60 protein-coding genes and 2 riboswitches (1 of these 62 running past the window's edge) are annotated in these 57671 nt (G+C 39.2%); of the genes, 36 read left to right on the forward strand and 24 right to left on the reverse strand.

Going from position 1 to position 57671, the window contains the following annotated elements:
* Nucleotides 1-110: 110 nt before the first annotated feature.
* Complete coding sequence (locus ACI48O_RS19990; protein WP_435563594.1) at nt 111-410, reverse strand: DUF2642 domain-containing protein; 300 nt, start codon at nt 408-410, stop codon at nt 111-113.
* A 276-nt stretch (nt 411-686) separates the two neighbouring features.
* Between ACI48O_RS19990 and ACI48O_RS19995 the strand changes: the two genes are divergently transcribed.
* Genes ACI48O_RS19995 through ACI48O_RS20005 form a run of 3 tightly spaced genes read left to right on the forward strand, consistent with a single transcriptional unit; the run spans nt 687 to nt 2585 of the window.
* On the forward strand, nt 687-1358 hold the full coding sequence (locus tag ACI48O_RS19995; RefSeq protein ID WP_435563663.1) for an MBL fold metallo-hydrolase: 672 nt from the start codon (nt 687-689) through the stop codon (nt 1356-1358).
* Between the two features lie 13 nt (nt 1359-1371).
* Nucleotides 1372-1941 carry a TetR-like C-terminal domain-containing protein gene (locus tag ACI48O_RS20000; protein WP_435563595.1) on the forward strand — a complete coding sequence of 190 codons (570 nt, stop codon included), beginning with the start codon at nt 1372-1374 and terminating at the stop codon, nt 1939-1941.
* 14 nt (nt 1942-1955) lie between these two features.
* Nucleotides 1956-2585, forward strand: coding sequence for a class I SAM-dependent methyltransferase (locus tag ACI48O_RS20005; protein ID WP_435563596.1), 630 nt, complete (start codon nt 1956-1958; stop codon nt 2583-2585).
* Here the strand turns inward: ACI48O_RS20005 and ACI48O_RS20010 are convergent.
* Entirely contained in the window at nt 2582-3172 is a 591-nt protein-coding gene (locus tag ACI48O_RS20010) for a YdcF family protein (protein WP_435563597.1), read from the reverse strand. The genes ACI48O_RS20005 and ACI48O_RS20010 overlap by 4 nt on opposite strands.
* 305 nt (nt 3173-3477) lie before the next feature.
* Here ACI48O_RS20010 and ACI48O_RS20015 point away from each other — a divergent pair, with 305 nt between their 5' ends.
* The 10 genes from ACI48O_RS20015 to ACI48O_RS20060 all read left to right on the forward strand — a co-directional run bounded on the left by ACI48O_RS20015 (nt 3478) and on the right by ACI48O_RS20060 (nt 12846).
* Nucleotides 3478-3717 (forward strand): sulfurtransferase TusA family protein, encoded by a 240-nt coding sequence (locus ACI48O_RS20015; RefSeq protein WP_435563598.1) that lies wholly within the window; start codon nt 3478-3480, stop codon nt 3715-3717.
* A gap of 84 nt (nt 3718-3801) precedes the next feature.
* Complete coding sequence (locus tag ACI48O_RS20020; protein WP_435563599.1) at nt 3802-4164, forward strand: DsrE family protein; 363 nt, start codon at nt 3802-3804, stop codon at nt 4162-4164.
* Nucleotides 4165-4179: 15 nt separating this feature from the next.
* Nucleotides 4180-4893 carry a sulfurtransferase TusA family protein gene (locus ACI48O_RS20025; protein WP_435563600.1) on the forward strand — a complete coding sequence of 238 codons (714 nt, stop codon included), beginning with the start codon at nt 4180-4182 and terminating at the stop codon, nt 4891-4893.
* 17 nt (nt 4894-4910) lie between these two features.
* Nucleotides 4911-6074, forward strand: a complete 1164-nt coding sequence (locus tag ACI48O_RS20030; protein ID WP_435563601.1) for a vitamin-B12 independent methionine synthase — start codon at nt 4911-4913, stop codon at nt 6072-6074.
* A gap of 336 nt (nt 6075-6410) precedes the next feature.
* Entirely contained in the window at nt 6411-6581 is a 171-nt protein-coding gene (locus ACI48O_RS20035; protein ID WP_435563602.1) for an aspartyl-phosphate phosphatase Spo0E family protein, read from the forward strand.
* 34 nt (nt 6582-6615) lie between these two features.
* Nucleotides 6616-6759: a DUF3934 family protein gene (locus ACI48O_RS20040; protein ID WP_435563603.1), complete on the forward strand. Its 144-nt coding sequence runs from the start codon at nt 6616-6618 to the stop codon at nt 6757-6759.
* A gap of 52 nt (nt 6760-6811) precedes the next feature.
* The gene (locus tag ACI48O_RS20045; RefSeq protein ID WP_435563604.1) at nt 6812-7450 is read left to right on the forward strand and encodes an HAD family hydrolase; all 639 of its coding nucleotides are present in this window, start codon (nt 6812-6814) and stop codon (nt 7448-7450) included.
* A gap of 1566 nt (nt 7451-9016) precedes the next feature.
* Complete coding sequence (locus ACI48O_RS20050) at nt 9017-9757, forward strand: hypothetical protein (RefSeq protein ID WP_435563605.1); 741 nt, start codon at nt 9017-9019, stop codon at nt 9755-9757.
* A gap of 199 nt (nt 9758-9956) precedes the next feature.
* Complete coding sequence (locus tag ACI48O_RS20055; RefSeq protein ID WP_435563606.1) at nt 9957-10649, forward strand: response regulator transcription factor; 693 nt, start codon at nt 9957-9959, stop codon at nt 10647-10649.
* On the forward strand, nt 10627-12846 hold the full coding sequence (locus tag ACI48O_RS20060; RefSeq protein WP_435563607.1) for a sensor histidine kinase: 2220 nt from the start codon (nt 10627-10629) through the stop codon (nt 12844-12846). Before ACI48O_RS20055 ends, ACI48O_RS20060 begins: the two co-directional genes overlap by 23 nt.
* 61 nt (nt 12847-12907) lie before the next feature.
* On the opposite strand, the gene ACI48O_RS20065 is transcribed toward ACI48O_RS20060, so the two are convergent.
* Nucleotides 12908-13048, reverse strand: coding sequence for a hypothetical protein (locus ACI48O_RS20065; protein WP_435563608.1), 141 nt, complete (start codon nt 13046-13048; stop codon nt 12908-12910).
* A gap of 166 nt (nt 13049-13214) precedes the next feature.
* On the reverse strand, nt 13215-13361 hold the full coding sequence (locus ACI48O_RS20070) for a hypothetical protein (protein WP_435563609.1): 147 nt from the start codon (nt 13359-13361) through the stop codon (nt 13215-13217).
* Between the two features lie 352 nt (nt 13362-13713).
* Here ACI48O_RS20070 and ACI48O_RS20075 point away from each other — a divergent pair, with 352 nt between their 5' ends.
* The 3 genes from ACI48O_RS20075 to adhE all read left to right on the forward strand — a co-directional run bounded on the left by ACI48O_RS20075 (nt 13714) and on the right by adhE (nt 18847).
* Nucleotides 13714-14988, forward strand: coding sequence for an MFS transporter (locus ACI48O_RS20075; RefSeq protein ID WP_435563610.1), 1275 nt, complete (start codon nt 13714-13716; stop codon nt 14986-14988).
* A gap of 24 nt (nt 14989-15012) precedes the next feature.
* Nucleotides 15013-15912: a TIGR01777 family oxidoreductase gene (locus ACI48O_RS20080; RefSeq protein WP_435563611.1), complete on the forward strand. Its 900-nt coding sequence runs from the start codon at nt 15013-15015 to the stop codon at nt 15910-15912.
* 340 nt (nt 15913-16252) lie between these two features.
* Nucleotides 16253-18847, forward strand: coding sequence for a bifunctional acetaldehyde-CoA/alcohol dehydrogenase (adhE, locus tag ACI48O_RS20085; RefSeq protein WP_435563612.1), 2595 nt, complete (start codon nt 16253-16255; stop codon nt 18845-18847).
* A 684-nt stretch (nt 18848-19531) separates the two neighbouring features.
* Here the strand turns inward: adhE and ACI48O_RS20090 are convergent.
* On the reverse strand, nt 19532-19780 hold the full coding sequence (locus tag ACI48O_RS20090) for a hypothetical protein (RefSeq protein WP_435563613.1): 249 nt from the start codon (nt 19778-19780) through the stop codon (nt 19532-19534).
* A gap of 409 nt (nt 19781-20189) precedes the next feature.
* On the opposite strand from ACI48O_RS20090, the gene ACI48O_RS20095 reads away from it, so the two are divergent.
* Nucleotides 20190-20639 (forward strand): DinB family protein, encoded by a 450-nt coding sequence (locus ACI48O_RS20095; RefSeq protein WP_435563614.1) that lies wholly within the window; start codon nt 20190-20192, stop codon nt 20637-20639.
* On the opposite strand, the gene ACI48O_RS20100 is transcribed toward ACI48O_RS20095, so the two are convergent.
* Nucleotides 20629-21267 (reverse strand): C40 family peptidase, encoded by a 639-nt coding sequence (locus tag ACI48O_RS20100; protein ID WP_435563615.1) that lies wholly within the window; start codon nt 21265-21267, stop codon nt 20629-20631. The two genes, ACI48O_RS20095 and ACI48O_RS20100, sit on opposite strands and share 11 nt — an antisense overlap.
* A 215-nt stretch (nt 21268-21482) precedes the next feature.
* Complete coding sequence (locus tag ACI48O_RS20105; protein WP_435563616.1) at nt 21483-21668, reverse strand: hypothetical protein; 186 nt, start codon at nt 21666-21668, stop codon at nt 21483-21485.
* 249 nt (nt 21669-21917) lie between these two features.
* On the opposite strand from ACI48O_RS20105, the gene ACI48O_RS20110 reads away from it, so the two are divergent.
* Nucleotides 21918-22283 (forward strand): HIT family protein, encoded by a 366-nt coding sequence (locus tag ACI48O_RS20110; protein WP_435563617.1) that lies wholly within the window; start codon nt 21918-21920, stop codon nt 22281-22283.
* A gap of 45 nt (nt 22284-22328) precedes the next feature.
* On the opposite strand, the gene ACI48O_RS20115 is transcribed toward ACI48O_RS20110, so the two are convergent.
* The 4 genes from ACI48O_RS20115 to ACI48O_RS20130 all read right to left on the reverse strand — a co-directional run bounded on the left by ACI48O_RS20115 (nt 22329) and on the right by ACI48O_RS20130 (nt 25035).
* Nucleotides 22329-22472, reverse strand: coding sequence for a hypothetical protein (locus ACI48O_RS20115; RefSeq protein WP_435563618.1), 144 nt, complete (start codon nt 22470-22472; stop codon nt 22329-22331).
* Between the two features lie 143 nt (nt 22473-22615).
* Nucleotides 22616-23140: an HXXEE domain-containing protein gene (locus ACI48O_RS20120; RefSeq protein ID WP_435563619.1), complete on the reverse strand. Its 525-nt coding sequence runs from the start codon at nt 23138-23140 to the stop codon at nt 22616-22618.
* A gap of 258 nt (nt 23141-23398) precedes the next feature.
* Nucleotides 23399-23794 carry a secondary thiamine-phosphate synthase enzyme YjbQ gene (locus tag ACI48O_RS20125; RefSeq protein WP_435563620.1) on the reverse strand — a complete coding sequence of 132 codons (396 nt, stop codon included), beginning with the start codon at nt 23792-23794 and terminating at the stop codon, nt 23399-23401.
* 68 nt (nt 23795-23862) lie between these two features.
* Entirely contained in the window at nt 23863-25035 is a 1173-nt protein-coding gene (locus ACI48O_RS20130) for an MFS transporter (protein WP_435563621.1), read from the reverse strand.
* Nucleotides 25036-25462: 427 nt separating this feature from the next.
* Between ACI48O_RS20130 and ACI48O_RS20135 the strand changes: the two genes are divergently transcribed.
* Nucleotides 25463-27379 carry a heavy metal translocating P-type ATPase gene (locus ACI48O_RS20135; RefSeq protein WP_435563622.1) on the forward strand — a complete coding sequence of 639 codons (1917 nt, stop codon included), beginning with the start codon at nt 25463-25465 and terminating at the stop codon, nt 27377-27379.
* Nucleotides 27380-27485: 106 nt separating this feature from the next.
* Here the strand turns inward: ACI48O_RS20135 and ACI48O_RS20140 are convergent, their stop codons facing one another.
* Both ACI48O_RS20140 and ACI48O_RS20145 read right to left on the reverse strand, forming a co-directional pair.
* Nucleotides 27486-27692 carry a zinc ribbon domain-containing protein gene (locus ACI48O_RS20140; RefSeq protein ID WP_435563623.1) on the reverse strand — a complete coding sequence of 69 codons (207 nt, stop codon included), beginning with the start codon at nt 27690-27692 and terminating at the stop codon, nt 27486-27488.
* Between the two features lie 65 nt (nt 27693-27757).
* Nucleotides 27758-28012: a hypothetical protein gene (locus ACI48O_RS20145; protein ID WP_435563624.1), complete on the reverse strand. Its 255-nt coding sequence runs from the start codon at nt 28010-28012 to the stop codon at nt 27758-27760.
* Between the two features lie 144 nt (nt 28013-28156).
* Here ACI48O_RS20145 and ACI48O_RS20150 point away from each other — a divergent pair, with 144 nt between their 5' ends.
* The 9 genes from ACI48O_RS20150 to ACI48O_RS20190 all read left to right on the forward strand — a co-directional run bounded on the left by ACI48O_RS20150 (nt 28157) and on the right by ACI48O_RS20190 (nt 36754).
* Nucleotides 28157-28429, forward strand: a complete 273-nt coding sequence (locus tag ACI48O_RS20150) for an AbrB/MazE/SpoVT family DNA-binding domain-containing protein (protein ID WP_435563625.1) — start codon at nt 28157-28159, stop codon at nt 28427-28429.
* 28 nt (nt 28430-28457) lie between these two features.
* Complete coding sequence (locus ACI48O_RS20155; RefSeq protein WP_435563626.1) at nt 28458-30140, forward strand: ABC1 kinase family protein; 1683 nt, start codon at nt 28458-28460, stop codon at nt 30138-30140.
* A 539-nt stretch (nt 30141-30679) separates the two neighbouring features.
* Nucleotides 30680-31126, forward strand: coding sequence for a Na-translocating system protein MpsC family protein (locus ACI48O_RS20160; protein WP_435563627.1), 447 nt, complete (start codon nt 30680-30682; stop codon nt 31124-31126).
* A 226-nt stretch (nt 31127-31352) separates the two neighbouring features.
* Entirely contained in the window at nt 31353-32288 is a 936-nt protein-coding gene (locus ACI48O_RS20165) for a cytochrome b/b6 domain-containing protein (RefSeq protein WP_435563628.1), read from the forward strand.
* A gap of 40 nt (nt 32289-32328) precedes the next feature.
* Complete coding sequence (locus ACI48O_RS20170) at nt 32329-33003, forward strand: 4Fe-4S dicluster domain-containing protein (RefSeq protein ID WP_435563629.1); 675 nt, start codon at nt 32329-32331, stop codon at nt 33001-33003.
* 28 nt (nt 33004-33031) lie between these two features.
* Nucleotides 33032-35125 (forward strand): aldehyde ferredoxin oxidoreductase N-terminal domain-containing protein, encoded by a 2094-nt coding sequence (locus ACI48O_RS20175; RefSeq protein WP_435563630.1) that lies wholly within the window; start codon nt 33032-33034, stop codon nt 35123-35125.
* Complete coding sequence (locus ACI48O_RS20180; protein WP_435563631.1) at nt 35106-35513, forward strand: hypothetical protein; 408 nt, start codon at nt 35106-35108, stop codon at nt 35511-35513. The genes ACI48O_RS20175 and ACI48O_RS20180 overlap by 20 nt, the downstream gene beginning before the upstream one ends.
* Before the next feature lie 128 nt (nt 35514-35641).
* Nucleotides 35642-36202 (forward strand): GNAT family N-acetyltransferase, encoded by a 561-nt coding sequence (locus ACI48O_RS20185; protein WP_435563632.1) that lies wholly within the window; start codon nt 35642-35644, stop codon nt 36200-36202.
* Between the two features lie 78 nt (nt 36203-36280).
* The gene (locus ACI48O_RS20190) at nt 36281-36754 is read left to right on the forward strand and encodes a redoxin domain-containing protein (RefSeq protein WP_435563633.1); all 474 of its coding nucleotides are present in this window, start codon (nt 36281-36283) and stop codon (nt 36752-36754) included.
* Between the two features lie 113 nt (nt 36755-36867).
* On the opposite strand, the gene ACI48O_RS20195 is transcribed toward ACI48O_RS20190, so the two are convergent.
* Both ACI48O_RS20195 and ACI48O_RS20200 read right to left on the reverse strand, forming a co-directional pair.
* Complete coding sequence (locus ACI48O_RS20195) at nt 36868-37263, reverse strand: DUF3224 domain-containing protein (RefSeq protein ID WP_435563634.1); 396 nt, start codon at nt 37261-37263, stop codon at nt 36868-36870.
* Between the two features lie 448 nt (nt 37264-37711).
* Complete coding sequence (locus ACI48O_RS20200) at nt 37712-38002, reverse strand: hypothetical protein (protein ID WP_435563635.1); 291 nt, start codon at nt 38000-38002, stop codon at nt 37712-37714.
* 233 nt (nt 38003-38235) lie between these two features.
* On the opposite strand from ACI48O_RS20200, the gene ACI48O_RS20205 reads away from it, so the two are divergent.
* Complete coding sequence (locus ACI48O_RS20205; protein ID WP_435563664.1) at nt 38236-38730, forward strand: CBO0543 family protein; 495 nt, start codon at nt 38236-38238, stop codon at nt 38728-38730.
* A 52-nt stretch (nt 38731-38782) separates the two neighbouring features.
* Here ACI48O_RS20205 and ACI48O_RS20210 read toward each other — a convergent pair whose 3' ends face one another.
* The 4 genes from ACI48O_RS20210 to ACI48O_RS20225 form a co-directional block, all read right to left on the reverse strand.
* On the reverse strand, nt 38783-40060 hold the full coding sequence (locus tag ACI48O_RS20210; RefSeq protein ID WP_435563636.1) for an erythromycin esterase family protein: 1278 nt from the start codon (nt 40058-40060) through the stop codon (nt 38783-38785).
* A 4-nt stretch (nt 40061-40064) separates the two neighbouring features.
* Nucleotides 40065-40442 (reverse strand): hypothetical protein, encoded by a 378-nt coding sequence (locus ACI48O_RS20215; protein WP_435563637.1) that lies wholly within the window; start codon nt 40440-40442, stop codon nt 40065-40067.
* Nucleotides 40443-40459: 17 nt separating this feature from the next.
* Nucleotides 40460-40723 (reverse strand): DUF1292 domain-containing protein, encoded by a 264-nt coding sequence (locus tag ACI48O_RS20220; protein WP_435563638.1) that lies wholly within the window; start codon nt 40721-40723, stop codon nt 40460-40462.
* 195 nt (nt 40724-40918) lie between these two features.
* The gene (locus ACI48O_RS20225; RefSeq protein WP_435563639.1) at nt 40919-41356 is read right to left on the reverse strand and encodes a DUF5655 domain-containing protein; all 438 of its coding nucleotides are present in this window, start codon (nt 41354-41356) and stop codon (nt 40919-40921) included.
* 239 nt (nt 41357-41595) lie between these two features.
* On the opposite strand from ACI48O_RS20225, the gene efeO reads away from it, so the two are divergent.
* From efeO to ACI48O_RS20240, 3 genes are read left to right on the forward strand one after another with little or no spacing between them, the layout of a single operon-like run.
* Entirely contained in the window at nt 41596-42444 is an 849-nt protein-coding gene (efeO, locus tag ACI48O_RS20230; RefSeq protein ID WP_435563640.1) for an iron uptake system protein EfeO, read from the forward strand.
* The gene (gene efeB, locus ACI48O_RS20235) at nt 42445-43731 is read left to right on the forward strand and encodes an iron uptake transporter deferrochelatase/peroxidase subunit (RefSeq protein WP_435563641.1); all 1287 of its coding nucleotides are present in this window, start codon (nt 42445-42447) and stop codon (nt 43729-43731) included. It abuts the gene before it with no gap.
* Between the two features lie 33 nt (nt 43732-43764).
* On the forward strand, nt 43765-45528 hold the full coding sequence (locus tag ACI48O_RS20240) for an FTR1 family iron permease (RefSeq protein ID WP_435563642.1): 1764 nt from the start codon (nt 43765-43767) through the stop codon (nt 45526-45528).
* A gap of 59 nt (nt 45529-45587) precedes the next feature.
* On the opposite strand, the gene atzF is transcribed toward ACI48O_RS20240, so the two are convergent.
* The 5 genes from atzF to ACI48O_RS20265 all read right to left on the reverse strand — a co-directional run bounded on the left by atzF (nt 45588) and on the right by ACI48O_RS20265 (nt 54037).
* Nucleotides 45588-47324 (reverse strand): allophanate hydrolase, encoded by a 1737-nt coding sequence (gene atzF / locus ACI48O_RS20245; protein ID WP_435563643.1) that lies wholly within the window; start codon nt 47322-47324, stop codon nt 45588-45590.
* Nucleotides 47284-50955 (reverse strand): urea carboxylase, encoded by a 3672-nt coding sequence (gene uca, locus ACI48O_RS20250; RefSeq protein WP_435563644.1) that lies wholly within the window; start codon nt 50953-50955, stop codon nt 47284-47286. The genes atzF and uca overlap by 41 nt, the downstream gene beginning before the upstream one ends.
* A gap of 19 nt (nt 50956-50974) precedes the next feature.
* Nucleotides 50975-51625 (reverse strand): urea amidolyase associated protein UAAP2, encoded by a 651-nt coding sequence (locus ACI48O_RS20255; RefSeq protein ID WP_435563645.1) that lies wholly within the window; start codon nt 51623-51625, stop codon nt 50975-50977.
* The gene (locus tag ACI48O_RS20260) at nt 51625-52365 is read right to left on the reverse strand and encodes an urea amidolyase associated protein UAAP1 (RefSeq protein ID WP_435563646.1); all 741 of its coding nucleotides are present in this window, start codon (nt 52363-52365) and stop codon (nt 51625-51627) included. Before ACI48O_RS20260 ends, ACI48O_RS20255 begins: the two co-directional genes overlap by 1 nt.
* Nucleotides 52366-52421: 56 nt before the next feature.
* Nucleotides 52422-52572: riboswitch (guanidine-I (ykkC/yxkD leader) on the reverse strand.
* A 100-nt stretch (nt 52573-52672) separates the two neighbouring features.
* Nucleotides 52673-54037 (reverse strand): APC family permease, encoded by a 1365-nt coding sequence (locus tag ACI48O_RS20265; protein ID WP_435563647.1) that lies wholly within the window; start codon nt 54035-54037, stop codon nt 52673-52675.
* 63 nt (nt 54038-54100) lie between these two features.
* Nucleotides 54101-54207, reverse strand: a riboswitch (guanidine-I (ykkC/yxkD leader).
* 232 nt (nt 54208-54439) lie between these two features.
* Between ACI48O_RS20265 and ACI48O_RS20270 the strand changes: the two genes are divergently transcribed.
* From ACI48O_RS20270 to ACI48O_RS20285, 4 genes are all read left to right on the forward strand, one after another.
* Nucleotides 54440-54592 (forward strand): hypothetical protein, encoded by a 153-nt coding sequence (locus tag ACI48O_RS20270; RefSeq protein ID WP_435563648.1) that lies wholly within the window; start codon nt 54440-54442, stop codon nt 54590-54592.
* A 14-nt stretch (nt 54593-54606) separates the two neighbouring features.
* Complete coding sequence (locus ACI48O_RS20275; RefSeq protein WP_435563649.1) at nt 54607-55245, forward strand: tetratricopeptide repeat protein; 639 nt, start codon at nt 54607-54609, stop codon at nt 55243-55245.
* On the forward strand, nt 55238-55618 hold the full coding sequence (locus tag ACI48O_RS20280) for a DUF6508 domain-containing protein (RefSeq protein WP_435563650.1): 381 nt from the start codon (nt 55238-55240) through the stop codon (nt 55616-55618). Before ACI48O_RS20275 ends, ACI48O_RS20280 begins: the two co-directional genes overlap by 8 nt.
* A 609-nt stretch (nt 55619-56227) precedes the next feature.
* Nucleotides 56228-57671, forward strand: partial view of a spore germination protein gene (locus ACI48O_RS20285; protein ID WP_435563651.1) — the 5' portion only. Its footprint extends 38 nt past the window's final position; 1444 of the gene's 1482 nt are visible here — the first part of the coding sequence; its start codon is at nt 56228-56230; its stop codon lies off the right edge, out of view.

Genomic DNA, 57671 nt, shown 5'->3' on the forward strand with positions numbered 1-57671 from the left:
GTTATGAAATTTTACGTCAATCTTAATAGAACCGCCGTATACCGAACGGTACGTACGGTGGTGTGAGAGGTCGGGGGTTAGTCACCCCCTCCTACTCGATTAACAGTTTCCTATTTCTTCGTAACAAAAAAAGAAATATGAGCAAAACGGACATGATAATTGGCATCACCAATAGTCAGTTGAAGGTGGTCTATGGCTACGCCGGTTAATTTTCCTTCAAACGAACCTTTGAGGGTAACGATCCGGATGGTTTTTCCGACATTCTTCAATAATTGATCGAAAAAGACAGGCTCTGTTGGAATAGTATATATCGGTGCAATGGATTGCATCATCTCAGGTAAGTTATCTGAATGATTGTATTTTCCGGGAGGAATTGACCAGTATGGGGTTCTATAAGGGTATGGTTGCATATCTTGCTTCACTCCTCTGTATTTTAACGAAAATATCATTATCTAATAAAAGCAATGATTGATTCATTTTATGAAAAGAGTGGTTCATATATTATGATTACGGGTAAGATTGTAAAAAACAAGAAGAGTGAAAATTCTATTTTTTTATTGTAAAAACTAATGATATTAGTTAAAATAAAACTAACGTTATTAGTTTTCGTTGTGAACTTATCTTAAAATAAAGAGGGGATTATTTTGAGAATAGAAAAGGAACAAACTGTTTTTCAACTTTCCTTTATGCCAAGGTTGTTTCCCGTTAACTGTTACTTTGTCGAGGAAGAAGATGGATTGACTTTGATTGACGCCGCCTTGCCTTATAGTGTTAAGGGGATAATCAATGCTGCTAAAAAAATTGGTAAGCCGATCACCCGAATTATTTTAACCCATGCTCACGGCGACCATGTTGGTGCGCTTGATGGGTTGAAGGCAATCCTTCCACATGTTCCTGTTCATATTTCCGAGCGCGATGCACGGTTAATGGCTGGGGACTTATCCTTAAATGAAGATGAACCACAAACGTCCATCCGAGGAGGGGTGCCAAAAAGCCTAAAGACACGTCCTGATATTCTTCTAAAGGATGGCGAACGGGTCGGCTCTCTCATTGCCACATCTGTCCCCGGACATACACCGGGTTCAATGGCCTTTCTTGATACGCGTAACCATTCACTTATTGCTGGAGACTCTTTCCAAATTAGAGGGGGTATTGCCGTAGCTGGACAAATTCGCCCATGGTTTCCGTTCCCGGCGCTGGGTACCTGGAATAAGCAAATTGCATTGGAAAGCGCAAGGAAAATACGAGATCTTAATCCAGCTTTGCTTGCCGTTGGCCACGGAAATATGTTAAAAAATCCTATCGAGCTAATCGACAAAGCGATCGCTGATGCACAACGAAATATAGAAAAAGGATAGAGGTGGTAATTTTATGTCTCCAAGAGTAGGGTTGGATGTAAATATTTTATTACAGCATGCAGCAGAATTGGCTAATCGTCATGGCCTTGATCATGTAACACTTGCCATGCTGGCGCAAAAGCTGGGAATTCGCTCTCCGTCAATATACAATCATGTTAATGGCTTAAACGATTTGCGTAACAAATTGGCGATCTACGGATTAAAGCAGTTAAACGAAGTCATGCTTCGTGCAGCGGCGGGAAGGGCAAAAGAGGATGCCATTTATGCGATTGGCGAAGCGTATGTTGCTTTTGCTCGGACACAGCCTGGATTATACGAGGCCAGCCTTCGTGCCCCAGAGCCGGGGGATGAAGTTTATCAGTGTGCAGCCTCTGAAATAGTCGATCTTATTGTTCGAGTCATGAACTCATTTGGTCTTGAAAAGGAAGAAGCCCTTCATGCCGTTCGCGGGTTTCGCAGCCTTCTTCATGGATTCGCTTCCCTTGAGCAAAAGGGAGGATTTGGTCTCCCACTTGATCTCGATGATACGCTTCGGTTTATTCTTACTACATTTCTTGCGGGTATTGCTAGTCTTAGGAAATAAAAGAAGGGGGCACTATGAATAATTCTTGGAATAAAATTATTTATAAAATCTGGTCACCTATTTATGACAGAATATTCAACTCTGGTTCGTTTCTAGCGGCACGAAAGGAAATCTTCCGAACAACAGATTTCAAAAGCGAGCAAAAAATCCTGTTCGTTGGTGTTGGTACGGGCGCCGATTTAGAGCTTATCCAACACACTGGTTTACAAATAACGGCTATTGATTTTTCAGATGATATGCTCCAACAAGCAAAAGCAAAATTCCAACATTCGAATATTACGTTTTTGCAAATGGATGCACAACAAATGACGTTTCCCGATGAAACTTACGATGTGGTTGTAGCCAGCCTCATTTTGTCGGTTGTCCCGGATTCGAACCAATGCTTTAAAGAAATAAAGAGGGTACTGAAACAAGAGGGTGAAATCATCATTTTTGATAAATTTGTCTTGAAAAATCAAACCCAGCCGCTGCTAAAAAAGCTGTTAAGACCTGTAATAAAGGTTTTAGGGACAGATATTGGCTTAAGTTTTGAAGATTTATTTATCAAAAACAATGAGAATCTTATACTGGCAGCTGATGAACCAATCATGCTCAAAGGAATGTACCGAAAAATAATTATTAGGAAAACTAAAAGTACTATCTAAAAAAATGGAGTCCATTTTTTTAGGTAGTACTTTGTTATGGCCAAATATTCACGCGAGTACGATTTAGGAATGGCAATTAACGGTGTTTTAGCAGGAATTCCTGAAACAGCGAGGTCCTCGTCTTTGGCTATCATAAGGGATCGGTACAGGTGGAAATTGTTGGTTACAACTAGCCCTATTTTTGCATCTTTCGGAATAAATTCCATAGAAAATTCAATATTTTCATAGGTATCAGTGGAGCGGTCCTCTAAGAGAATTCGGGATTCGTTAATTCCCCGTTTTACCAACTCTGTTTTGATGCTCTCTGCTTCTGAAATATCCTCACCGGGCCCTTTACCACCTGAGGCAATAACGATCGTGTTTTTGTTTTTCTTAAGGTAACGTGCAGCAGCATTGATCCTTTCCTCAAGCGCCAAAGAAGGGACCGTTCCCTTAACTCTAGCGCCGAGTATAATCATATAATCAGCATTTGAGGGGGCTTTTGTACTGCTATACTGGGAAATTTTATATTGGAGAAAACCAAAATATAAAAGAATAATACCGATAAAAATACTCATTATCTTTAAAATCCTTTTCTTATTTTTCATTTTTTCAAATCCGTTTCTTAAGATATATTCTACTCAACTTGAAGATTTGCGTATAAATTAGTAGTTATTGTCAATTATACCAGGAATTTTGCTTGAGGATTTTTAATGTCGGTAAAATAATACAATTTTAGCCAACCAGTCCAGCAACTATTGATGAAACCGATTCAAATTTATTGGTATTATCGATAAGTTGAATTTATATCAAAATAGTAATTCTTTATAATAGACAAGTAGGTAAATTTTGCTCTTAAGGAAAAAATGTGATTTTTTAAAAAGTTATACATAATGTTGGGGAGGAAGATATCTTGTCATCTCAATACGAACCTGATTTAACCTATGATGCTGGCCCTACTGGATGTGGCGAACTGATCATGAATTTATTTTTAACAATGAAAAAGATGGACATGGGGCAAATCATCGAGGTGGTATCCTATGACCCGGGTGCCCGCGAAGATCTTCCTGCTTGGTGCAGAATGCAAAAGCATATTTTGCTTGCTCGTCAAGATGAAGGGAAAATAAGTCATTACTATATTGAAAAAGGCTAATATTGCCTTTTCCATAAAAAAAACAATCTATGGGTAGATCCAGAAAAGTCTAGGATCACAACATAATTTCTAGGAGGAATATTAATGGCTGGAAAATTTTTAGTAAGTTTAACAAATGCGAAAAATGATGCAGATAAGGCTACTGTTGGGTTCGTTGTGGCCAATGCAGCCGTTGCATCAGGTCAGGAAACCGTTGTATTTTTAAATGTTGAAGGCGCTTACTTAGCATCAAAAGGCTATGCTGATGAAATTCATGAGGAAGGCTTTGCACCATTAAAGCAGTTAATGGAACAATTTGTGGAAGCTGGCGGAACACTTTGGGTATGCAGCCCTTGCTATAAAAAACGTAATTTAGATGAAGAAAATTTAATTGAAGGTGCAACCATTGTTGGTGGAGCAAAGCTTGTTGAGTTCCTAAGCAAAGGCGCGGCTTCTATTACATATTAATAAACGGTGATATATATGGATAATCCACAAGCAATATGTGATGGCGGAGATTTAGATTGCGGCTCCGGATTATTATTGATAATAAAAAAAGCGATGGATCCTCTATCGTCAGGGGATGTTCTAGAGGTACGGAGTAGAGAGAGAACGGTTGCTGAAGACTTGCCAGCTTGGTGCCGAATGGTTGACCATGAGTTTCTTGGCTCTGAGCCAGGGGATAACACGACACGTTATTTTATTAGAAAAGGCTCTAATCAAGCTGAATTGGAACAAGATCTTGCAGCTGCCAAAGGCTATGAATGGAGTGTTCGTGTCCAAGCAGATGAGGATTTAACGTCAAAAGTTCATTCGCGTAACCACACCTTTATGGTCGGACAGCCTGCTGATTTCAGTGCCAAGGTTCAAGCACCCAGCGCTATTGATTATCTTTTAGGGTCGCTGGCTTCTTGTTTAACTGTTGGCTTTAAAGCCCAAGCATCGCGGAGAAATATAGAGATTGACCACCTGGAAGTCTCATTGAAAGCTGGGCTTGAAAATGTTCTGTTTCATATGGAATTTGAGGATGTTGGGAGTCCAAAGGTTAAGCTGATTAAAGGGACTTTTTATGTTTCTTCACCTGCTGATGAAGAGGAACTCGAAAAAATTTGGGAGAACTGTCTTGAACGCTCACCAATCTATCAAACCCTTAAACAAGCAATAAAAATAGATATTCAGTTTTCGATTGTATATTAATAGGGGGAAATAATGTTATGACCTTACCAAAATTCCCGACAACGGTTATTGGCAGTTGGCCTAGATCAAAGGAAGTTCAGCGGGCTATGCGTGATAAGCGTGCTGGACGAATGAGCGAAGAACAATTCCAGGCCGTTGCTGATCAAGCTGTCTTGCAATGCTTAAAATGGCAGGAGGAAGCGGGCATTGATATCGTTTCGGACGGTGAACAACGCCGTGATAACTATATTTCCTTCGTTGCAGAGCATTTAGAAAATGTTCGAATGTTAAGTGTCTCGGAGTTGCTGGACTATGTAGAGGACAAGTCAAGCTTTGAGGAAATCCTTGGTACATTGGATGTTCCTGCCTTTTCGATGTCCAATCCTGCGGCAGAAGGGAAAATAAGCCGAAAAAAACCGCTCGTTTTAAATGATTATCTATTTTTGAAAAAGCACACCGACAAAGCGGTCAAGGTAGCTTTGCCAGGTCCGTATTTGTTAACAAGATCAATGTGGGTGGAAGGGTTATCAAAAGAGGCCTATCCGACAAAAGAGGATTTGGCTGTCGATATTATTAAAGTCTTGCGTGAGGAATTAGAGGATTTAATAGCCGCAGGAGCAGAGTTTGTCCAATTTGATGAACCAGTCTTAACAGAAGTAGTATTTACTAAGAAAAATGCTAATCGGACATTCATGTGCGGAGCGTTGACGGCGAAAGCTGATGCCGAAGAAGAGATCGCCTTTGCGTTAGGTTTAATGAATCAAGTAACAGAAGGAATGTTAGGTAGAGGATCACGAATAGGGGTCCATGTTTGTAGAGGTAATTGGAGTACTCAGGATGAAATATTACTCCGTGGCCCATATTATCCATTAATTCCATATTTTAAGAATGTTAATGTAGACCAGCTTGCATTGGAATACGCTACTCCGCGAGCCGGAGAATTAGATGCAATTCGAGAATTCGGAGGAAAAGAAATTGGATTTGGGATTGTGAATCCAAGAACGGAGACGGTCGAAGCAGCGGAGCAAATTGTTGCACGCGTTCAAGAGATTCGAAAATATTTACCAGATGAAAAGATTTTTTTAAATCCTGATTGCGGGTTTGGAACGTTTGCTCAACGACCGATGAATAGTGACCAAATCGCTTTTGAAAAGCTTAAGGTAATGGCCGAAGCAGCTAGAAAGCTTAGAGAAATGGTGTAAGCCGTTATCCACAATTTGAAATAAATCAAAAATAAACAAGCCTGTCTGATCAAGGAAATTATCATACAGGCTTGTTTATTTTTTAGAGTAGACGTGAGGTAAGTTGTTCCTTTACATGATTCATATCCCGAATAAATTACCTTATATTGTGAAAAATAATTTAAGATTCATGATCGTAGCAGCAGAGTTATAAGAGTCGGAAATGCTGATAAATCAACTTTCCAACACGAACAACTTGTTAATGTTCAGAAAATTGTCATAAACTTTTTTCAGAATCATATAGAATCCATTGTAAAATTAGGTGAAAATATACCTCTTTGGGAATGGGGTCCAATAATGGAAGGATTACTATGTAGTTCTAAACATGAACTAATAAACAAAATAGAATACCTTAAAAATAATATGGTTGATACAGCAATGAAAATGGGCTTAAATAATGATAAAACAATAAAAATTAGCCAAGAACTCGATCATTTAATATTTCAATACCAAAGCCTTACTAGATAACTGAATTTTTTTCAGAATAATGGAGTTGAATTGTATGAGCAAAGCGAAGAGTAAAAGTGGAACGGGCAGGGGTACAGGAAAAAAAGGGTGGAATCGTTGGCAAGCTAGCCAAAACAGAGCCAAGAGTGCCAAACCCTATGTAAGCAAAGGTGTTAAAAATCGTAAAGACGAAGAGTAACGAATACGAAAAACCTCCTGAATTTTAATAAGAGACATAATGAGGTGTGAAAGTGGATAAGGCCTTTATTTTTGACATGGACGGAGTCATCATTGATAGTGAACCAATGCATGATATGGTTGACATGGAAGTAGCAGCAGGATTTAACATCCGCTTGGATCGGGATCGTTTACAAAAATATGTTGGCATGCGGGCTCGGGACGTTTGGAATTCCGTTATTAAAGAAGACCAATTGTCGCTAACTGCAGACCAGCTATTATTGATTGCTGATGAAAAGAAAGTAAAGTTTATTGAAGTAAGTGACCTCGCGCCTATTGACGGTATAAGAGAACTGTTAAAACGATTAAAACAATTAAACTATAAAATCGCGCTTGCATCCTCCTCACCAATAGAGTTAATTGACGCAGTCTTACATAAGTTTGAAATTGAGTCTTTTTTTGATTATAAAGTCAGCGGGGATGAGGTTCAAAACGGAAAACCCGCACCAGACATATACCTTGAAACAGCACGCAGAATGAATGTGAATCCGGATGACTGTATCGTTCTTGAGGATTCAAGGAACGGCATCGACGCTGGGAATGCTGCAGGAATGAAGACGATCGGCTTTGCTAATCCGGGATCTGGAAATCAAGACCTTTCAAAGGCAAACCACGTTGTTGATTCGATTGAAGGAGTTTTAGAGTTTATTTAGTTTGACTACTGGGTCCGAAAATTTATGGCGGAAAATTGGCATCGGCAAATAAGAGACCAATTTCCGCAAATAAAAGCTACAAATGTGCAAATAAGATGCCCGCCAAATGACCCAAATACCCGATAATTTGTAAAATAACGGAACTAGTGTCCTCTAAAGAATTGTGCGGACATAGGATCCGTTATTTTCGTTAAAAACACTAGTTTTATCATTTAAGCGGACACCAGAGCCCTTATTGGATCAATATTCATGGGATTTCACCTGAAAATAACCGAATAGCGGAACTTATGTCCGCCAAATTACCTAAATACCCGTTTATGAGTGAAATAACGGAACCAGTGTCCTCTAAAGAATTGTGCGGACATAAGATCCGTTATTTGCACCGAAAACCCTAGTTTTATTATTTTAGCGGACACCAGAGCCCTTATTGGATCAAAATTCATGGAATATCACCTGAAAATAGCCGAATAGCGGATCCTATGTCCGCCAAATTACCAAAATACCCAATAATGAGTGAAATAACGGAACCAGTGTCCTCTAAAGTATTATGCGGACATAGGATCCGTTATTTGCACCGAAAACCCTAGTTTTATTATTTAAGCGGACACCAGAGCCCTTATTGGATCAAAATTCATGGGATTCTCTGTGAAAATAGCCGAATAGCGGATCCTATGTCCGTCAAATGACCTAAATACCCAATAATGAGTGAAATAACGGAACCAGTGTCCTCTAAAGAATTGTGCGGACATAGGATCCGTTATTTGCACCGAAAACCCTAGTTTTATTATTTGAGCGGACACCAGAGCCCTTATTGGATCAAAATTCATGGAATATCACCTGAAAATAGCCGAATAGCGGATCCTATGTCCGCCAAATTACCAAAATACCCAATAATGAGTGAAATAACGGAACCAGTGTCCTCTAAAGAATTGTGCGGACATAGGATCCGTTATTTGCACCGAAAACCCTAGTTTTATTATTTGAGCGGACACCAGAGCCCTTATTGGATCAAAATTCATGGAATATCACCTGAAAATAGCCGAATAGCGGAGCCAATGTCCGCCAAATTACCAAAATACCCAATAATGAGTGAAATAACGGAACCAGTGTCCTCTAAAGAATTGTGCGGACATAGGATCCGTTATTTGCACCGAAAACCCTAGTTTTATCATTTAAGCGGACACCAGAGCCCTTATTGGATCAAAATTCATGGAATTTCAACTGAAAATAGCCGAATAGCGGAACTTATGTCCTCCAAATTACCTAAATACCCAATTATGAGTGAAATAACGGAACCAGTGTCCTCTAAAGAATTGTGCGGACATAGGATCCGTTATTTTCGTTAGACTCATTTTTGCTCCCATAAATAACGTAAAATTATTTTTCTAAACGGACAAGTATATCCTAATGATATTGTTTTTAAATTGAGCATAATATGATAAAGCTGTATTTTTTCTATTAAACCAGAAGGCTAGCAATATCTTAGCCTTTATAATCAATAGAGTACCCGACTACAATCAAGCACCTGCTTATCCTTGGTTTAATAACGATGAAAGGGTGAGGGGATTGAGCAAATCCAGGTTGGTAAACTATCTGTTGTTTGGTGTTCTGGGATTAGTTCTTATTTGGATAATCGTTTTAGGGTCGAAAGAAAACAATTCAACAACGGGTCATATTTCCGCGAAGCAGCTTAACTCAGAAAAGGTATCAAAAAATAAAGTCACAACCGCTGAATTTAAGGGAAATATTTATCGGGATCTTGAAACCCATTATTACGTATTTTCCACAACGAAGAAAGGAAAGATTGATGTCACCTGGGGACCGGACACGACGGGATCTGACTTTCTAATTGCCAATAAAGACTGGAGTGGAATGTACTACAATGGAGATGTGCTGCCGGCAGGGGATTATATGTTCGTAGTAACCTCAAATCCTGCCGAGACTCCGGACGATCCAGCGCTTCTTCGATATCATTTTACCATTAATGGTCTTACCTTTAAGGAGGCGCCAGATCCTACACTTCCTCAATTAGAGATTGAAAGTCCACAGGAACTCGTGACAAGACTTCCAGCAGGAGAACAAGTGGTTACCTTTAAGGGGAGCTCTGACGGGGTGGAACTCACTTTAGGGACCTTTGGTTTTGAAAATGAGGTAGTTGAACCTTTAACCAGCCCGTTTGAAAAGACAATCACCTTTAATGAAGCGAGTCCTTACAGCAGTTCCTATCGTATTTCGGCAACAAACCAATCGGGGAATATGGTCAATCGATACTTTGAGTTCATTTATGAAGGTGGAGTAATGGAGTAACGCGGAAGAATAAATAAAAAGAAGCCCCCTTGCCTACTTTTAATAGTGCAAGGGGTTTTCATTTTACACTGGCGATTGGAAAGCCAGTTAGACCCAAACCAAATTATTAAGAAATTCTTAAGAATTATCATAAATGAATGTTAAGATTTCTTGATTACATTTATGATAGTAAATGATGCAGAGAGAAAGCAGGGTGAACATGAATCAATATAATGTCCTAGTTGTAGATGATGAAAAAGAAATACGCGATGCAATCGAAATCTATTTAAAAAACGAAGAAATATCCGTTTTAAAGGCTAGTGATGGTATCGAGGCGTTAGAAATATTAAATGAACATCAGATCCACCTTATTATTTTAGATATTATGATGCCAAGGCTTGATGGCATTTCGGCAACCTATAAAATTCGTGAACAGAAAAACATCCCGATCATCATTTTGAGTGCCAAAAGTGAGGATACTGATAAAATTTTGGGTCTTCAGGTTGGTGCGGATGACTATGTGACAAAACCGTTTAATCCAATGGAACTGGTTGCTCGGGTGAAATCCCAGCTGCGTAGATACGTTATGTTCGGTACATATGAAGGAATAAAAAGGGTAATAGATTTAAGGGGGCTGACCTTAGATACAGAAGCTAAAGAAGTGGCGGTCCATGGAGAGCCAATCAAGCTAACGCCAATTGAATATAAAATTGTAGAATTGCTGATGACTAATGCGGGCAGAGTTTTTTCTATTGATGAAATCTATGAACGGGTTTGGAAGGAGCCATGCTATAACGCCGAGAATACGGTAGCGGTTCACATCCGGAAAATTCGCGAAAAAATTGAAATCGATGCGAAGAATCCTCGATATTTAAAGGTGGTGTGGGGCATTGGCTACAAAATGGAGAAGTAGAATCAAGCTTGCCGTCTGGGCCTTCCTGTTTACGATTGGTTTAAGCGGTCTATTGTCGATTATGACCATTAGTGAACAGTACTTTTATCAGGATTATTTTCAAACTCCGGAATTTCAAGCGAAACTAGAGCTATTTGCTTCAAATTTAAGCAAGTATGAATTAATCGATACAACTGAGAAAGACGCGAAAAACTCAATTGTTGTTACGAATGAAGAAATAGAGGAGCACCGTTACCGTTACGGGAATTTAAATGACCAAGTTTCAAATATTAAGGTTCAATATGAATCGAAAATCGAAGAAGCAGTTGCATCCAATAATGAAGGGGTAGCCAATACGTACAGGGCGGAAAGAGACGCCAAAATCGCGGATATTACCAAGAATTTTGAAAGCGACGAGCATGTCAGAAATAAAATCGTTAAAGAAAAAGAACAAGTAATTGAGGATTTTTTTAAGAAAAGAGAACGGGTAAGGTCTTTATTTTTACGAGACGAAAAAGTGTATAAGTACTATTTAAAGGATACAACTACTGGAAAAGTGTATACCAATCTAAAGAAATCTGAACAAGATTCAGTTAATGATTATATGAATAAAAAGAATATGTATTATGTAACCAACTATACCTTTTCAAGGGATTATCTTATTGAAAATCATTTATCAGGCTATCAAGACATAGCGATGACGTTACTGCCAGAAAAAACCGGGAACTTTGAAGGTCAAATAGGTTTGCCTAAAAATGTTTCATCGTCTAGTTTAGTGATGAAAGAGTATCAAAAATATAAAAAAATACAAATCGTGATGATATTGTTTACAATCGTCAGTATTACCTCGCTTATTGGCTCGTTAGTGTATGTAAAAAAATCAAGGATTCTTCCTGAAGAAATCAGTACATGGCAGCCATATTATAACAGGCTCCCGATAGACGTGAGGGTGTTGTTACTTGGTTTTTCCTTGTTCTCGGCTGTTCTTTACTTGTTCATGGCGAACGATCAATTCTATTTTATTTTGGAGAATCCGGTTCGGAGTGGAATGGAGCTGGTTACGGATCTTGTAATTTCTTCAATTTTTTGGATACTTGCCTTTATTCAGGGGAAGTTCTTGTTCCCGGTATTTAAAGATTGGCACAGGGTAGAAGTAGAATATAAGCTGAGCCTCCTTTCAAGAGCCTGGAACAGTGTTCAGGATGCATTTCTTATCCAGAAAATAGGAGTTCAATTTGTGATTTTGTATGGATTAGTATTTTCGTTTAGCTTTTTCTTAGCTGCACTAACAGGAGCATGGGGATTGCTGCCGCTCCATTATTTCTTGCTTCAACTTGCGTTTGTTGGTCTCCCTATCTTTGTGATCCACCTGAAAAGAACAGGATATTTTAACAAAATCGTTCTGAAAACGAGCGAAATAGCCAGCGGGAAGCTTGGTCCTGACCTGCCGGTAAAGGGGAAGTCGACATATGCAACACTCGCAGCCAATATCAACCGTTTAAAGCAGGGGGTTAAAACGTCACAGAACGAACAAGCAAAGAGTGAGCGGTTGAAGACAGAGCTGATAACCAATGTTAGCCATGACCTGCGCACGCCGCTAACTTCGATCATTAATTATACTGAACTACTTAAGAATGGGGAGCTAACCCCAGAAGATCGAGCGGCTTATCTTGAAGTGATTGATCGGAAATCAAAGCGCTTAAAGGTGTTAATTGATGATTTGTTTGAGGTTTCAAAAATGGCGAGCGGAAATATGGAATTGTCATTGGAAAAAGTCGATATAGTCCAGCTGTTGCAGCAGACGTTAGCGGAATTTGATGAAGCGATTAACCATTCTACTTTGCAATTCCGAGTGACACACAGTGAGAAACCGATCTATGCGGTAGTGGATGGTCAAAAGCTATGGCGCGTATTTGATAATTTAATTGGAAATATTCTTAAATATTCCTTGGAATATACCCGCGTTTTCATTACTGTTTCCAAAAAGAATGACAAAGTGGAAATTACCTTTAAAAACATTTCGAGGTTTGAGCTTGGTGAAAATAGTGATGAGCTTTTTGAACGGTTCAAACGAGGAGATACATCACGGCATACGGAGGGATCTGGTCTTGGTTTAGCGATTGCTAAATCAATCGTTGATCTTCATGACGGAAGTCTTGATATTGAGATCGATGGAGATTTGTTTAAGGTTCGTATTTCTTTGAACTTAGTTGAATAAATACTTTTTGTTTGGAGGCAGCCCCAAGTGTTATGTATCATTTAGGGGCTGTCTTTTATTGTTAATATTCTATTTCATCATAATCCTTGGGCTGCGGTACAGGTTGTCCTGTTTTTTCATTATAGGAGATATTTTCAATCGGTCCCCATTCATCCGTAAATGGCTGGTTTTTGTTGGGTTCATTTTTAGGTTCCTTTTTCATTTCAGCACCCCCTTTTGGAAAAAGTGTACTTGGTTAGTATGTACCATTTTTGCTTGCACACACCATTTATAAAATGCAAGATTCATTTAATAGGAAAGGACTATTCTCGGCAGTCCTATAATAGAATAGGCAAGTGGTTTAAATAAAAATAGTGCGTTGATTCGCACTATGTTAACTTCGTTATTTCATGATCTGTAACCAATAATACAGATCTAAGGGTATCTTCTTTCATAATTTCATATCGTCCGTTTTGATAATCAAAAATAATTTTATAAACGTTTCCAGAGTAAAGAACTTTGTCATTAATCGCCATTTTTCCTCCTCCTTTGACTTAATTTTACAATAGGATTGTTAAATAAATTTTAAGGAGAAGTTGATTATTGTAAATTTTAAAAAATGGGGCTGTTGATTTCCGCTCCAGGTGCTCCCTTTCCGCGGGGGAGTCCGGGAGCCTCCTCGGCGCCATAGCGCCTGTGGGGTCTCCCAAGACACCTTCTCCCGCAGGAGTCTCGCACCTTCCTCTCCAATCAACAGAGTTTTCAAAAATCAACATTGTTCTTTAACACAGCCCAAAAATAAAATCCGCCCTCAAATATTTCATATTCAATACTTGACTTCTGCCTCATTTCCAAAGATGATTGTGTTTATGAAAGGGTGAAGTATAAATGGAAATGTCTCAAAATCAAGGATCTCCACAGAATTCAGGGCAACCTTCAGGCAGTATTTTTGCCAATAAAATCGTCCTTGCAATTATGACCTCCAACTTTTTATTGCAGTTGGGGATTTGGGTAAGGAATTTTGCTATTCTTTTGTATATCACGGATATAACGAACAATGATCCCTTATATGTATCATTAATTTCAGTAGCAGAATTTGCACCAATTTTTATTTTTTCATTTATAGGCGGGACTTTTGCTGACAGGTGGAAACCAAAGCTTACGATGGTCTGGTGTGATATTTTGTCCGGGATCTCCGTATTCGCCGTCCTTTTAACGCTCATTTATGGTTCATGGCATGCCATCTTTTTTGCCACTCTGCTTTCAGCGATTTTATCTCAGTTTTCCATGCCTTCTGCAATGCGCTTATTTAAACGGCACGTACCAGGGGAACAGCTTCAGACAGTAATGGCTATGTTCCAATCGTTAATGGCCATCTTTATGGTCATTGGTCCGATGATTGGAACATTTGTGTATCAAAAATATGGTATCAATGTATCGATTGCTGTAATGGGTATCATGTTCTTTCTGTCAGCTTTTGTTTTAACAAAGCTTCCTAAGGATCTTGAAAAGGAAGAGAACGGGGAAAATAACTTTAAGAAGGAGCTTGTTGATGGCTTCCGCTACGTGATGTCAAAAACGGTCCTGAAGGTGATGGGCGGCATGTTTGCTGTTTGCGGTTTAGCGGTTGGTCTGATTCAGCCATTAGGGATTTTTATTGCCATTGAAAACCTTGGTATGACGAAAGAGTTTCTGCAGTGGCTATTAATGGCAAATGGAATAGGCATGCTTGTTGGTGGTGGTTTTGTCATGGCCATCTCGAGAAAAGTCACCCCGCAAAAACTTTTGGCAATCGGGATTCTCGCCAGTATGATTGCCACAATCGGGATAGGGTGGTCTACTAGTGCAGTTATTACGATTCTCTTGCAAGTCTTTAACGGGTTGTTCTTCCCATGTATTCATATTGGAATTAACACATTGATTCTTGGAAATACAGATGAATCCTTTGTTGGGCGTGTGAATGGTGTCCTTAATCCAATGTTTATGGGGATGATGGTGGTTGGAATGTCCCTTTCAGGAGTCTTGAAAACCCCAATGACCTTATTCGGAGTATATTTACTATCAGGTTCTCTCTTTTTGATCGGAATTTTACTATTAATTCCGTTGTTCAAAATGAAGGGCGAAGAGATAAGTGGAAGCCCTGCCTTTGAAACAAGTGAATAACTATTTTTTACTGAGGAGAATACAATGAAAATTATTATTGCTGGCGGTTCGGGTTTTATCGGGCAAAAGTTAACCAATATTCTCCTCGGTGCCGGACATCAAGTTGTTATTTTAACAAGACAAAAGAAGCGCGCTGAGGGGAATCTTTCCTATGTTAGGTGGCTAGTTGAGGGTTCCAATCCAGAACATGAAATCGAAAGTGCAGATGCAGTCATTAATTTAGCAGGTGTTTCCATCAACGATGGACGATGGACGGCGACGCATCAGAAACAAATTTATGAAAGCCGAATGACTGCAACAGAAGAGCTATTAAGAATTGTTACAGCACTCCCAGAAAAGCCTTCTGTCTTCATAAATGCAAGTGCAATCGGAATTTATCCTTCATCTGTAGAAGCTATGTATACAGAAAAGTCATTGGAAAAAGCAAATGATTTTCTTGGCCAAACGGTCACTGATTGGGAACATAAAGCAGCTGGTGTTGAGAAGCTTGGCATCCGGGCTGTTTTTATGAGGTTTGGTGTCGTGTTAGGGAATGAAGGCGGAGCTCTTCCACTCATGGTTCTGCCATACAAATTGTTCGCTGGCGGGACAATTGGGTCTGGTAAACAGTGGGTATCTTGGGTACATGTGAACGATACAGTGAGGGCGATCGTATTTGCGCTTGAAAACGACAAGCTGCAAGGTCCGGTCAATGTAACCGCTCCTACTCCTAAAAGGATGAAGGAGTTTGGTAAGACGATTGGAACTGTATTAAATCGCCCACATTGGTTACCTGTGCCAGGATTTGCGATGAAATGGGCCCTTGGAAAAAAGAGTGCACTCGTTCTCGAAGGACAATATGTCAAACCAGAAGTATTATTGGAAAACGGGTTTGAATTCTTGTTTCCTTCACTCGAATCGGCATTGGCTGATTTGCTTTTATAAATCGGTTGCTTTTAGGATTATCGATGTATGAAAAAATGGCGTTTTAGTTTTTAACGTCATTTTTTTTGTGCAAAGAACTCCAATGCGATGCAGCAATATGGGGAGCGTTTTTTTAATTATTGTGAAATTAAAAATAGTGATAAATTTCATTAAAATTTAAAAATAGTGACATTTGTTATATTTTAATAATAATAAACATGCTATTCTTAGTTCATAAGTGAACAAAGGGGGGACAAAGTACTGATTTACGAGTAAAATTGAAACCGTTTTCACCTTCAGCAAGAAAGATATACTCAAAAAGCATTTGAAGAATTATTTCGACAAAATGGGGGGTACTATCATGGCTGTAAAAGAAAAAACGTTATTAGAAACTCAATCAGTAGAAGAAAAGATTAATATTTTAGTGGAAAATGGTTTAAAAGCGTTAAAAGAATTTAAGAATTTGAATCAAGCGGAAGTTGATGAAATTGTGAAGAAAATGGCAGTTGCAGGATTAGATCAGCATATGCCGCTAGCAAAACTCGCTGTCGAAGAAACAGGCCGGGGGGTCTACGAAGACAAAATCATCAAAAATATTTTTGCAACAGAGTACATATATAACAATATTAAAGACAATAAGACAGTTGGGTATATCCACGAAAATGAACACGAAGGTATGTTTACCATTGCTGAACCTATCGGGGTCATAGCAGGTGTAACTCCAATCACAAATCCTACCTCTACAACGATGTTTAAAGCACTTATTACTGCAAAAACACGAAATCCGATCATTTTTGCTTTTCATCCCTCTGCTCAAAAATGCAGCAGTGAGGCCGCTAGAATTTTACGTGACGCCGCGGTTTCTGCTGGAGCACCTGAACATTGCATTCAATGGATTGAAACACCATCCTTGGAAGCTACGAAACTGTTAATGAACCATCCGAAAATATCACTCATTTTAGCAACCGGGGGCTCCGGAATGGTTAAATCAGCATATAGCTCTGGGAAACCAGCACTTGGTGTAGGCCCAGGTAACGTTCCATGCTATATAGAAAAAACCGCAAATATTAAGCGTGCGGTAAATGATTTAATTTTATCCAAAACCTTCGACAATGGTATGATTTGTGCTTCTGAGCAGGCGGTGATTATCGATAAGGAAATCTATGCCGAAGTGAAAAAAGAAATGGCGGCAAACGACTGTTACTTTTTAAATGAAGAAGAAAAGAAAAAGATTGAAAAGCTAGTTATTAATGAAAATACATGTGCCGTTAATGCGGAGATTGTTGGTCGACCAGCCCCGGAAATTGCTCGCATCGCAGGGGTCATCGTACCGGAGTCGGTCAAAATTTTGGTGGCTGAATTAAAGGGTGTTGGGCCACAATATCCACTTTCCCGTGAAAAACTAAGTCCAGTTCTAGCTTGCTATAAGGTGAACAGTTTAGAGGAGGGCTTAACAAGATCAGAAGAGATGCTCGCATTCGGCGGTTTAGGGCATTCAGCTGTCCTTCATTCCAACGACGATGATGCTATCAGACAGTTCGGAACAAGAATGCAAGCGGGCCGTATTATCCTTAACGCACCATCCTCACAAGGTGCAATCGGGGACATTTATAATGCATACATTCCATCGTTAACGCTTGGATGTGGTTCTTATGGAGGGAACTCTGTTTCGACAAACGTTGGCACCGTTCATTTGGTTAATACTAAATTGATGGCGAAGAGGAATGTAAATATGCAATGGTTTAAAATTCCGCCTAAAATGTATTTCTACAAACACTCAACGCAATACTTAGCGAAAATGGAAGGGATCTCAAGAGCTCTTATTGTAACGGATCCGGGTATGGTGAAATTAGGATATGTAGAAAAGATTCTTTATTACTTAAGACAGCGTCCGAACCTTGTCGCCGTTGAAGTTTTCTCAGAAGTAGAGCCAGATCCATCTATCGACACAGTCGTAAAAGGTGTTGAGAAGATGACAAACTTCCAGCCAGATGTGATTATTGCACTAGGCGGAGGCTCGGCAATGGATGCAGCGAAAGGAATGCGTTTATTCTATGAATATCCAGACGTTGATTTCTTTGGCATTAAGCAGAAGTTCTTAGATATTCGTAAGCGAGTAGTTAAGTTCCCTGATGTCGGTATCAAAACCAAGTTTGTTGCGATCCCAACGACGTCAGGTACAGGTTCAGAGGTAACCGCATTCTCTGTTATTACAGACAAAAACGCCGGTATGAAGTATCCGCTGGCAGATTATGAGTTAACTCCAGATGTCGCGATTATAGATCCACAATTTGTTATGACAGTGCCGAAGGCGATTACTGCAGACACTGGAATGGACGTATTAACTCATGCAATTGAGGCTTATGTCTCTGTATTTGCAAGTGATTACACGGACGGATTAGCGATGAAGGCAATCCAGCTCGTGTTTGAATACTTGCCGAAAGCCTACCATAACGGCAGCGATGAATTAGCTCGTGAAAAAATGCATAACGCGTCAACGATTGCGGGGATGGCGTTTACGAATGCATTCTTAGGAATCAATCACAGCTTAGCTCATAAACTTGGCGCCGAATTCCATATTCCACATGGACGTGCGAATACGATCGTATTGCCTCACGTGATCCGCTATAATGCAACGAAGCCAACCAAATTTGTAGGCTTCCCGCGTTATGAAAGATTTATAGCTCACGAACGTTATGCAGAGATTGCTAGAATGCTTGGCTTACCGGCTCGTACAACCGAAGAAGGCGTGGAAAGTCTGATCCAAGCGATTATTAAACTGGCTACAGAACTAGGTATGCCGTTAACTCTTGAAGCAGCCGGTGTTGACAAAGTCGAGTTTGAGAAGAAGGTCGATTGGCTCGCGGAGCGCGCGTTTAGTGATCAATGTACGACAGCAAATCCGCGATATCCGCTCATTTCTGAGCTTGCGGAAATATATCGCAAGGCCTATTAGTAGGGGAGTTTGAATTTTTTACCACAGCCTGATTTTTGGGCTGTGGTTTTTTCATTTTGAAATGTTTGTGTGGGTGGGTGTTTTTCCAGGATTTGTCGATTTATTGATATATTGATTTTTTTACAGATATATTGGTGATTTTTCTTGATATATTTCATTTTTTACAGATAAACAGCCATTTTTTCTTGATATATTAGGATTTTTACAGATAAGCCGGATAAGAGACCAAAGTTTCTAATTCTAAAAACAGAATTTGGTGCATAACAGCTTTATTTTAAGGTAATACGAATAGTAACAACTTGGAAGGAATGACTTCTGTGCCTGAATTACCCGAAATGGAGACGTACCGAACGCTCCTAAGTAATAGCCCGATTAAAAGAGATGAAATTTCCTCAAGAAAGGCATTTTATTGTGTAAATTGCCAGCATTAATTGGCATGTAATACCAAGCTAGGCGCGTGCCGTTATTTAGAAGGACATAGAGGCCCTTATTTTGATAAAATAACCTCTATTTTAGACTTAAGCGGACACAGGATCCCCTATTTGTATAAAAACCACAAAATAATGCCAGTAAATAATCAAATAGCGAATCTCTTGTCCGTTTAGCATCTAAAAACAGCCCTTTTTGTGAAAATAGCGGAACACATGTCCGCCACAATATAATACATTCAAAAGTTTACTGGCCTTAAAGCACCAAAACATATTGAACTAAATTGACCGTAATCGGCGTTATGGCATAAATCCGATATCCGATACTCAGTAATTGTGATAATGTTTCTGCACAATTTGGATGTGTAGGTTCAATGGGAGCATGAAGACTTTTATATAAATTAATAAACTCATTATTTGCTGAACAATGAATGATGACAACATGTTTTCCAGCCCAAGCCTGGCCAATTAATGGCTGCGGCTGAGTTCTTATCAAATTTTTCATGTTTCGCACCCTTTATTATTATTAAGATACTATATGCTAAAAAATAATATCTTGTGTTGTTGTGCACTATGACTTCAAGCTGAATGATGCCGAGAGGTAAAATAATCGGAAATACTTGGGGCATATTACAAAGGACATGAACGAGGTTAGAAATTTTTTTAAATGAGGTGGAAAAATGAAAGAAATTCATCAAAAAAAGTATTGTCCGCATTGCAGAAAAGACACGGACCATAAAGTCAGTGAGGGAGCATTGGATATCGAATCAATTTGCATGGTCTGTAAAAATAAACAAGAAATTATAAAGACATTTTTTTGAAATCCCCTCTGGATCGGTTTTAATGGTTGCACTGCTAACATATGAATCTGTATAAACATTCCAAATCTATGTGGATATTTGGGAGGGAGTAAATTGAAAACCATTGAAAGGATGATTGATCATTTAAATTGGGCAAACAAACATATCCTTGAGGCCATTCAAAATGTAAAAGGTGAAGACAAAGAGGTGAGACGATTATATTCCCATATTCTTCTTGCCGAATTAGTATGGTACAAAAGATTAAAAGGGAAGGATAGTTCAAACGTGCCGATCTGGGCTGTGTTTAGTATCGAAAAATGCACCGAGCTGGCTGAAAAAAATCAAAAAAACTATTCAGGATATATTAACAGTCTATCCGATCTCGATTTGGATCAAGTGGTTTCGTACAAAAATAGTAAAGGAATTGAGTTTGAAAATTCGGTAAGAGATATCTTAACTCATGTAGCCTTGCACGGGCAGTATCATCGTGGTCAAATTAATTTGAAACTGCGAGCAAACGGAGTCGAACCCGCTATTCTGGACTACATCATATTTATGAGGTAGTCTTTTCAATTCGAATCACACGACCACTAAAGGTTTCTTTCCAATACCCTTGTGTCATATCTACAATGGCAACACCTGTGGAGCTTTGGGACCCAATGAATTTCCCGTCTCCAAGAAAGATGCCAACATGTCCATCATTTTTATACGTGTTAAAGAAAACAAGGTCCCCTGGTGCCATTTCGTTAACTGAAATTTGAGTTCCGGAAGTCTTGAGCGTATCTGTTGTATTACCAACCTCAATACTAGCTTGAGCAAATACCCAATGAACAAAAGCCGAACAATCAAATCTCCCGTTAGCAATATCTATTTCATTTCTACCACCGCCAAACACATAGGTCGAATGGCCAATATATTTGTTACCGGCAGAAATAATTGTTTGAATATACTCTTTTTCAATTATTGGAATGCTCGCAGAAAGAGCAGTATCAAGCCTTTTCCTAAGTTCCTTTAAGTTTTGTATCTCATTTTTTAATTGCTGTACTTCATGATTTGCATCTGTATTTTTTAAGTCATTTTGATCAATCGTAAAATTTTCTTGAACTTTAGCATGTCCTTTAAGAATGTTAAAATTAAATCCAATTGTAACGAGGATGATCATACCTAACATATAAATGACTTTTTTAGTCAAAACACCACTTCCTCTTAAATAATTATCATCAATTTGGTACTCGTATTCTAAATATTATTTTTTTAAAATTCAAAATACTTTTATCTGATTATGGATTATAGCAAATTTTTATGTCAACATTGTAATAATAGTTTTACGTTTTTATTTCAGAATATTACAAAAATAAAAGGAAGGTTGATTAAACCTTCCTAAAATCGTACTTCTTATTGATTTTTTTATGACCGTTGGATGGAGGAAGTGGAGAAGTTTTTGATCATTTTTTGTAAATTTCGGTGTGATTCTCTTAGTTTAATGGTTTCATCAATGATTTTTTGAAATCCTTCTAAATCACGATCGGAAGCATTTAATAATGTGTTAGGGATACCTTCGACGATTTGTTGCAGGGTTAAATCCAAGGCCACGGTTATAACCACCTTTCAACTTATTCGTTAGACATCGATTACGTCCTCTTTAATATTTTTGTGAATCTCCTGGTTTTTCCTGCCTTGAACGTAAAAAACTTCTCAACATAAATCTCCAAACGTGCAATCGAAGTACTCGAATATTCTTGTTTCACTATTCTTGTTTCACAAAAGTAACGATAAAAAGGGAGTGGTATAATACATTATTGAATGTTTAATTAATATGGATAAGGGAAGGAGGGCATTATAATGAATTGTCCTTTTTGTAGTAAAGAATTAACGATAATTAAAGAAAATGAATCTGCTTTTGCGATATTTGATAAATATCCTGTTAATAAAGGTCACATATTGATTATTACGAAAAAACATATAAGAGATTATTTCGAAACCAATAGTGAGGAGAAGAAGGCAATAAGTGATTTATTGGATGAATGTAAAAGCTTGTTAAACGATGCCTATTCTCCTGATGGATTTAATATTGGGATTAACTGCGGGGAAGCCGCCGGGCAAACCATTTTTCATCTCCATGTTCATCTTATTCCTCGTTTTAAAGGCGATATGGATGATCCAAGTGGGGGAGTGCGGGGCGTGATTCCGGAAAGAAGAAAATATTAGTGGACAAATTTTACTACATAAAAAAGAGGACTCACGTAAGTCCTCTTACATTTTGCTTATTTCATTTTCAGTAACTAGCAACACTTTTCTAGGCATATTTTCACTCATAATTTCATATTGGCCGTTTTTGTAATCAAAATAAACCTTAAATACTTCACCAGAAAAAAGAACTTTGTCATTTACACTCATTTTTAAACTCCTCCGAATTCCTCTAAGTTAGTTATACTTTAACTAAAATTCTGACAAAGTGATAATAGTTTGTGAGGTTTTCTGACAGGGTTTTTAAATTTTTTTGCATTTTTTCTACAAGATTTTCATAATTACTCGTATTCCTATGTTAGGTAATGGAACATTACTTTAGATATTAGCAGCGCGCTTGCAGCCAATGGTCCTTGTGAAATAAATCCTACCAACAAAAATATCCAAAACCTTTTTATAGTTAAAAGTTCCTCTTTTAACAGAAACTTTAGACTTACGAAAGAGTAAGGGAAGATAATGATAACGGATGTAAAAACTCCAGGAACATAGCTTTGAAAGAAAATGAATTGGAATACATGTCCGATACCGTTCGCTAATAATATACCTGGAACTAAAAATGAGAAGAAAGTAATAGGTCTCATTCCAAGAAATGGACGCTGTTTTGCGGATTGAAAACAACCAAAGAAGGCGATTAACCATAGCATGATAAAGGCAACAGTAAATTCAATAGCGGTAATTTTAATCGGAATGACATCAGAATGAACACTAAGGAATTTTTCTATTGTTACTATTTCCTCTATATCATGGATTAAAAAAAGGACTGGGAACAGCCAAATGAAACGATTCAGTTTTAAATGTTGGTCATCAATGGAGGACATTTTGCTTCACCTACTATATTTATTAATTATTAATTCGATAGTTTTTATCGCTTATCCTTTCTATGCTGATTATTTATTAGAATGTCTGATAAATTTTGGTCGAACTATTTTATAAACGATAATATTATTATGTCAACTTAAGGATGTAAATTTAAAGAGTTAAAAAATCAAGGTGTTCGTATTGGAATTTAAAAAAAGACTGCCGGTCAGTGGATTGCACCGTTGGGCAGCCTAATTTCTTTTATTAATAAAGAAATATTATATAATTTTTATATAATAGGTTCTTGTCCGTGGGCCATCAAACTCACAGAAATAGATTCCTTGCCATGTTCCAAGGAGCAAACGACCGTTTTCAACGATTATGTATTGAGATGATCCTACCGTGCTCGCTTTCATATGGGCTGCTGTGTTTCCTTCCATATGGCGATCAAGCTCATGATGCCAAGGGTAAACTTCGTCAAAGCGGCGCAGCATATCCCGTTTCACATCGGGATCGGCATTTTCATTGATGGTAATACCAGCCGTAGTGTGGGGGCAATACACGATAACAGATCCGTCTTTGATATTATTTTCTCGTACGAATTCTGCTACTTGGTTTGTAATCTCGACCATTTGATCTCGGTTGCTGGTTCTTATAGAGAATTTCTTTAACATTCTTATCATCCTTTCTAGTTTGTTTAGTTATTGATATCGATAACTTTAAATAGGTTCGTTGTGCCTCTTTAGTTTATCATCCATCCCTTTTTTCCATTAACAGACAGTACTTTAAATAATAGAAAAGAAGCAAACAAAGCCACGACTCCATTTAAATAGAATGAGATTTCTGGACCAAAACTTTGCCATATCCAGCCCGTGAGCAAAGATGCAGGAAATAGGCCGATCCCGGTTATCATAGCATAGAATCCAAGTGCCGTTCCTTTCTGTTCTTCTTCAGAAAGGTCAGTAACCAAAGCCTTTTCCACCCCTTTTGTAAAGGCTGAATATAAACCATAAAGCGTAAACAGAACAATAAGACCTAGGACTGAATGGACTCGCCCAAACCCAAAATAGACCAAACCATAAAGGGCATATCCAGCAGTAAGGATATCCCTTCGCCCAAAACGATCTGAAAACACACCTGAAATATAAGAGAACGTCGACGCAGTAAGATGAAACAGGAGATACAATAATAAGACGTTTTCGGCGGAAACTCCTAGATCGGCTGCTCTTAGTAGAAGAAAAGAATTAGAAGAATTAACTATTGTAAAAAGAAGCACAATAAGCAGAAATGTTTTAACATTAGGATTAAGGAGCTTCCAGTTTAATTTTTGTTTCGGTAGTCTAGCATTCTTTATTTGTATAACCTTTTTTTCCTTTACTCCCATTAACATTAGCCAGCCTATCATGACAGGGATTAAAGAAAATAGAAAAACATCTTGATAGTTTTGATTACCCGCTAATTTTAAAATGAAATAGGCAGCGCCAATTCCTAGTGAGGCGCCAAGCATGTCCATCATTTGATGGAGGCCGAACATTTTTCCTTGGTGATCCTTGCCGCCAGAATCGGAAATAAGGGCATCTCTGGGAGCGGTTCGAATCCCTTTGCCAGTTCGATCGATTAGTTTCCATAAAAAAACGCAAAGCCAGGAACTAGAAAAGATCAAGCATATTCTTCCTGCTCCAGATAATCCATAACCAAAAACAGCCAGGCCTTTTCGATTTTTTCGACGATCAGAATGGCGCCCTGAATAAAATTTCAGCAAGCTTGCCAGGCTTTCAGAAAGTCCATCAATTATCCCAATGATCATCGGACCTGATGAAGCAAGAATAATCGGGATTAATGGGGTCACCATATAGGTCCCCATATCAGTGAAAAAACTAACCAAGCCCAATATCCAGACATTCATGTTTTTCATTCGAATTCATCTCCTAGAAACACTAGACATCCTTAATTTAAAGAGGAAAAATGACAATGACACAACCTAATGGAGTGGCTACTGAAAGTTTTTTGCTTACTGCAACTTTATTTTAACAAGACAAAAAAAGATATACAGCGAAAAGCTCCATTTATTTCTTCTTCCCATAAACTATTGAAGTAGAATGGAAGTGTAATTGAGTATGAAAATCATTATCAATAATAATTATTAATTTAAAACAATTATTGTTTATTTTGTGTCAGTTGTATGTTATTATGTTTATACTTAATAGAAAAATATTTAATTTGTTTGATTTTATTGGTGAATTAAAATGCGTTCAAGATAAGAAGTTGATTTATATTCTCAATTAGATGATAAACAAATGAGAATTATTGTCGGTTTTAGTGGAAAAATAGGAGGTAATCGCATGCTTGCTGAAATAAAATCTTTAAAGGAACCCGTCCAAATTGAAGCATCGTTTTTTGAAAGAGTAAAACCCCATCTTGAATTAGTCGCCGCTTTATTTAGTGGATTGTTAATCTTTATCGGATGGCTGCTCACAAAATATGAGTGGCATACTGCATCGATTATGATCTATTTAGCAGCATATATTATTGGCGGTTTTTCTAAAGCAAAAGAGGGTATTGAAGATACGATTGCTAATAAAGAATTAAATGTTGAAATGTTAATGATTCTTGCCGCAATTGGTTCTGCGATTATCGGTTACTGGACTGAAGGAGCAATTTTAATCTTTATTTTTGCTTTAAGTGGGGCTTTAGAAACATATACGATGAATAAAAGTCATAAGGAAATCTCAGCGTTAATGGATTTGCAACCCGAAGAGGCTGTGCTGGTTCAAAACGGGATCGAGAAAAAAGTATCGGTTGCTGAACTGAGCGTTGGCGACGTGATATTAATTAAACCAGGTGAAAGAGTGCCTTCAGACGGAAAAATTATCGAAGGCCAAACGAATTTAGATGAAGCAGCTATTACAGGGGAATCAATGCCTGTAAGTAAGACATTGAATGATGAAGTTTTTGCAGGTACAGTAAATCTTCGTGGCACTATTTTAGTAGAGATGACAAAACCGAACAGCGAAACGTTATTTAATAAAATTATTACTCTTGTGCAAACGGCACAGAGTGAGAAATCCCCTTCACAGCAATTTATCGAGCAATTTGAAGGTCGGTATGTAAAATCGGTTCTGATTATCGTTGGGCTAATGCTGTTTATTCCTCATTTTGCACTTGGCTGGAGCTGGACAGAAACGTTTTATCGGGCAATGATTTTACTTGTGGTTGCCTCTCCATGTGCACTTGTTGCATCGATCATGCCTGCTACATTAGCGGCTATTTCCAATGGAGCAAGACATGGAATATTGTTCAAGGGTGGCGTACATCTTGAAAATTTAGGCAATTTACAGGCAATCGCTTTAGATAAAACAGGGACGTTAACAAAGGGGAAACCTGAGGTAAGCGACGTGATTGTACGGGACGATTTAACAGAGGAAGAACTGTTACAATATGTGGCATCAATTGAAAATTATTCGAATCATCCACTTGCTACTGCAATCGTCCGTTTTGCTACTCCAAAAATTAAAGAATTAATCAAGCCTGAAAATATGGAGGATATTGCCGGGTTTGGTGTTCAGGCTACGTTCAATGGTAGTCATTGGAAAGTGGGTAAGGCAAACTTTGTTGGACGAGATGAGGCAGAACAGTTTCAAAATGGAATTGCGCTTAAGCTTGAGGAGCAAGGAAAAACGGTTGTTTTTGCAAGAGATGATAAAGGAATTGCCGGAGTGTTAACGTTAAAGGACAGCGTCCGCGAAGATACGAGCAGAGCAATCCAATTGTTGAAGAACGAAGGTGTTCATACGGTCATGCTGACTGGTGACAGCCAAAAAACGGCTGCTGCTATTGCCGCCGAGAGCGGAATTGACACCTTTATTGCTGAATGTCTTCCAGAAACAAAGGTGGAAGAGATGAAGAAGCTTAAGGAAGGGTACACCACAGTCGCGATGGTCGGAGACGGAATCAATGATGCGCCTGCCCTTGCAACGGCAACGGTGGGAATTGCGATGGGAGAAGGAACAGATGTAGCTCTCGAAACTGCGGATGTTGTCCTAATGAAAAATGATTTGCCAAAAATCGCTGAAGCGGTAAAGCTATCGAAAAAAATGAACCGGATTATCAAACAAAACGTTGTAATTTCTATCACAGTCATCATGATCTTGATTGCTTCAAACTTTCTACAGTTCCTTGCCTTACCTATTGGAGTTCTCGGTCATGAGGGAAGTACAATACTTGTAATCTTAAATGGCTTGCGCTTATTACGATCATAAATAGTAAAACGACAGCAGAAGTGCTGTCGTTTTATTATTATCTAGGATATATTAAGCTTTTATTTTGACCTAGCCATTCAAAAAGGTTCTTATTGCTGTATGTTTATCATCCACCGAAAAATAAATCAATTATATTGGAGCCAGTTGAGGTTTTTTTATTATAGAATTCAGAATATCCACAGTTCTTGCAGTAAACGACTGTAAAAGTGTTGTGCTGAAGATCAAACACTTTAGATAACCCTGTCCCTGTCATGGCGACATCTTTCGTTCCGGTTTCCCTGCAACCACATTTAATACAACCTTTTTCACTCATCTTTACACTCCCTTTATAAAAGCTTTCCTTTTATTATCTACGAAATGTACGGTAAAAAGTTTCTATTAAATGGAATTTTCTTTGTCTATATTAAAAACGTCCTCTCGGCGTGCTCTATTCACTGCGATCAGACTTAAAATTCCATAATATAACCCCTCGTTCATTTCACATTCTGGATCTTCCAATATATCATTAATTAGCATGTATCGCTCCAGAATTTCCATATATATTGTCTTTGCCTGGTCATTAGAAGCTTTAAGCATAGATTTATGGCATTCCTCAATTTGCTTCTTTATTCTTTGGTTTAATATTTTTTCCATCGCGAACACCTCATCTCTAGTATCGGTTTTTATAGAAAAATTAAACCAAGTTCCCTGTTCACGATATCGCCATGTGTACATTGTGTGAATTGTATGGTGGGTATGAAATGTATGATTTATCCTACGTGTAGGAGGCGATTGAAAATGATGAATCATGGTAAAATTTTTGGAACAACTAGTGTTGGAGAAAGAGGACAAGTTGTTATTCCTGCAGAAGCTCGGGAAGAACTCGGTATTCAGCCTGGCGAAAAATTTGTGGTTTTTGGTGATGCAAGGAAGGGTACAGTCATTTTAGTAAAATCTGAAATCATGAATAAGTTTGCGAATTTCTTTTTCAATAAATCAAAACGTTTTGAAAAAATAGCCCAAGAGATTTTTGATAAAACGGAAGACAAAACGGATGAAGATGAAGAGTAATGAGCAATAGTGGAAAAGGAGAACCGTTATGCGTGAAATCGCTCGCTTAATTCGCAACAAGAGATTTCGCAAAACGAGCCTAATGTTTTTTGGGTTTATGGCCCAGTTTTGGTGGCTTGGGAAAATAAAGAAATTCATGTCTCAAGAAAAGATCGATAGAAAATATCATGAAGTTTATCTCTCTCAAGCTAAAAAGTTTACATCCATGGCACTGGAGATGGGTGGCCTCATTATTAAACTTGGCCAATTTGTCAGCTCACGGGTTGATATTTTACCAAAAGAATATACCGATACATTATCTGAACTTCAGGATTCCGTATCCCCGGAGAAAACAGATGCGATCATTAATAGAATAGAAGAAGAACGCTCACAAGTAATCGGCGATATTTTTGCTACCTTTGAACAAACTCCAGTTGCAGCGGCTTCATTAGGGCAAGTACATAAAGCGACATTGCCAGATGGAAAGACGGTTGCGGTTAAAGTGATGAGACCGGGAATCGAAGCGATCGTTACTCTCGATTTAGCAACATTAAGAGTTTTGATTGCTTTTGCACGGAGATTTACAAAGGTTGGTAAGTTTGTTGATTTAAAGGACGTTTACGAGGAATTTGAAGAAGTCATCACTCAAGAGCTTGATTATCAAAAGGAAGCCAGTCATATTGAAAGGTTTCGGGATAACTTCAAAGACTTTCCGGGAGTTACTGTTCCAGAAGTAGTTTGGGACTACTCATCTAGCAAAATGCTTGTTATGGAATTTATAGATGGGGTTAAAATAAATGAAATCGAAAAGCTGGATGAGGCCGGAATTAACAAAAGTAAATTAGCGAAACTGCTGTATCTTTCTTATTTGCAGCAACTGCTGGAAGATGGATTTTTCCATGCAGATCCCCATCCGGGTAATATATTAATAAAAAAGGATGGAACGATTGCTTATATCGATTTTGGAATGGTAGGAACCATCTCGAATTCGATGAAAGAAAATATGTTCCGCCTCGCAATGGCGGTTTACCTTAAGGACTCAACCGGGCTTGTGGAAGCGCTTGATGGGCTAGGCTTTTTACGAACGCAGGCAGACAAAGCCGCTTTGGGGAAAAATGTTAAAGTCATTCTTGAAAACTTTTCTGGTGATGGGTTTGATTTAAGACAATTAAACAATGAAGATTTTCTTGAAGAACTGCGCGATTTTCTCTATCAACAGCCGTTTCAAATCCCGTCAAGAACCACCTTTTTGGGCAAAGCCATTATCACCGTTTTTAGCATTTGCATGGGATTAGATAGAAAATTTGATTTTATTGCCATGGCTAAGCCGTATGTTGAAGATATGATGAAAAGCGAATCCAGCAATGTCGGCAAGGATACGATCATTGATCAGGTGAAGGAAACATTTTTGAAAGTAGTTCCAGCTTCTAAAAAGATTTTCACCGTAATAGACCAACTTGAATCCGGTGAACTTAGAATAAGACCGTCTGTGGCATTTGAAAATAAAATCATGAGTCAGCAGGATGCGAATAATAAAAAATTGATCTTTGCTATATTTGGTACAGGGCTCTTGCTTGCGGGAACCCAACTGCTTAGCTACCATTTTCATGTGGGAGTAAGCTTCATGGTAGTTGGCTCTGTTATAACGCTAGCTCAAGCGATGAGAAAATCACATACGAAAAGAAGAAGACCGCCAAGAGGACATGGATTCATGAAATCTGCAAAGAGATAGGTTCTTCTTTAAGACTGTCGAGGAAACTCGGCAGTTTTGTTTTTGGCTTCATAAAAAAACGATATGTTAATTTTCCAGTTTTTGTTAAGTTATTGATAAAATCAAATTTTTACAGATATATCGTTCATTTTTCTTGATATATTGAATTTTTTACAGATAAATCCCGATTTTTCTTGATATATTGTTATTTTTACAGATAAACTTCAGAAGCATACCAAAAATGGCCGGATAACTGAATTTTCACCGATACTAAAGTACCGTCTACAATGAGTTAATACCCATTCTTATCTTAAATGAAATAATCTAATTTTTCTTGCTAATTAGTGATTTAAGTAACTGTGCCAATTTGTTATAGATATTAGGATAATAATATAAGCTAAATTTTTTACTATAAATAAAATGTTTAGCTTTCGTTGTTACATTTTACTAACAAAATAGACAAAAAATAGAAATATTTTTGTCACTTCAATGACTTAATTGGGGGTTTTATTCGTTAAGATTTGTTACAAAGTTACTCTTTAAGCTGGGGGGTTAAGAGAGTGGCAGAGCCGGTTTATCTTCAAGAAAAAAGGATTCAAACGGGTTATCATCATCTAAACGAAAAAAGACTAAATGAAGGTAAAATTACAAATCAGCAAAGAAGGCAGTTGCAGCATGAAATAAAGATTTATATGGAGAAATATGCAAAAAGATTGGGAAAAGGTTCTGATTTTACAAAGGTTACCATTTGGGATGACATGTTAATTCTTCGTTGTAAAGGTTTTTTGACAGAGCCTGAAAAGTTTATCGCTTCCTGTGCAAAAGGCGGGAACCTTATCAAGGAATCACGAATGCAAATTGCAAAACAATTTGCGATTGACAGCGTTAAATATTTTGAAGAAAAGTTTGCGGCTAATTGTATTCATCAAACATTCGACGTTGAATCGGAACAGGATTTTTGGATTCATGTTATGGTGTTTGACCAGCAGTTGATCGAGCTAAAATAAATATTTTGGTAGTTTAAGGAGACACCCTAACGGTAGCTCTAAAAAAGACCAATGGTTAATGAAAATGGACAAAGTTTAATGTCCGTTTGAATACCATTGGTCTTTTTGTTTTTATAAAAAATCAATAGGGAGGATGTCTTGGTGAATAGCGTAAAAGTTGGGAAAACGAAAAACTATTTTAGAATATTAAATGATCGTGTAAATAAGGATGAAAGGTGGGATGAAAATGAGAATAAGATTTCTCATTGCGTTGACGATGTTGGTTTTTTTTGCGGCCTCCACATATTGGGCATATGAGTCTTCTCAATTATATGTTTTTCGTGCTACAGTAGCGGGTTCATTAAAGTATGATTTATTGTTTGACACGGTAATGCCGCTGATCTCGGTTGCTGCTCTATTGGGTATATTTCTAGGTTCATTAAACTATTACAAAGATAAATTGGCAATTATCGAAGGAAAAGTTGAACGACATGATGAGTGGATGTTTATCCAGCATTGGTCAACGGCATTGGGGACAGTGGTCTTAATAATAACCGGGTTTCTATTAGGGACTTTATTTATCCCAAGAACGATTCAAACCACTGAAATAATTGGCTTTGCTTTAAATATGCATTATATCGGAATATTATTTTTCTTCTTTGGGATTAGCTACTATGTCACCAAAAGTATGTTTACAGGTGAACTTAAGCACATGATGCCAAAGCGTGGCGATCTAAGGGATATGCTAGGACACTATAAAGCTATGTTTTTTGGAGGAGACGCCCCAAAAGAAGAGAAGTTTTTGGCTGCTGAACGGGTTGTCTTTCCAATGTGGATAGTTGGAGTTGGGGGAATTACGATTACGGGAATCGTGAAAACAATCGCTCATATTTGGTCACTGCCGGGCTCGGTAATGGGAATTATGACATTCCTTCATGGAGTATTCGCACTCTATATGTTGTTTATGTTAATCGCTCATGTTATGGCAGGATCATTATTACCAGCTTCGTGGCCTTTGTTTCGTTCGATGCTAACCGGAAAAGTATCAGAAAAATATGTGAAAAGTCAACATCAAAAATGGTATGAGGAAATACAGGCACAGAAGGTTGAAGCAACTAATGATGAATCACCTCAAGTGGACAAAATTCATGCGGATCAAGACAAGCATGTTTTAAATGGGTGATAACACAATTAGCGGAGGAAATAAAAAGGGGAGCGATAAGATGAGTAAAAAAGAATTTTCTCGCCGTGATTTTTTAAAAATAGGAAGTTCGACTTTAGCTGCATTAGGAGTAGGAACAATAGTTGGCGGATGGTTTGACCTTGGTGATGGCGTCATCGCCCTTGCTGCCTCAGAGGGATATTTGGTGGTTGATACAAAAAAGTGTGCCGGCTGTATGACCTGCATGATGGCCTGTTCTCTTGCGCATGAGGGAAGATCAAACCCGTCTTTATCTCGAATCCAAATTACCCAAAACAATTTTGCAAACTACCCAGAGGATATTTCCATCAATCAATGTCGTCAATGCCCTACCGCACCATGTGTCGAAGTATGCCCGACTAAAGCTAATCACTACGATCCGGACAATGCGAATGTCAGGCTGATTGATCCGAAGAAGTGCATCGGTTGTCAGCAGTGTATCCAAGCTTGCCCCTATACACCAAGCCGGGTAATCTGGAATTTTGAAGATCAACATGCACAAAAATGCGATCTATGTGTTAATACTCCACATTGGAAGGAAGAAGGGGGACCAAATGGTAAGCAGGCATGTATCTCCGTCTGTCCAATGCAGGCGATTAAGTTTACGAACGAAATCCCTATCCAAACAGGAAACAAGGGGTATGATGTAAACCTTCGAACGAAAGAGTGGGCAAGACTCGGAATTATTTCGGAATAACAACAAATGAAATGGGGGTAGTAAAACAATGAAAAATGGTTACGCAGGTAAGATTTTAAGAATCGACTTATCAGGTAAAAAGATTACTTCCATTGATACGAAGAAATATGAGCAATGGGGCGGCGGACATGGAATCGGCTCAGCTCTTTTCTGGGATTTATGTAAAGATAAGACGATAAATGGCTTAGACCCTGGAAATGTCGTAACATTTATGACATCACCTGTTTCTGGGACGATTACTCCCGCAGCTGCTTCGAGAACGGAAGTCCAAGGCATAGGTGTACAAGCTTATCCAAAGGGGTGGTTTACTCGATCCAATTTTGGAGGTCAATTTGGAGCGATGTTGAAATTCGCTGGCTGGGATGGTATTGCCATTGAAGGTAAGGCGGATAAACCAGTTTGGATTGATATTAGAAATGACAAGGTAGAAATTCGAGATGCTATAGGGGTTTGGGGTAAGGATACCTGGGAAGCTCAGGAAATCATTCAAGCCGAGGTGGAGAAGAATTTTAATGAGTGGTTTGATGTGGGGGTTTCTAGAGATGCTGGAAGAACGACACAAAGGCCAGCAGTTGTAGCAATAGGTCCTGCTGGTGAAAATTTAGTTACATATGCCTCTTTGGTTCATGGTTCTGGAAATGGAGCTGGACAGGGTGGGTTCGGTGCCGTTTTGGGAGCAAAGAATTTAAAAGCAATCAGTGTCATCGGGACGGGGAGTGTGGAAGTTGCTGATGCTAATGGGTTATTGGAGGCTCGTATCAATTTACAAAAGAGACGATACAATGTCGATGACCCGCAAAGGAAGAATCAACATGATGAAGCAGATGCGTTATCACCGCTCGGACTGCCTTTTGCACTTTCGAATCTGCCATTACGGGCGCCAGGTTTTGCTGCCCCGGGTGCTTTTCTCCTGCCAACCGAGGAAAAATCAAGACCGAAAGGCTGTGTAGGTTGTTTTATTAACTGTCGAAGAAACAGTGAAACAGGAAGAACGAACGAATCCTCCTGTGTTGATATTGCCTTCTCGAGTGGGTTGGATGGCGATCCCGATGCACAAAAGGATTCGGTGGAATTAATGCAACGATTGGGAATCAATAACTTTGTGTTACTTGTAGCATTACCCTGGCTGATTGCTTTAAATAAAATGGGGATTTTAGGACCAGGAAAACAGGTCCATTCAAATTTGCCTTTTGATCAAGTTACGAAAAACCCGGAGTTTTCTAAAGCGGTCATGAATGCGATCGCCTATCGAGAAGACATTGGTGCTGATTTGGCAGAAGGGCTTGTTCAAACAGCTGAAAAGTGGGGACGACTTGAGGATCTGGACACTGGTTTATTGCGAGTCACATTTTGGGGCTATCCTGAACACTATGATCCACGTATCGAGGTTGAGTGGAGTTATGCATCCATTTTAGGAGACCGTGATTTTAATGATCACGCCCTTAATTGGTACGTTCACTGGGTTCCATTTATCGCAATGCTCCTTGGTGAAGAACCAATCTTATCAGCAGAACAGGTAGCAAAATTAGCAGCAGAAGGATTAGTACCATATAAAGATCCTAAGATGATTGACTATAGTGAAGAGAACATATACTCAGAATCGAAGGCAAAAATGATCTCTTGGATAAAGAGTTACAACCTATTTTGGAAGAACTCAATTGGATATTGTGATTGGGCTTGGCCAGATTTGATTAACCTGAACCAAAAAGATTATAAAGGATTCACTCCGGATGCTGAGCCATTATTTTTTAATGCTGTAACTGGACAAAACATCAGCTTCGAGGATGGTATGAAAATTGGTACGAAGATTTGGAACCTAGACCGAGCCATTTATACGCTGCAAGGAAGACATCGAGATATGGAAGTTCTCTCGGGATATGTTTATAAAGTGCCAAATGAAGCTCCGTATCCAGGACCGATCATAAAAGATGGACAATGGACGTATGATATGGGAATTGGCCGGGTAATGGATCAAAACAAATATGAAGATTGGAAAACCATATATTATACCCTTGAAGGCTGGGATACGAAAACAGGCTGGCCAACACGGAAAAATTTAGAAGAATTAGATATGGGATTTGTAGCAGACGAGTTAGAAAAGCATGGAAAGTTGGGAAAATAATATGAACCGATTATCTGACGTAACAGAAGATATGGCGATTAAACTTCTCGGTGAAGTGGAATTTGGTCAGCATCTTCAAGGCACAAAATTCCATTCGATGTCAGGCGGCTTGCCTGTTATTTTTACAGAGCTACAAGAGGCGAACGATTTTATCCATGTAGGTACCCTTCGAAGTTTATTGATTCTTGGTGGCGGCGGTACCGTTCATTATTTGGATTTTCATAAATTAAAAACGTGGCTTTCAGATGTATTTAATGACCAGGAACTAGCTAACGCGATAGGATTGGAAATTGAAAAAGGTCGCAGCTATGTGGAAACGATGGGACCGATTAAAGAACTGATTGAGGAGCGGCTCAAGCAATGTAGGTCTCTTTTACAACAGATATAACAAAAGAAAAAGCATGTTTTCCGGAAAGGGAAACATGTTTTTCTTTGTATTCTTGGTTATAATTTTTTTAATGACCGATACTAATGAGAATTCATTAAAGTAAACGGGCTAAAAGGGGGTTTTAGCTCATGAAATATATTTCATCCAATCAATGGGATAAAGCTTTGTGGCTAAGAGCGAGAAAAGTATATCAAGAAGCTTTTGGTGAACATAGTCCTAAACCAGAACAGATTATTCAAAATATGTTTTCGAAGCAGCTATGCAATCTCCATATTGCTGATATGGGAATAGATGTTGTTGCCATGGCGTTAACCGGGTCTATTCCAGGTTCGAAGATATTGCTAATTGACTATTTAGCTGTTAGCAAGGATTTGCGGAGAAATGGAATTGGTCAGCAATTATTTGACTACATCAAGAATTGGGCTATGGCGCAAGGTGAGTATGAAAGCATTTTGCTGGAGGTCGAATGTGAGGAAACAGCAGAAAACCTGGACAGAATCCGTTTTTGGGAAAAATGTGGATTTGTTCTTAAAGATGATTATGTTCATCATTATATTTGGGTACCGGAACCATATCAGGCTATGGTACTTGATTTAAAAGATAGTGCAGCAGAAAATTCAAATGCAAATGCAAAAGATTTATTTAAATATATCTCGGAGTTCCATAAAGAGTCTTTTAGACGAAAGTGACAATTAGCCGTATGAAAGTTAGAAACTGGGGAAAATATGTAATGGAGTTGACAAACTTCGAAATGAGGGAGGAATACGATGGAGCTTTCCTTAAAGATTGGCGATACTGCGCCCGATTTTTCATTGCCTGCAACAACAAAGGATCAAATCGCACTTGCAGATTATCGCGGAAAAAAGCATGTGGTGGTGGCTTTTTATGGGATGGACTTTACACCGGGCTGAGTAAAGGAAATTACCTCTTGGAAAGAGGATTATAAAAGATTTGGAGAACTAGATGCAGAAGTATTGGGCATTAGTGCGGATCATGTCCACGCTCACCATGTTTTTGCGGCCAGTCTCGGAACATTGCCTTATCCGCTTTTGTCAGACTGGCATAAGCAAACCATAAAAGGTTACAAAGTGTTTAATGAAAAAGGAGAAGTAGCGATACGTTCGGTTTTTGTTGTGAATAAAGCAGGTGTAATTACTTATCTAAATACCTCTTTTAAAGCCGATAAAAAGGAAGATTATGAAGCGGTCTTTACAGAATTGGGGAAATTAAAGAACCAATAGTATACTCGTTAAAGACATAAGAAATGACGTGTGAAATGGCGCACGTCATTTTGTTTCCTTATTTTTGACCATTTTTGTGGGTCTGGATATAACTAGTATTTTTCATCAATACCTTATAATTGAAAGTCTAAAATTAGTTTACTGGTTTGACCTGTGAACTTATAATTATAGGAACCTTTCAAGCCTTCAAGGTCTCCAGTCGTTTTAATGATAGTTCCAGGTGAATCCAAATTTCCTTTATCAAAAATTCCTTGCTCTATTGCGGTAAACGTGCCTTGTTTACCTTTATAGCTTCCTTCGAAATGTAGATAACCCGATATTTTGGAGGTTGATAAATGACCATCATTTACATTTGTTTCTAAATAACATAATAAATACTCCACAAAAGCGACTCCCTTTAATTCACCGTCAATTTCATATTCAACATGAGCAATATTAATGGGGAAATCTTTTTTTGTGATATCAACAGGCTTTTCATCCCATTTTCTTACTGTGAATGTAACCTCCATATTTGAAAACCTCCTTAAATAAACATTGTTAAATTTGCAGTCTCCTAAATTATACCACTTAAAGCTTTGTAGCAATAATGGCAGCTTATTAATAAGTGTTCATTCATTAAAAAAATATTGAAAAAAGCCAAGCTGGAATCGGTTAGAGGTAACGAGGATAGATGATCGAACGGACATAGGGGACCTTATATTGATAAAAAAATCTTTATTCTAGACTTAAGAGGACACAGGATTCCATATTTATATAAAAACCACTGAAAAATGCCAATTTATCATCAAATAAGGAATCTGTTGTCCGCTTAGCCTATCAAATCAACACTTTTTGTGAAAATAGCGGAACAGATGTCCGCAACAAATAAATTGGAAACAAACTGAACGATAAATTGCAGGTACACAATTTCATTTTCACCTGCAAATTAATATACAAGTTTATATTAGGTTCCTTTTATTAAAATGGATCATTATTTGGATCAGTATACGATTTTATCGCTTGTTCCAAAGCGTTAAATGCCTCACCGAAGGCAGCGGAGGAAGCTACATCCCCAGCGTTTTCTAATTCTCGCTTTGCATTTCTTGCTTGTGTTAAAGCAGTAATCGCATCTTCTAACATGGTACCTCGATCTCCGTATTGCTGTCTCGCAGCTTGTAACTGCTGAATGCTGTGATCCAAATCATGAGAGCCCGGATTATCAAAGGTTTTTTCTAGTTCGTCTTTAATTTGTTGGAGTATTTCTTTCATAACATTTTCCCTCATTTTCTATAGATTTTACCTAACGTATTTTGACCCAAGTTTTTCGTAAGTATTCGCACATCATTAGGATAAAGGTTTGAGGAAAAACTAATGAAATTTATTTTAAGACCTTTACCTTATAAAAAAGAAATCAATTATGGAATTGTAAGAAAAAGGAAATGATAAAAAATAGTCGATTAAAAGGAAGGGTGAAAAACTTATTGCAATTTTCTATCGGAATTATGGTGATCTTAGCTTCATTAAAATGGGGAAATTGGAATAGGTGGCAGCGGTACTATACAACAATGTTGTACATAGTTGCGATGAATCTCCTCTACAAATATTTTGCGCTTAGCAAATTTCATTTATGGAAATTTAGTTCTAATAATTTTCCGTTTTACAATGAAACTGCGTGCTTTCTTCTACACGTCTTTATAATAAATCCCTTATTTACTTTAATTTATCTTTCTAATTTTCCTGAAGAGAATTTGTCAAAAAAGGCAGCTTACATATTAAAATGGGTGGTTGGATTTATCATCATCGAGATGTTGCTTCTTGAATTTAATCAAATTAATTACTATAACGGTTGGCATTTAGGTTGGACAATATTTTTTGATTTATCTATGTTTATCATGTTAAGACTTCACTTTATTAAAAAGAACTTGGCAATATTCTTATCCGTATTTTTTACCCTATTTTATTTATTCACTTTTGGATACTTTCCGATTTCTAAGTAAAACAGCAATAATCGGGGGTGACATGCACCACCCGAAAGAGTGTATTTGCGGTTTATAGGAATACTTTTTCGATTGCCAGCGGTGTTAAAGCATGGGTATCGTGAATATAAATAAAGGAATCATATCGGTCTGACATCACAGAGGGAACATAGTTACCGTATTGTTCGTACCTTGGATTATAAAATACTCCGACTGCACGGTGTCCTAATGAATGATGGAAAATATCTTTATTCTCATTATTAAATACTAGTATCTTATCGCCTGGCCCTGCCTTGTCCATTAAATCCTCCCAGGAACCTGCTTTTGCAGGAGGGATAATCATCCTTTCAAGATTTACACCCCATTGGTCTGCAGCAATGACTGTGCCGTGATGAGTTCCAAATCCAACGATAAAAATGTTATCTTTGCCAGTTTGCTCTCGTAATAGCTGGCCTACGTTTACAATCCCTTCGTTTGCCATATCAGTGGCTCTTGCATCCCCGACATGGGTATTATGCTCCCAAATGATCCCTTTTGCTTTTTTGTTATAGAACTCATCGATTTTATGAATAACTTCAACCATATGATGATCACGAATATTCCAAGATTCATTATCGTCTGTGATCATCGTTCTATAGTAATTTTCAGCATTTGTGGTAATAATGCTATTCACTTCAAGATCGAGGCTGTTTTCTTCGGTCTGCACATTTTTACATTTATTTTTACATATGTCCGTTAAAAGTTTTATGACTTCATCACGACAGCCTTCGTTGTAAAAGGACGCTGACACTCCGTATTTTTCATGTTGACGATTAAATGGTTCAAAGCATTCAAATGCTTTTCTTGCAGTATCTAGGTCCGGCGATTGTATTTCTTCTAAGTACCTTAAAATTTCGTCCATCGATTCCCATAACCATAAACTATAGATATCAATGCCGTAGAAACCAATCTGCTTATCTTTTGGCTTTTTTTGATTGTATTCCTTTAACCATTCAATTAAATCAATCATTTCCTCATTGGCCCACATCCATGTTGGCCAACGGTTAAAAGATTGTAAAACGTCACGAGCAGTCGAACTATCCTGATCGATTCCTTTTATATAACGATTTATATTTTGACATGCGGGCCAGTCGCCTTCAACAGCTAGAAAGGTAAAGTCTTTTTCGACAATTAGTTTTTTTGAAATCTCTGCACGAATTTTATAAAATTCTGATGTCCCATGTGAGGACTCACTAAGTAATACATATTTTTCATCTTTGATTGAATCAATAAGGTGATCCAGATCTTTTGATTCTATGAGTGGACTGGAAAATTCTTTGATTCCTTCAATTATCGTTTCTATTTTGTTCACCCCTCTATTGGATATATTCAGCGTTGTAGGAGTTTTCCCCGGAATGGACGGATAAAAGGGTATCAGCATAGCCGACCAGCCGATTGACAATCTCATCGGAAATTTCATAGACAAGGCGATGAAGCTCTTTCTTATGCAGGGATGGATCATCAAAAATGATCGTCGTACTTATGTTAAAATGTTTCGTATCGTATAGGTTATAATGAATGATCGTTTTACCGGCAGCTCCACCTGATACTGGATCCTGATAACTTGGTAAAAATACATACCATTCCTCTGCGGTAGGAGATCTGTAATTCTTCGTAAATTTGATTCCCTGTATTTCATGATCAATTTGCTTTTTCATTTTTACGTCTATGACGTCTATGATGTTATTTTCCATAAGATTACTCCCATAAGTTAATCAGCTGGGTTAGCATCAACGGCAATCTCGTATGCATCAAGAACCATATCTTTTTCACGATCATCTTTTATACTAACAAGAAACTGGCCGTCTTCGTCATCCTGAACTTGCATGACGTAAAGGTCGTTTTTGTTTTTAACAGATCTTAAAAATGCATAGGTTTTATCTTCCATATCAAATAAAGCTTCGACAGCAAACTGCTTTTCCTCACCATCTTCATCTTCAATCGTTATATAATCTCTTTGATCTTTTTGGTTCAATTAAAACACCTCCATCATTTCGTTTATTTTCTCCAAAATGAAACGGTTTTTATTACAGGGGACAAAAATGCTAAAAAAGCGAATAAAGAGAGTAGATAGGAGCATTACAAAGATTATCTTTTTAAAATCCTCAAAAAAAAAAGCTCAGATTCCTGAGCTTTTTTAGTTTATCGGCAATTTCGCAAAGATTTACTCTTATGTTAAAACGATTAGGTGTTGCTCTTTTTCAGCTGGTTTTACTTTTCTTCCTCTAATTAACGAAAAAGTGTAAGCCTCACATAACCATGTAAAAACTAATTTATTTAAATCCGACTCATCTTGAATGATGATATGGTGTAGCCATCGACCTGGATAAGGCTCAACTGCCTCAACAATTTGTTCATTTTCAATCCGGCGCCCGACACTAAAGGATAAAATAATCGAATTTTTAGGTCGTTTTTTGGACCGTTTTTCTGGAAGCCAAATCCATGCAAATTTTGTGTTGGTACCAAAAGATATTTGTGTTTTCTTAACTTCCACTTCAGCAGGACCAATTGAGTTTATCATTCTTTCAGTTTCCAAATATAGGGCTATTTGACCAGCCTGATGGGAAAAGAAGGATTGGACATTTGGGAAATGCACATCAGTGGACATTTTTTTCACTCCTCTTCAATTATTTAAAAAGGTATATGTGAATTAGCTTCTGCACTATTGATTGTAATGCTTTTTGTTAGAGGCTGCCATTACAGATGTCACTTTCCGAGAAATTTTCACAATAGACACATGAATATTTTTTGTATCTTTAGAATATTTTGTTTGAAAATAATTCTCAATGAAGTTATTATATATTAATGATAATGATTATCATTAATAATTAGCAGGGGAAGTTGCAAATGAAATTACATAAAGTATCAGGAATTCTTTTATTAACAAGCAGTTTATTATTTGGTTGTTCAAGTACGGATCAGAGCAATACGACTGAAAAAGCAAAAGAAACGAAGGATACACAATCCCAAGCTTTGAATGGAGTAACGGATGAATATAGAACGTACGCAATCGGAGAAATCGAGGAATTTGTAAAAGCAACAGAACAATTTACTAATGCAGTGAAAGCCGGGGATATTGAAAAGGCAAAATCTCTTTATGCACCAGCTAGAATGCACTACGAAAGGGCAGAACCGATTGCAGAAGTGTTCGGAGAATTGGACCCCAAAATAGATGCACGTGAAGGAGATGTTCCAGAACAGGAGTGGGGAGGATACCACCGAATCGAAAAGGGACTTTGGATTGACAACACGACCAACGGCTATGAACAGTATGCGGAGCAATTAATGAAAGATGTCCATTTATTGCGCGCCAAGGTGGAAACGGTTGAAGTGATGCCAGAGCTATTAATAACTGGAGCAGTTGATTTATTAAATGAGGTTTCCACTTCTAAGGTAACGGGAGAAGAAGATCGCTACTCTCATACTGACCTTTATGACTTTGCCGCCAATGTTCAGGGGGCTGAAAAAATCTATACACTTTTAAATCCAGCATTAAAAGAAAAAGATGAAGATCTGTCAAAAGAAATTCAAGCACGGTTTGATGCGGTGTATACTCTGTTAAGTCAATACAAAAATGGTGACAAATACAGCCTTTATACAGAATTAACGGAGGCACAGGTAAAGGAATTAAGCCAGGCGGTTGATGCCCTTGCAGAACCGTTGTCACAAATAGGAATTGTTACGGAGGCGTCCTAATTGAAAATTAACACGGATGACCAATCAATTTTTCAAGAGAAAAAATTTTCACGGAGAGAGATCTTGAAAACGGCTGGTGTAGGTGGAGTGGGAATGCTGATTGGCGCTTCTGGTGTAGGAGGCATCCTGACCGCTGCAGAAAATAATTCAAAAAATACAGAGGTACAGTCCGTGGTCCCATTCTATGGCAAATACCAGAGCGGGATCACGACGAAAACACAGAATCATGTCTACTTTGTAGCGTTAGATGTGACAGCATCAAACAAAGAGGAATTAATACGATTATTCAAAGATTGGACGAATGCTACAGCTTTAATGACTGAAGGAAAAGCTGTCGGAGAACTTTCTAGCAATGAGTTTCTTCCTCCAAAAGATACTGGTGAAGCGGCAGGTTTATCCCCATCCAATCTTACGATTACATTTGGTGTAGGTCCGACCCTCTTTTTAAAAAATAATCAAGACCGCTTTGGACTAAAAGATAAACAGCCTAAGGAACTAGTTGACCTTCCTGCCTTTCCGCTTGATGCGTTAGAAGAAAAATGGTCCGGAGGTGACCTTTGCATTCAGGCGTGTGCGGATGACCTTCAAGTCGCTTTTCATGCCGTTCGAAACCTGATACGGATTGCAAGAGGGAAGGCCACATTAAAGTGGGCGCAAACAGGGTTTCAGCGCAGCAAACAGTCCGATCCGAAAAATGAAACACCGAGGAACCTGTTTGGTTTTAAAGACGGGACGGTAAACCCTGATGTAAATAGCGAAAAGGAAATGATGCAGCATGTGTGGGTTCAGTCAGGCGATGGTCCGGATTGGCTCATCAATGGGAGCTATTTAGTCGTTCGAAAAATACAAATGTTTATCGAAGTTTGGGATCGCTCCACATTAAGGGAGCAGGAAAAAACATTCGGGCGTTATCGGGATAGCGGAGCTCCTCTTGGGCAGAAACATGAATTTGATCAGTTAGATTTAGAGAATAAGAATGAAAATGGGGAATATACCATTCCTGTAAACTCACATACCCGCCTATCACGTGGGGACGGCTCCCAGAAAATTCTGCGCAGGGCATATTCTTATTCAGATGGAATGGATGTTAAAACGGGTAGCTTTGATGCAGGTTTGTTATTTTTATCATTCCAGCGCTCTCCAAGTAAGCAATTTATTCCAATTCAAAGTCGGTTAGCTCAAATGGATAAGTTAAATGAATATATTTCCCATCGTGGGAGTGCCGTTTTTGCCTGCTTACCAGGGACCAAACAGGGTGGATACATTGGAGAAACACTATTAAATTAGTATTTTTCTGTTTTTTCATAAGGGGAGAAGGAAATGCAACATTATAAACATAAATGGAAGCTTCTGATTGTTTTAGCTAGTCTGATCGGCTGTTTTTTAGTAATAAAGCCAGTAGCTGCTGCAGAAAATTATGATGAGCTGTTTGTTCTCATTGGTGATAGCTTAATGAAGGCAAAGGAAGGCGATCAGGCATCCGTTTCTAAAAATATGGAACAATTTACGGTCGAATGGAAATCAATTAAAAAGAATGACGGTAAACTTGAAAAAAAGATAGACCAACAGCTCCAAGATGTTCAGACTCTTTTATCAGAAGATAAGCTGAATCAGGAACAACTCATCAAGGCACTTTCCGCACTATCCAGTGCCTTGATAAAATATGATCAACAACAAAATCCTGTTGATAAAGAGGTAGCAAAGGAAAAAGTAAAACAGCTTGTTCCGCTTATTAATAGAATGAAAGAATCGATCAACAACGGAGAGCAAACGGACTGGAGGAAGCAATACCAAGCATTGTTGAACCAATGGACCGCTTCAGAAAAAGCCGTACATGATGAGAGTATTGTGTCTTACGGTAATATTGAAAGGGAATTAGCCATGATCCGGATTGCGATTACTCAAGACCCGCCTGATCCGAACAAAGCACTTAGCAGTCTGGAAAACTTGACGCTTGAAGTGGAGAATTTTGTAACAGGGAAGGTTAAGAACAGGGGAGAGGGGAATTATTCTCTGACAGATTTATCCGCTCTTTTAAACAGAGCAGATAAGGAAATCGCTCAAGATGAACTCAAAAAGGCAAGTGAGACGTTAAATGAAATCCTTTCCATCTGGCCAATGGTTGAAGGGAAGGTCCAAACTCGAGATAGTAAACTATACAGTGATATTGAAACGAAGATTCCAACTGCTATTAGTATCCTTAATTCGCAAAATGGAAAGGCTGAAAAAGCTGAGACTATCGTTACCGAACTAAACTCAAGGCTATCCCCATTGTTAAGTAAAACCAATTATTCGTTCTGGGATGCAGCCCTCATTCTGTTAAGAGAAGGATTAGAAGCATTATTAATCGTGGCAACCTTAATTGCCTTTCTTAAAAAGATGGGGCAAGCAAGTAAGCAAAACTGGATTTGGATCGGGGTAGGAGCAGGGATTGGAGCCAGTGCCTTACTCGCAATCGTAATTAACCTCGTATTTTCACAAATCACGGCGGCATCGAGTCGTGAATATATTGAAGGATTTACCGGTGTGATTGCGGTTATTATGATGCTAACCGTGGGGGCTTGGCTTCATAATAAGTCAAACATTGGAAATTGGAGTAAATATATAAATCAGCAAATGGCACAAGCATTAGCGAAAGGAAGTCTAATCTCCTTTGCGGTTATTAGTTTTCTGTCCGTATTTCGTGAAGGTGCTGAGACGATTATTTTTTATGCAGGGATTACACCATATATTAGTTTACAGCAACTTGTTATCGGAGTTGTTTTGGCGCTGGTCATTCTGATTGTCGTTGGCTTCGCGATTATCTATTATAGTGTGAGAATTCCAATCGGCTTATTTTTTAAAGTGGCCACCGTGCTAATCTATCTCCTAGCATTCAAAATACTCGGGATTAGCGTTCACGCTTTGCAAATTTCAAATGTCCTGCCGACCACGACAGTGGAGGCTTTACCGTTTGTCGATCTCCTTGGATTGTATCCAACATGGGAGACAACCATCTTCCAACTGATATTGCTTGCGATTATTCTGTTAACAACTTTCATTATTAGAAAAAAGGAGTGTAAATTGCGTACGACTTCTAGTTAAAAAAGGCTGATGGAGCTCTCCATCAGCCTTTTTATATCTTTGTAGAAATGAAGGCCAGGTTATACGTAGCGCCAGCCTCCGTAATAGGAAATATCTTCAGCTCCTTCCGCCGCTGCCCCTTCACATATAAAGCCAGGTACAATACTTCCATCTTCAAGCTCAACTTTTCCGATTCCAAGCGGTACAGGAATCCCTACTGTAAAGGCTCCGAATTCTGACAGTGGCATCTGCCAAAGCTCTATTTCAAACGAGGTGCCATCTACATTTTTTCGGATTAACCCAGGTTTTGGCGGAGTCGACGGCAATTTTACCATTTTATAGTTAGGAGCTGTTTTCGCTTCTCGTACAAATTCCGCCCCATGCTCGAGCATTTGCTTTTCAAGCGGGAAGCTGCGCATATGAAGCCCGCACACTGCTACTAAGGTAGTAGATTCGTATACAGGGGAAGGAACCCCATTTAAAAATAAATCGGCAAGACCCGAAATGAAATGCTCATTTTCTTTTGCTGAAAACAGTGTGATTCCAAACGGGAGATTTTCAGCGGCATCTGGTGCAGGAATGGCCACAGAACAAAGATCAAGAAGATTACAGTGATTCGTATAAAGCCCCATCTTACTATTCGTTTCAATTGGATTTTCTCGAACCATCGAACGAGGCCATGTGCCACCTGAGGTTGGCATCATCAGGACTGCATTTTGAAATTGTTGATGTGCTTTTTGTTTATATTCTTGGAGCTTGTGCATTGCTTTAAACAGAGAAGCAGCATCGAACTCAGCTTTGGCTCCAGACCGGAGCACCTCCTCTGTTACCGGAAATGCAACCCCCTCGTTTTCTAAAATAAAACCACCTAAATCCGCCCAACGTTCTGCCACCCAAGGACCTTCATAAAGAATAGAGGCCGCTTCGGATAAATAGCTGCTATCGATATATTCTACCGGAATATTTAACTTGTTTATTTTTTCAACAGCTTTCAACCAAGCTTCTTTATATTGGTCAGCGAAAGGACCAAAAAATTCTGGATTCTCGATCAAGCATATTTTTTCCGGAAGGGAATTCTCGCGTCGGTTAATCTTTTGAGACCATGGGTCAGTACCATCAAAACCACGCGCCATCTCATCGACAAGCAGAGCCTCTTCAAGACTATTAGCAAAAACAGTCACACAATCCAAACTTGCACAAGCTGGGACAACTCCTTTAACCGGCCATGCCCCAAGGCTCGGTTTATATCCAACAAGGCGGTTCAAGGCAGCTGGAACACGTCCTGAACCAGCCGTATCAGTACCCAGTGCGAAGGCGGCTAAGCCACGGGCAACTGCAACCGCAGACCCAGAGCTCGAGCCGCCGCTGATCAAATCCGGATTAAGCGCATTGCATGTCTCGCCATACGGACTTCTTGTTCCAACAAGTCCGGTAGCAAATTGATCGAGATTTGTTTTTCCAACAGGTATAGCACCCGCTTCAATCAGTCTTAACACAACGGTGGCATCAGCATCAGGAGTATAGGCAAATTCTGCGCACCCTGCCGTTGTAGGGATTCCTGCTAAATCAATATTGTCTTTAATGGCAAATGGGATGCCCCAGAGTGGAGTCTGCTCCGGGTCCATCTCCTTCAATCTCTCCAAATAAGGATAGATCCATTCCAAAGAGGGCTTGGTTATCCAAATATTATACTCTGAATCTTCTTCCGCACGACTGATAATATTAGCAATCACGGTCTCTGGTGTTAGCTGTTTCGTTAAATACTTGTCTCGCAGTTCATAGATTGACAACGTTTTTAAATGGTTCGTTGTTTTCATCAATTTCACCTCGTCTTTGTTTTGTTATCGAAACAATCAACTGACCAGCATGTACCTCATCACCTGGTGATACGTGGATGGATTCAATAAAACCATCGAACGGAGCAGTTTGTGGGAATTCCATTTTCATACTTTCCTCAATTATCAGAGTATCGCCTTTCTTTACTTCATCACCTGGCGATACCAGCACTTTCCAGACACTGCCTGGCATCGAGCAGCGAACGGCTTCCGCTCCTTCGGGGACCACTTCTTCAGGAACCTCAGTACCTTCATGCTCTGAAACATATTCAGCAAGGCCCAGTTCCTGCCATCTCTCGCGCTCTGCATGGAATGCAGCCTGTTGTGTTTGTCGAAAAGCATCCGTACTATCTTTAATAGAATCGAGGAAATCTAAATATTCTCCAAGCTTAAATGTCGTTTCGGTAATTTCCACTTCAAAACGACCGCGAAGGAAATCTTCACGCATTTCGAGCAATTCGTCTGCTGTCACCGGATAAAATTGAATTTGGTCAAAGAAACGGAGCAGCCATGGTTTGCCTTCTTTGAAGCTTTCCGTTTCCCGAAGTCGGTTCCACATTTGAACGGTCCGACCAACGAATTGATATCCTCCGGGACCCTCCATGCCGTAGACACACATATAAGCACCACCAATTCCCACTGCATTCTCAGGAGTCCATGTCCTAGCTGGATTGTATTTGGTTGTAACCAAGCGGTGACGCGGATCAATTGGCGTTGCTACAGGAGCTCCGAGGTACACATCACCAAGTCCAAGGACAAGATAGTTTGCGTCAAAAACGATTCGCTTCACATCTTCAATTTGATCAAATCCATTTACACGTCGGATAAATTCTAAATTACTTGGACACCAAGGTGCATCTGGACGGACATTTTTCTGATAACGATCAATCGCCAGCTGTGTTGCTGGATCATCCCAAGAGAGAGGAAGCCGGACAATCCGAGATGGGACTTCCATTTCTGTAAGCGGAGGCAGACTGCGATCAATCTCTTCAATGATTAAACAAAGCTCTCTAATCGACATTTTAGAAGAATCGATATGAACCTGCAGTGAACGAATGCCAGGCGTTAAATCTAACACCGGTAGGTCATCGCGCTTATTTATCGCTTCCATTAAGGCATGAATCTGAAAACGAAGCAGGAGATCAAGTTCCATTTCTCCATACTCAATCAACATGTGCTCGTCACCCGCAGCCCGGATTGTCATTGGAAAACGGTTATCATTCCGCGTTACTAACACAGGATAATCCGGAGATAACCGTACCGCTTTTGCAGGCAAGCTAGGGAGGGGGGTAAATGAAACGCCATGTTCGCTTTCGCCAATTGAACCTAAAAACTGCTCCTGTACATCTCGTAATTCCTTTGCTTCCTCAAGCGTCAAAAGCTGGAAGCGAATCCTGTCGCCCGCATGCAGTTGACCAATTTTCCAAAATTCTGCTGAAGCGGTTGTTACCGGGCAAACAAATCCGCCAAGACTCGGTCCATCAGGTCCAAGTAAGATCGGCATATCTCCTGTTAAATCCAATGTACCGATTGCATAGGCGTTATCGTGAATATTAGAAGGGTGCAAGCCCGCTTCACCGCCATCCTCGCGGGCCCAAAGCGGAGCAGGGCCAATTAAACGAACACCTGTGCGGGAACTGTTAAAGTGTACTTCCCAACTCGTCTCAGTTAGCTGTTTCAAATAATTCGGCAATAGAAATTCTTCAGTGGAATGAGGCCCTGGAATCACGCCGATCGTCCATTCTTTGGTTAGAGTAGGGCGGTGGCTGTTCGGAAGCGCTAATCCGTTTAAAGCATTTTTTATACTATGTTTGATTCGTAACACATCTCCCGTTCTTAGTGCTCTGCCACCATGTCCGCCAAATCCACCGAGAGTGAAAGTGGAGGCGCTCCCGAGTTGAGCAGGAATATCGAAACCGCCCCCGACCAAGAAATATGTGCGCATTCCAATCATCGCTTCACCAAAGCTAAGCACTTGACCTCTTTTTGCATGCACCACTTTATACATTGGGATAAGTGAATCATCGATCGTTGCATTCATATCGGCACCCGTTAAGCAGAAGGAAGCATCACAACGAAAGCGATAGGAGCCCCCGCGTAGCGTTAATTCAAGCCCCGGCGCGCTTTCATCATTGCCAAGAAGTTTGTTACCGATGCGAAAGGAAAGGGGATCCATCGGTCCACAAGGCGGTACACCAACATCCCAATGTCCAATCCTTCCCGGCCAATCCTGAACAGTTGACTGTATACCCCCATCTAATACTTCAATCGCTTCTTCATTTGGCGAAAAAGCCTTTAACATTCCTGTAGAAACATTACCGGCGCGTACATCTTCTTCCGCTAAAAGCGCCTGCAAATACTGTAGATTTGTTGTAACTCCATAAAGTCTAGTTTCACTCAATGCTGCCGTTAACCGGTCAATTGCTTCCTCACGAGTATCCCCATGGACAATAATTTTTGCCAGCATCGGATCATAAAGAGAGGTGACCGTAAGTCCTGCACGAACCCACGTTTCAATCCTTGCTTGTTCAGAAAAATAAACCTGGTCCAGCTTCCCGCCGCTTGGGCGGAAATCATTTAAACAATCCTCAGCATAAATTCGCGCTTGAATGCTGTGACCTTTCGGTGAAGAAAAAAGGGTGTCAAGCGAACGCAACTCTCCAGCTGCTTCAAGGATCATCCACTCAACCAAATCAACATTTAATACTTTTTCGGTCACCCCGTGCTCCACCTGAAGACGTGTATTCACTTCAAGGAAATAAAAGCGCTCCACATCCGGATCATATAAAAATTCCACTGTTCCTGCACTGCGATAGCCGACTTCACTAGCTAGTCGTTTTGCTGCAGCTAACATTTCTTCCCGAATCTTTTGAGAGAGGCAAGGAGCAGGACTTTCTTCCACGACCTTTTGATTGCGCCGTTGAATCGAACAATCGCGTTCGCCAAGTGCAGCAACTTCGCCAAATTCGTTTCCGAAAATTTGTACCTCGACGTGACGTGCCTTCTGAATATACTTTTCTAAAAAAACGCCCCCATTATTAAAATTGGTTTCAGCGAGGCGGCCAACAGAATCAAAGGCTTCTGTTAAAGAGGCTTCGTCATGGCACACACGCATCCCGATTCCACCGCCACCGGCTGTACTTTTTAACATCACCGGGTAACCAATTCGCTCAGCTTCAGAAAGTGCACTGTACAAATCTGTGATGAGGGAAGTTCCTGGTAAAAGCGGTACACCTGCTTTAACGGCAACTTCACGGGCTGAATGTTTTAAGCCAAACAGTTCCATTTGTTCCGGTGTAGGACCGATAAACGCTATTCCATTTTCACGACAAGCTCGTGCGAAGTCAGCATTTTCACTAAGAAATCCATAGCCTGGATGAATGGCGTCAGCACCGGTGTCGAGGGCAGTTTGTAAAATGAGCTCAGCATTTAAATAGCTATCCTTTGCTGCACCCTCCCCAATTAAAATGGCTTCATCGGCAAGGTCCACATGCAAACTGTCTTGGTCGGCTTTCGTATAGACGGCAACAGAAGCGATCCCCATTTTTCGTAATGTACGTTCAATTCGAACGGCAATGGCGCCGCGGTTGGCGATTAGTATTTTTTTAAACATGTTCATCACTCCTTGTAGATTAGTTATTCCAAATCAACAGCTGAATCGGTGTTGGATTATAGGCGTTGCACGGGTTGTTGAGCTGCGGACAATTACTGATGACGACAATGGTTCGATTAATTGCTTGCATTTCAACGTATAAGCCAGGGGAGGAAACACCGTCCGCAAAGGTCAAACCGCCATCAGGTGTTACAGGTACATTCATAAAGAAATTGACGTTTGGAGCAAGATCTCTTTTTGAAAATCGGCTGTCGTATTTGGACAACTGCAGCATAAAGGTGTCGCGGCAGTTATGCATTGGCAAAGTATCGTGGGAATATCGTACCGTGTTGCTTTGCGCAGAACACGCTCCGCCAAGTGTATCGTGGCGACCGCACGTATCGGCAATGATTTTTACGAGTTCGGTTCTGGATTCGGATAACAGGACGGACCCTGTAGACAAATACACATTTCCTTGTTGTTGAATGGTATTAACAGCACTGTAGTGATCAGCCAAATTATCTGCATTATAGAAAAGGGTGTCAGCTGCTTGATTGCCACCTAAATCGACAATCCGTAACACCTGACCGGGGTCGAGCATATAGGTCCAGCCGTCTCCAGCGAGAATCGTTTTATTATAAAAGGCCTCTTCGACTTTTCGATCACTTTTCACATAGTTTAAAACTGCCATTATAGACTTCCTCCTTTTGTCAGTAGTAGATAATCCCAAGTATTTTCAAATGCCCGTCGGTTTTCTGGACGATGATTAAGGCAAACATCATCCTCCTGTAACGGTTCGGCATCGGTAATCGATAAGTTGATTGGGGTGGAAGGGTATGTGCGACTTGGATTGAGCGGGTTTGGTGTATTGGATACCACCATTAGCACATCCATTTCCGTTCTGAGAGTGATCGTATCCCCCTTTTTTGCGTGACCAGCAACAAACTGCATGTTGCCATCCTCATCACAGTAAACTTTGGAGAATAAATTTAATACCGGTCCAAGGTCACGTGTTGTTAACCCATTTCGAAATAACTCAACTGCTAAATTTTCTTCACCGCTTCGGTACCAATCGTTGCGGCAATCTTGGTAGGTTGTTTTTCCATACTTTTCATCTATTTGAGTTCTTGTGTTATAGCCTGAGATTGTATCGTGCCAGCCAAGTGAATCTTGAATAATACTGGCAAGAACACGGCCGTTATCACTCATGAGGACATTACCGGTTGTTAAATGAGCTGTGTGCTGTGCTTTTAACGTATCAGGCATGTTATAGCGTTCGCTGAGGTCATTTGCGTTATAAAAAAGGAGGGAGACGTTAGCGCCATCCTGTAATGCGGTAAAGGTTAACTTTTTTCCTCGGGCAATCCGGCTAGACCATTTGCCGCCTTCTGGGATTGTTTTGGATAAAATGAAAGCTGAAGTTGTGTTCATTTAGATTTCCTCCTTGTTTTTTGAATAAAAAAAGGATAAAAGACAGAGAGATTTAAATCTCCCAGGCTTTTATCCTTCCGTGTATACAGCAGGTGTGCTGTACGCTCTCTCTCGGACCAGGCTTTAAAGAAATTCCTAAGCAAAATGTGTTATTTAAGATAACACCCTGCTTATTGATCTTTAAACGGAACCCTAGACAGCTTTTTGTTTCCAACGCATTGTGGAAACCAATATAAAAACATTAGTGGTGGTAGTGTTGTTTTTAGTATAATCGTTAGATTTAAATGGAAACAACTAGTCTGTTAGATTATCTAACATAGTTTTTGCTGTATTGATCTACAGAGGCCATGTCAATTTTCGTTGTGTTCATTCTTGACCATTCCTTTTTAATAAAAAGGTAAACGATACCAACTGCGACCCAGATAGCCCCGATCGTCAATGTGTTTTTATCAAGCAAGGTGAGGAGCCAGCCAATAAAACCTGCCCCAATAAGAGGGAAGACGAGATATAAAAAAGTATCCTTCGCTGAACGTCGTTTTCCTTTTATGTAGTAATGCGATACAACCGACAAATTCACAAAAGTGAAGGCAGTTAATGCTCCGAAACTGACAAACATCACGGCTGAATCAAGATTAATAAAAACTGCTGACATCGAGATGACGGCAACAAATAAAATGTTGGCAACAGGTGTTTGATATTTTGGATGAAGCGATGTAAAAAGCTTCTCAGGCAAAATCGATTCTCTTCCTAATGCATAAAGGAAGCGGCTGACACTTGTAACAGAGGAAACGCCCTGGGTAAAGGTGGCAATAATCAGCACCATGATAAAGATTGTACTTAATAGATTCCCGCCGACGAGCTGAACGAGACTATATGCTGCATTATCCGGGTTCGTAAAGGTGAAATCTGGATAAGCCACTTGTGTTAAATATGCTATTGCGATATACATGGATGCAGCAATCAGAACAATCAGAAAAATCGCTTTAGGGATCGTCCGTTTCGCATCTATCGTCTCCTCTGCCATTGTTGTTACTGCATCAAATCCAAGAAAACAGAAGCAGATTAAGGCTGCTCCTGAAAATACAGCACTGAATGAAACATCCTCACCAAAAAACGGAGTTAAAGAAAATAATGATTCCGCAGCAGTATTACCTGTCAGTACGTCTTTTGCGGTCAGAATACAAAAGAGAAGAATGAAGCCAATTTGAATCAAAACAGACAGGCCGCTTACACTGGCTACGGATTTGATGCCTATTATATTGACCAGCGCAAGGACAATATTCATGATGATGATCCAGACAAAAACAGGAACCTTTGGAAATTCAGTGTTCATAAAGATTCCAAAGGTAAGAATCGCAATAATCGGAGAAAAAATATAATCCAACAGGAGAGCCCAGCCAACCAGGAAGCCTGCCCGAGGATGAATCGCCCTTTTTGTATACGTGTAGGCAGAACCTGAAATTGGATAAGCTTTAACCATGCGGCTGTAACTGTATGCGGTAAAGAAAATCGCTAGAAAAGCTATCACATAAGCAGCTGCCATCATTCCATCGGCTGCTTCATTGGCCACGCCGTAGACAGTATAAAAAATCATCGGTGTCATCCAAGCGAGGCCCATAAAGACGATTTGGTGAAGTTTTAGCGTTCTAGCTAGAGTTGGTTGTCCTTTCATTCCCATCACCCTTTTCCTAATTATCAGGAAAAAGAGAAAAGCCCGGAAGAATTTTTTAGGAAATTCTCCCGGGCTTTTCTCCCTCCGTGTATACAGACTGTGCTGTACGCTCTCTCTCGGACCAGACTTTAAAGGGGGAAATTTTAAACGGAACCCTAGAGAGCATTGTCGTTCTTTTTGAAAATAAAGAACATCTTATGTAGTTGTTAGTTTGAAGTATATCGAGGGGGAATCATGCCTTCAACTTTTGTGTTAGATTATCTGACAGAGAATTTTCGGAAATATATCATGTAATGAATAGGAGGGGGTAATTCAGGCTCAAAAAAAAGAGGTTTGTGTTAAACTAGGAATAGTATTATTTAATTCTGTTTTGTACCTGCATACTGTTCCGGAGGGAATTTATTGATGAATAAAGAAAGTGAATACATACAGGAATTTAAAAAAAGACTCTTAGAATTAAAACCTATTGTTATAGGTGAAAGCGAGATACAGGAAAAGCCATTACAACAAAATGAACAATCCAGTATAGACCTGCAAACTAAAAAATCTAATTAGATTGGAGGAAGTCAATGGATAAATGGGATCAGCTGTATAATCTTGCTATAGTATATATTCAAAATGAGATGTATGAAGAGGGAACAGCCTATCTTGAAGAAATTGGAGAAGACTATCCAAATTTCTCTGAAGTGATGTGGGCACTTGGTTTAACCTATGTTCTTATGGGATTTCCTCATCAAGCGTTGCAAAAATGGGAAAGAATCCACGACTTTAATGATTTCGATATCGATCATGAAATCGGCAAAGTTAACGCAAAACTGCCCCTTTATCAAAAAATATACAATCAATACAATGTGGCGATAGCGCTTATTCATGAGGATGAATTTCATAAGGCAGGAGAGGTCTTTGAGGAGTTGTTAGCATATCAGAGGGAAGTGCCTTTACCGGTCGATTTCTATTATGGTTATATATTGGCCAAGGTTGTATCGGGGGAGGAAAAAAACGCTTTTGATCAATTTATTTATTTTCCTGCTTCCGTTAGAAAAAGCAGTAAAATCCAAGAACTAGGAGAATTACTGCATCAGTACCTTGAAACATTCAGACCGGGGAAAACGCTCTTTATTAACAAGCCTGTAAAACCAGTTACTTGTAAGGAAAATTCGCGAAAGACTTGGTATCGTAATATTTTTGAGGTGATTAAAAATGCCTAAATACGAGAAGATATTTGATTCCATATCCTACCTGGAGAATGAACGCCATGCTATTTGTTCTTGGGTCGGACCTGAAAAGCAGGAAAAAGAATTTTTTGCCCATGGATATCCTCATTATGATCGTAAGTTTACCAGTTTTATTGATGAGATCTATCATTCCGATTTGTTAAATGGTGACTATTTTTCCATTTTGAACGAAAAGGTACAGGATAAGAATTTTAAAGCTGCTATTCCCACTGCCGATTTCGAGTTATTAACTGCGATTTTGACCTACTATGTCCGTCAGGAACGATTCTGTGATGGGGCATGGGAAGAGGCCATAAATGAAAAGGTTTTTGTAAGTATTTTGAAAAGGCTCCGCGAATTAGTTTAATAGGTTTAAGTATCTCCATGCGTACATACGCTTGGAGTTTTTTTATTATTTAGCTTGTTGCGACTATAAAAATAATTCGTCTAGTACCAAAATAGTCGGTGAAGGAGGCTTAGTGACCAAAAATCGATCCCACAAAGCCTAAAGTGGCCAGTGAAAGAGTTCTACTGACCAAAAATCGTATCCGCAATACCCAAAGTGGCCAGTGAAAGAGTCTCACTGGCCAAAAATCGATCCCGCAAAGCACAAAGTGGCCAGTGAAAGAGTCTCACTGGCCAAAAATCGGTCCCGCAAAGCGCAAAGTGGCCAGTGAAAAAGTTTCACTGGCCAAAAATCGATCCCGCAAAGCGCAAAGTGGCCAGTGAAAGAGTCTCACGGACCAAAAATCGATCCCGCAAGCCCCAAAGTGGCCAGTGAAAGAGTCCCACTGATCAAAAATCATCTCTAGGTACCCTGAAATAGTTAATTGGGAGGCTAATCCTCAAAATCGCATTCTAATATCCTCAACATTGTTAATCGAGAGGGTCAAGAAACACAAACATGAAGGGGATAATCCTTCCATTTACGGAAATAATATGTGTATTCTCTATCGATAAGGGGATAGTACCAATTATGTTAAATCCATTCAAGAAAAAAAATACAGAAAAGGAAAGCTTAGAACAAATTTTAAAAAAATCGCATGATTACAAATCGATTCAATTTATTAATAAATCAACAAACATACCTTTCTGTTTAACCTTTGTATCAACGCTTGTTGATGAAAAAATCATTCATGAGCATGCTTTACCCTTTTTATTAGAAGAACCATTTAACTCTATTGAGGATGTTAAACAAATCCTTCCGATTCCCGAAATCCATTTTACTGAGGATCACTCTTGTATTGAAGAAAAACTCTTTAACGGGTTTGTCTTATTAACGTTAAAGGGTGATAAGAATAAGCTTTGTTTCTTTGCCGCAAAGAAAGAATATGTTCGAAATATTAGTTTACCAGAAGTAGAATTTAGTGTGCTTGGGCCAAAAGAGGCCTTTGTAGAATCGCTTGATCAAAACATTAACCTTGTCCGAAAAAGAATCCCTGTTAAAGAACTAATTGTCGAAGAAATTACGGTAGGGTCACTTTCAAGAACAAGAGTGGCAGTATTATATTTAGACGGAATCACCAATACCGAAAATGTTAATACCGTCAGGCAGCGGATTAAAGGTATTGAGTTTGACGAAATTACCGATAGTTCCTATATTGTGCAAATCATTTCTGATAATCAAAATTCACCGTTCCCACAGCTTTTGGATACCGAACGGCCTGACCGTGTTGCGGCGATTCTGGCTGAAGGGAAACTGGCAATTATCGTTGATGGTTCGCCGCAAGCATTAATTGCACCCACGACGTTAGTTGAGTTTTATAGCTCGTTTGAAGATTATTTTTTAAATTGGATTATTGCCTCATTCTTTCGATTGATTCGCTTGTTTGCTGTCACGTTTTCCATTTTAGTAACACCCGTTTATGTTGCGACCCTAACGTACCATTTTGAGTTAATTCCCCAGGATTTATTGAATGCGTTGGTGGCTTCTCGAAGAGCGATTCCGTTTCCGCCCATATTGGAAGCTTTGTTTCTTGAATTAACGATTGAGCTCTTGAGGGAAGCCGGAGCCCGGTTGCCGACAAAGGTTGGACAAACAATCGGTATCGTTGGGGGGATTGTGATCGGAACAGCAAGCGTAGAAGCAGGTCTTACAAGCAATATCTTGCTCATTTTTGTTGCACTGGCTGCACTTGCTTCCTTTACAACCCCAGTATATCGGATGGGCAACACGATTCGATTACTTCGGTTTCCATTTTTGTTTTTTGCCAATCTATGGGGACTGTTAGGAATTGTTTTGTGTTTTTGTATATTGACCACCCACCTTCTGCGTCTAACATCATTAGGCAGACCGTTTCTAGAACCATTGTTCCCTTTTCGAAAACAAGACGTAAGGGATGCATTAATCCGTTTGCCGTTCACCATGCAAGCAAAACGGCCTTTATATTTAAGAACAGAACAACCGATTCGTTTTAATC

The organism is Neobacillus terrisolis (assembly GCF_051233475.1).
Lineage (GTDB): Bacteria > Bacillota > Bacilli > Bacillales > Cytobacillaceae > Bacillus_BU.

What these genes read in the sequence shown, in the direction of transcription:
- ACI48O_RS20115 (WP_435563618.1), bottom strand. Translation starts at nt 22,472, where the DNA reads ATGAGTGTAAATGACAAAGTTCTTTTTTCTGGTGAAGTATTTAAGGTT.
- ACI48O_RS20200 (WP_435563635.1), bottom strand. Translation starts at nt 38,002, where the DNA reads ATGAAAGAAATACTCCAACAAATTAAAGACGAACTAGAAAAAACCTTT.
- ACI48O_RS20195 (WP_435563634.1), bottom strand. Translation starts at nt 37,263, where the DNA reads ATGGAGGTTACATTCACAGTAAGAAAATGGGATGAAAAGCCTGTTGAT.
- ACI48O_RS20010 (WP_435563597.1), bottom strand. Translation starts at nt 3,172, where the DNA reads ATGAAAAATAAGAAAAGGATTTTAAAGATAATGAGTATTTTTATCGGT.
- ACI48O_RS19995 (WP_435563663.1), top strand. Translation starts at nt 687, where the DNA reads ATGCCAAGGTTGTTTCCCGTTAACTGTTACTTTGTCGAGGAAGAAGAT.
- ACI48O_RS20185 (WP_435563632.1), top strand. Translation starts at nt 35,642, where the DNA reads ATGAAATATATTTCATCCAATCAATGGGATAAAGCTTTGTGGCTAAGA.
- ACI48O_RS20240 (WP_435563642.1), top strand. Translation starts at nt 43,765, where the DNA reads ATGCAACATTATAAACATAAATGGAAGCTTCTGATTGTTTTAGCTAGT.
- ACI48O_RS19990 (WP_435563594.1), bottom strand. Translation starts at nt 410, where the DNA reads ATGCAACCATACCCTTATAGAACCCCATACTGGTCAATTCCTCCCGGA.
- ACI48O_RS20110 (WP_435563617.1), top strand. Translation starts at nt 21,918, where the DNA reads ATGAATTGTCCTTTTTGTAGTAAAGAATTAACGATAATTAAAGAAAAT.
- ACI48O_RS20280 (WP_435563650.1), top strand. Translation starts at nt 55,238, where the DNA reads ATGCCTAAATACGAGAAGATATTTGATTCCATATCCTACCTGGAGAAT.
- adhE (WP_435563612.1), top strand. Translation starts at nt 16,253, where the DNA reads ATGGCTGTAAAAGAAAAAACGTTATTAGAAACTCAATCAGTAGAAGAA.
- ACI48O_RS20255 (WP_435563645.1), bottom strand. Translation starts at nt 51,625, where the DNA reads ATGGCAGTTTTAAACTATGTGAAAAGTGATCGAAAAGTCGAAGAGGCC.
- ACI48O_RS20265 (WP_435563647.1), bottom strand. Translation starts at nt 54,037, where the DNA reads ATGAAAGGACAACCAACTCTAGCTAGAACGCTAAAACTTCACCAAATC.
- ACI48O_RS20020 (WP_435563599.1), top strand. Translation starts at nt 3,802, where the DNA reads ATGGCTGGAAAATTTTTAGTAAGTTTAACAAATGCGAAAAATGATGCA.
- ACI48O_RS20225 (WP_435563639.1), bottom strand. Translation starts at nt 41,356, where the DNA reads ATGTCCACTGATGTGCATTTCCCAAATGTCCAATCCTTCTTTTCCCAT.
- ACI48O_RS20130 (WP_435563621.1), bottom strand. Translation starts at nt 25,035, where the DNA reads ATGAAAAACATGAATGTCTGGATATTGGGCTTGGTTAGTTTTTTCACT.
- ACI48O_RS20120 (WP_435563619.1), bottom strand. Translation starts at nt 23,140, where the DNA reads ATGTCCTCCATTGATGACCAACATTTAAAACTGAATCGTTTCATTTGG.
- ACI48O_RS20035 (WP_435563602.1), top strand. Translation starts at nt 6,411, where the DNA reads ATGGAAGGATTACTATGTAGTTCTAAACATGAACTAATAAACAAAATA.
- ACI48O_RS20070 (WP_435563609.1), bottom strand. Translation starts at nt 13,361, where the DNA reads ATGGCGATTAATGACAAAGTTCTTTACTCTGGAAACGTTTATAAAATT.
- ACI48O_RS20040 (WP_435563603.1), top strand. Translation starts at nt 6,616, where the DNA reads ATGAGCAAAGCGAAGAGTAAAAGTGGAACGGGCAGGGGTACAGGAAAA.
- ACI48O_RS20170 (WP_435563629.1), top strand. Translation starts at nt 32,329, where the DNA reads ATGAGTAAAAAAGAATTTTCTCGCCGTGATTTTTTAAAAATAGGAAGT.
- ACI48O_RS20175 (WP_435563630.1), top strand. Translation starts at nt 33,032, where the DNA reads ATGAAAAATGGTTACGCAGGTAAGATTTTAAGAATCGACTTATCAGGT.
- uca (WP_435563644.1), bottom strand. Translation starts at nt 50,955, where the DNA reads ATGTTTAAAAAAATACTAATCGCCAACCGCGGCGCCATTGCCGTTCGA.
- ACI48O_RS20145 (WP_435563624.1), bottom strand. Translation starts at nt 28,012, where the DNA reads ATGGAAAAAATATTAAACCAAAGAATAAAGAAGCAAATTGAGGAATGC.
- ACI48O_RS20080 (WP_435563611.1), top strand. Translation starts at nt 15,013, where the DNA reads ATGAAAATTATTATTGCTGGCGGTTCGGGTTTTATCGGGCAAAAGTTA.
- ACI48O_RS20155 (WP_435563626.1), top strand. Translation starts at nt 28,458, where the DNA reads ATGCGTGAAATCGCTCGCTTAATTCGCAACAAGAGATTTCGCAAAACG.
- ACI48O_RS20150 (WP_435563625.1), top strand. Translation starts at nt 28,157, where the DNA reads ATGATGAATCATGGTAAAATTTTTGGAACAACTAGTGTTGGAGAAAGA.
- ACI48O_RS20090 (WP_435563613.1), bottom strand. Translation starts at nt 19,780, where the DNA reads ATGAAAAATTTGATAAGAACTCAGCCGCAGCCATTAATTGGCCAGGCT.
- ACI48O_RS20075 (WP_435563610.1), top strand. Translation starts at nt 13,714, where the DNA reads ATGGAAATGTCTCAAAATCAAGGATCTCCACAGAATTCAGGGCAACCT.
- ACI48O_RS20055 (WP_435563606.1), top strand. Translation starts at nt 9,957, where the DNA reads ATGAATCAATATAATGTCCTAGTTGTAGATGATGAAAAAGAAATACGC.
- ACI48O_RS20000 (WP_435563595.1), top strand. Translation starts at nt 1,372, where the DNA reads ATGTCTCCAAGAGTAGGGTTGGATGTAAATATTTTATTACAGCATGCA.
- ACI48O_RS20135 (WP_435563622.1), top strand. Translation starts at nt 25,463, where the DNA reads ATGCTTGCTGAAATAAAATCTTTAAAGGAACCCGTCCAAATTGAAGCA.
- ACI48O_RS20165 (WP_435563628.1), top strand. Translation starts at nt 31,353, where the DNA reads ATGAGAATAAGATTTCTCATTGCGTTGACGATGTTGGTTTTTTTTGCG.
- efeO (WP_435563640.1), top strand. Translation starts at nt 41,596, where the DNA reads ATGAAATTACATAAAGTATCAGGAATTCTTTTATTAACAAGCAGTTTA.
- ACI48O_RS20275 (WP_435563649.1), top strand. Translation starts at nt 54,607, where the DNA reads ATGGATAAATGGGATCAGCTGTATAATCTTGCTATAGTATATATTCAA.
- ACI48O_RS20125 (WP_435563620.1), bottom strand. Translation starts at nt 23,794, where the DNA reads ATGTTAAAGAAATTCTCTATAAGAACCAGCAACCGAGATCAAATGGTC.
- ACI48O_RS20025 (WP_435563600.1), top strand. Translation starts at nt 4,180, where the DNA reads ATGGATAATCCACAAGCAATATGTGATGGCGGAGATTTAGATTGCGGC.
- ACI48O_RS20065 (WP_435563608.1), bottom strand. Translation starts at nt 13,048, where the DNA reads ATGAAAAAGGAACCTAAAAATGAACCCAACAAAAACCAGCCATTTACG.
- ACI48O_RS20260 (WP_435563646.1), bottom strand. Translation starts at nt 52,365, where the DNA reads ATGAACACAACTTCAGCTTTCATTTTATCCAAAACAATCCCAGAAGGC.
- ACI48O_RS20140 (WP_435563623.1), bottom strand. Translation starts at nt 27,692, where the DNA reads ATGAGTGAAAAAGGTTGTATTAAATGTGGTTGCAGGGAAACCGGAACG.
- ACI48O_RS20215 (WP_435563637.1), bottom strand. Translation starts at nt 40,442, where the DNA reads ATGGAAAATAACATCATAGACGTCATAGACGTAAAAATGAAAAAGCAA.
- ACI48O_RS20180 (WP_435563631.1), top strand. Translation starts at nt 35,106, where the DNA reads ATGGAAAGTTGGGAAAATAATATGAACCGATTATCTGACGTAACAGAA.
- ACI48O_RS20030 (WP_435563601.1), top strand. Translation starts at nt 4,911, where the DNA reads ATGACCTTACCAAAATTCCCGACAACGGTTATTGGCAGTTGGCCTAGA.
- atzF (WP_435563643.1), bottom strand. Translation starts at nt 47,324, where the DNA reads ATGAAAACAACGAACCATTTAAAAACGTTGTCAATCTATGAACTGCGA.
- ACI48O_RS20005 (WP_435563596.1), top strand. Translation starts at nt 1,956, where the DNA reads ATGAATAATTCTTGGAATAAAATTATTTATAAAATCTGGTCACCTATT.
- ACI48O_RS20205 (WP_435563664.1), top strand. Translation starts at nt 38,236, where the DNA reads ATGGTGATCTTAGCTTCATTAAAATGGGGAAATTGGAATAGGTGGCAG.